Annotated in this window: 44 protein-coding genes and 1 pseudogene (2 of these 45 running past the window's edge); 12 read left to right on the top strand and 33 right to left on the bottom strand. The window is 61.0% G+C overall.

The window, feature by feature from the left end; all coding sequences use genetic code 11:
* From recD2 to H8S62_RS09330, 12 genes are all read right to left on the bottom strand, one after another.
* On the bottom strand, positions 1–965 hold the start of the coding sequence (recD2, locus tag H8S62_RS09275; protein WP_186919099.1) for an SF1B family DNA helicase RecD2. Its footprint begins 1255 nt before the window's first position; the window shows 965 of its 2220 coding nt (coding positions 1–965); it begins with the start codon at positions 963–965; its stop codon lies beyond the left edge, outside the window.
* 127 nt (positions 966–1092) lie between these two features.
* Positions 1093–1431, bottom strand: a complete 339-nt coding sequence (locus H8S62_RS09280; RefSeq protein WP_186919100.1) for a hypothetical protein — start codon at positions 1429–1431, stop codon at positions 1093–1095.
* 91 nt (positions 1432–1522) lie between these two features.
* The gene (locus H8S62_RS09285; protein WP_155147452.1) at positions 1523–2017 is read right to left on the bottom strand and encodes a COG2426 family protein; all 495 of its coding nucleotides are present in this window, start codon (positions 2015–2017) and stop codon (positions 1523–1525) included.
* Positions 2018–2327: 310 nt separating this feature from the next.
* Entirely contained in the window at positions 2328–5153 is a 2826-nt protein-coding gene (uvrA, locus tag H8S62_RS09290; RefSeq protein WP_186919101.1) for an excinuclease ABC subunit UvrA, read from the bottom strand.
* 21 nt (positions 5154–5174) lie between these two features.
* Positions 5175–5666, bottom strand: a complete 492-nt coding sequence (locus H8S62_RS09295) for a transposase (protein WP_186919102.1) — start codon at positions 5664–5666, stop codon at positions 5175–5177.
* Between the two features lie 94 nt (positions 5667–5760).
* On the bottom strand, positions 5761–6102 hold the full coding sequence (locus H8S62_RS09300) for an inorganic pyrophosphatase (protein WP_155147247.1): 342 nt from the start codon (positions 6100–6102) through the stop codon (positions 5761–5763).
* Positions 6103–6346: 244 nt separating this feature from the next.
* Positions 6347–6430, bottom strand: coding sequence for a UvrB/UvrC motif-containing protein (locus H8S62_RS18705; RefSeq protein ID WP_155147454.1), 84 nt, complete (start codon positions 6428–6430; stop codon positions 6347–6349).
* A 160-nt stretch (positions 6431–6590) separates the two neighbouring features.
* Complete coding sequence (gene uvrB, locus H8S62_RS09310) at positions 6591–8561, bottom strand: excinuclease ABC subunit UvrB (protein WP_186919103.1); 1971 nt, start codon at positions 8559–8561, stop codon at positions 6591–6593.
* A 338-nt stretch (positions 8562–8899) separates the two neighbouring features.
* A complete protein-coding gene (locus H8S62_RS09315; protein WP_155147251.1) occupies positions 8900–9580 on the bottom strand; it encodes a JAB domain-containing protein in 681 nt (226 codons plus the stop codon).
* A 134-nt stretch (positions 9581–9714) separates the two neighbouring features.
* A complete protein-coding gene (gene pyrE / locus H8S62_RS09320; RefSeq protein ID WP_155147253.1) occupies positions 9715–10389 on the bottom strand; it encodes an orotate phosphoribosyltransferase in 675 nt (224 codons plus the stop codon).
* A 220-nt stretch (positions 10390–10609) separates the two neighbouring features.
* Complete coding sequence (locus H8S62_RS09325) at positions 10610–14464, bottom strand: PAS domain-containing protein (RefSeq protein ID WP_186919104.1); 3855 nt, start codon at positions 14462–14464, stop codon at positions 10610–10612.
* A gap of 216 nt (positions 14465–14680) precedes the next feature.
* Positions 14681–15937 (bottom strand): diaminopimelate decarboxylase, encoded by a 1257-nt coding sequence (locus H8S62_RS09330; RefSeq protein ID WP_155147257.1) that lies wholly within the window; start codon positions 15935–15937, stop codon positions 14681–14683.
* 333 nt (positions 15938–16270) lie between these two features.
* Between H8S62_RS09330 and H8S62_RS09335 the strand changes: the two genes are divergently transcribed.
* Positions 16271–17647, top strand: coding sequence for a uracil-xanthine permease family protein (locus H8S62_RS09335; RefSeq protein WP_186919105.1), 1377 nt, complete (start codon positions 16271–16273; stop codon positions 17645–17647).
* Positions 17648–17773: 126 nt separating this feature from the next.
* On the opposite strand, the gene H8S62_RS09340 is transcribed toward H8S62_RS09335, so the two are convergent.
* The 4 genes from H8S62_RS09340 to H8S62_RS09355 form a co-directional block, all read right to left on the bottom strand.
* Entirely contained in the window at positions 17774–19816 is a 2043-nt protein-coding gene (locus H8S62_RS09340) for an S-layer homology domain-containing protein (protein WP_186919106.1), read from the bottom strand.
* Between the two features lie 70 nt (positions 19817–19886).
* Complete coding sequence (locus H8S62_RS09345) at positions 19887–21068, bottom strand: ABC transporter permease (RefSeq protein ID WP_155147263.1); 1182 nt, start codon at positions 21066–21068, stop codon at positions 19887–19889.
* 148 nt (positions 21069–21216) lie between these two features.
* Positions 21217–21945, bottom strand: coding sequence for an ABC transporter ATP-binding protein (locus H8S62_RS09350; RefSeq protein WP_155147266.1), 729 nt, complete (start codon positions 21943–21945; stop codon positions 21217–21219).
* Between the two features lie 65 nt (positions 21946–22010).
* Positions 22011–23831, bottom strand: a complete 1821-nt coding sequence (locus H8S62_RS09355; RefSeq protein WP_186919107.1) for an efflux RND transporter periplasmic adaptor subunit — start codon at positions 23829–23831, stop codon at positions 22011–22013.
* A 206-nt stretch (positions 23832–24037) separates the two neighbouring features.
* On the opposite strand from H8S62_RS09355, the gene H8S62_RS09360 reads away from it, so the two are divergent.
* Together H8S62_RS09360 and H8S62_RS09365 are read left to right on the top strand one after the other, a co-directional pair.
* Positions 24038–24715 carry a response regulator transcription factor gene (locus H8S62_RS09360; RefSeq protein WP_186919108.1) on the top strand — a complete coding sequence of 226 codons (678 nt, stop codon included), beginning with the start codon at positions 24038–24040 and terminating at the stop codon, positions 24713–24715.
* A 154-nt stretch (positions 24716–24869) separates the two neighbouring features.
* On the top strand, positions 24870–26162 hold the full coding sequence (locus H8S62_RS09365; RefSeq protein WP_186919109.1) for a sensor histidine kinase: 1293 nt from the start codon (positions 24870–24872) through the stop codon (positions 26160–26162).
* A 70-nt stretch (positions 26163–26232) separates the two neighbouring features.
* Here H8S62_RS09365 and H8S62_RS09370 read toward each other — a convergent pair whose 3' ends face one another.
* Positions 26233–26487, bottom strand: a complete 255-nt coding sequence (locus H8S62_RS09370) for a hypothetical protein (RefSeq protein WP_186919110.1) — start codon at positions 26485–26487, stop codon at positions 26233–26235.
* A gap of 253 nt (positions 26488–26740) precedes the next feature.
* Here H8S62_RS09370 and H8S62_RS09375 point away from each other — a divergent pair, with 253 nt between their 5' ends.
* A complete protein-coding gene (locus H8S62_RS09375; RefSeq protein ID WP_155147276.1) occupies positions 26741–26992 on the top strand; it encodes a helix-turn-helix domain-containing protein in 252 nt (83 codons plus the stop codon).
* 204 nt (positions 26993–27196) lie between these two features.
* Here the strand turns inward: H8S62_RS09375 and H8S62_RS09380 are convergent, their stop codons facing one another.
* A complete protein-coding gene (locus tag H8S62_RS09380; protein ID WP_186919111.1) occupies positions 27197–28591 on the bottom strand; it encodes an MATE family efflux transporter in 1395 nt (464 codons plus the stop codon).
* A 354-nt stretch (positions 28592–28945) separates the two neighbouring features.
* Here H8S62_RS09380 and H8S62_RS09385 point away from each other — a divergent pair, with 354 nt between their 5' ends.
* From H8S62_RS09385 to H8S62_RS09415, 7 genes are all read left to right on the top strand, one after another.
* On the top strand, positions 28946–29374 hold the full coding sequence (locus H8S62_RS09385) for an Hsp20/alpha crystallin family protein (protein ID WP_155147280.1): 429 nt from the start codon (positions 28946–28948) through the stop codon (positions 29372–29374).
* Positions 29375–29529: 155 nt separating this feature from the next.
* Positions 29530–32160 (top strand): ATP-dependent chaperone ClpB, encoded by a 2631-nt coding sequence (clpB, locus tag H8S62_RS09390; RefSeq protein ID WP_155147282.1) that lies wholly within the window; start codon positions 29530–29532, stop codon positions 32158–32160.
* 651 nt (positions 32161–32811) lie between these two features.
* Positions 32812–34200 (top strand): TrpB-like pyridoxal phosphate-dependent enzyme, encoded by a 1389-nt coding sequence (locus H8S62_RS09395; RefSeq protein WP_155147284.1) that lies wholly within the window; start codon positions 32812–32814, stop codon positions 34198–34200.
* A 148-nt stretch (positions 34201–34348) separates the two neighbouring features.
* The gene (locus H8S62_RS09400; protein WP_173023484.1) at positions 34349–34762 is read left to right on the top strand and encodes a 4Fe-4S dicluster domain-containing protein; all 414 of its coding nucleotides are present in this window, start codon (positions 34349–34351) and stop codon (positions 34760–34762) included.
* Position 34763: 1 nt separating this feature from the next.
* The gene (locus tag H8S62_RS09405) at positions 34764–35372 is read left to right on the top strand and encodes a DUF5714 domain-containing protein (RefSeq protein ID WP_155147288.1); all 609 of its coding nucleotides are present in this window, start codon (positions 34764–34766) and stop codon (positions 35370–35372) included.
* Positions 35369–35662: a biotin/lipoyl-containing protein gene (locus H8S62_RS09410; RefSeq protein WP_173023485.1), complete on the top strand. Its 294-nt coding sequence runs from the start codon at positions 35369–35371 to the stop codon at positions 35660–35662. The genes H8S62_RS09405 and H8S62_RS09410 overlap by 4 nt, the downstream gene beginning before the upstream one ends.
* 134 nt (positions 35663–35796) lie before the next feature.
* Complete coding sequence (locus H8S62_RS09415; RefSeq protein WP_155147292.1) at positions 35797–36333, top strand: CarD family transcriptional regulator; 537 nt, start codon at positions 35797–35799, stop codon at positions 36331–36333.
* Positions 36334–37127: 794 nt separating this feature from the next.
* On the opposite strand, the gene H8S62_RS09420 is transcribed toward H8S62_RS09415, so the two are convergent.
* From H8S62_RS09420 to alaS, 14 genes and pseudogenes are all read right to left on the bottom strand, one after another.
* A complete protein-coding gene (locus H8S62_RS09420) occupies positions 37128–39467 on the bottom strand; it encodes a DUF262 domain-containing protein (RefSeq protein WP_155147294.1) in 2340 nt (779 codons plus the stop codon).
* A complete protein-coding gene (locus tag H8S62_RS09425; RefSeq protein WP_155147297.1) occupies positions 39464–40852 on the bottom strand; it encodes a restriction endonuclease subunit S in 1389 nt (462 codons plus the stop codon). Before H8S62_RS09425 ends, H8S62_RS09420 begins: the two co-directional genes overlap by 4 nt.
* A complete protein-coding gene (locus H8S62_RS09430) occupies positions 40852–42270 on the bottom strand; it encodes a class I SAM-dependent DNA methyltransferase (protein ID WP_186919112.1) in 1419 nt (472 codons plus the stop codon). The genes H8S62_RS09425 and H8S62_RS09430 overlap by 1 nt, the downstream gene beginning before the upstream one ends.
* Positions 42267–45398, bottom strand: coding sequence for a type I restriction-modification system endonuclease (hsdR, locus tag H8S62_RS09435; RefSeq protein WP_341481038.1), 3132 nt, complete (start codon positions 45396–45398; stop codon positions 42267–42269). The genes H8S62_RS09430 and hsdR overlap by 4 nt, the downstream gene beginning before the upstream one ends.
* A 559-nt stretch (positions 45399–45957) precedes the next feature.
* Complete coding sequence (locus tag H8S62_RS09440; protein ID WP_155147303.1) at positions 45958–46500, bottom strand: NADH peroxidase; 543 nt, start codon at positions 46498–46500, stop codon at positions 45958–45960.
* Between the two features lie 36 nt (positions 46501–46536).
* Positions 46537–46938, bottom strand: coding sequence for a Fur family transcriptional regulator (locus tag H8S62_RS09445; protein ID WP_155147305.1), 402 nt, complete (start codon positions 46936–46938; stop codon positions 46537–46539).
* Between the two features lie 182 nt (positions 46939–47120).
* On the bottom strand, positions 47121–47729 hold the full coding sequence (locus H8S62_RS09450; protein WP_155147307.1) for a ribonuclease M5: 609 nt from the start codon (positions 47727–47729) through the stop codon (positions 47121–47123).
* 16 nt (positions 47730–47745) lie between these two features.
* The gene (gene holA / locus H8S62_RS09455) at positions 47746–48783 is read right to left on the bottom strand and encodes a DNA polymerase III subunit delta (protein ID WP_155147309.1); all 1038 of its coding nucleotides are present in this window, start codon (positions 48781–48783) and stop codon (positions 47746–47748) included.
* A gap of 205 nt (positions 48784–48988) precedes the next feature.
* Positions 48989–51292 (bottom strand): DNA internalization-related competence protein ComEC/Rec2, encoded by a 2304-nt coding sequence (locus tag H8S62_RS09460; RefSeq protein ID WP_186919113.1) that lies wholly within the window; start codon positions 51290–51292, stop codon positions 48989–48991.
* Entirely contained in the window at positions 51285–51503 is a 219-nt protein-coding gene (locus H8S62_RS09465; protein WP_155147314.1) for a helix-turn-helix domain-containing protein, read from the bottom strand. The genes H8S62_RS09460 and H8S62_RS09465 overlap by 8 nt, the downstream gene beginning before the upstream one ends.
* A gap of 162 nt (positions 51504–51665) precedes the next feature.
* Positions 51666–51743 (bottom strand): annotated as a pseudogene (locus H8S62_RS18515) (HIT domain-containing protein); the annotation flags it as partial.
* A 126-nt stretch (positions 51744–51869) separates the two neighbouring features.
* A complete protein-coding gene (locus H8S62_RS09475; protein WP_155147316.1) occupies positions 51870–52208 on the bottom strand; it encodes a histidine triad nucleotide-binding protein in 339 nt (112 codons plus the stop codon).
* A 43-nt stretch (positions 52209–52251) separates the two neighbouring features.
* Complete coding sequence (locus H8S62_RS09480) at positions 52252–52425, bottom strand: DUF4250 domain-containing protein (RefSeq protein ID WP_155147318.1); 174 nt, start codon at positions 52423–52425, stop codon at positions 52252–52254.
* Positions 52426–52486: 61 nt separating this feature from the next.
* On the bottom strand, positions 52487–55153 hold the full coding sequence (alaS, locus tag H8S62_RS09485) for an alanine--tRNA ligase (protein ID WP_186919114.1): 2667 nt from the start codon (positions 55151–55153) through the stop codon (positions 52487–52489).
* A 457-nt stretch (positions 55154–55610) separates the two neighbouring features.
* Here alaS and H8S62_RS09490 point away from each other — a divergent pair, with 457 nt between their 5' ends.
* On the top strand, positions 55611–57008 hold the full coding sequence (locus H8S62_RS09490; protein WP_186919115.1) for a glutamate synthase-related protein: 1398 nt from the start codon (positions 55611–55613) through the stop codon (positions 57006–57008).
* 53 nt (positions 57009–57061) lie between these two features.
* Here H8S62_RS09490 and H8S62_RS09495 read toward each other — a convergent pair whose 3' ends face one another.
* A protein-coding gene (locus tag H8S62_RS09495) for an acyltransferase (protein WP_243141774.1) crosses the window boundary here: on the bottom strand, positions 57062–57671 show its 3' portion. It continues 503 nt past the right edge of the window; only the last 610 of its 1113 coding nucleotides appear in the window; the start codon falls outside the window, past its right edge; its stop codon occupies positions 57062–57064.

Below are 57671 nucleotides of genomic sequence, written 5' to 3' on the forward strand. Positions count from 1 at the left end.
TGCTCCTTCTGAATGTTCTCCAGGATACGGTCCAGGCCCTCCGGCGCAACCATCTCCCCGGCGCTCATGTCCGCCATGCGCTGGGCCACAAAGCATTCGGCCTCGTAGAGATCGAATAGGTACACCGCCTCCTGTTTCGCGGTATCCTCCTGGATGACCTCGCCCCGCTCCACGAGGGCCTCCAGCCCGTCCTCCAGGGCCTCGGTATCCTCCACCCCCAGGAGCTGGGCGGTGGCCCCGATGAGCTTGTGCCTGGGGAGAAAAGTGTGTCCGTTATTGAGGTTGTGGCTCAGCTCGAAGAGGAGCCCGGCCTCCAGCCGCTGGGGGTCCTCCCCGTCCAGCCCCACCGAGAGGGCCAGCTCGTCGGCCAGGGAGAAGCTCACCCCCAGCTCCTCGTCCACCAGCAGATAGGGGTTGCTCCGCAGGACCTCCAGGGTCCGGTCCCCGTACCGGCGGTAGAGGGGCATGGCGAGCTGAAGGGGCAGTCCGTTGGCCGCCAGGAACTCCAGCAGGCGGCGCATCCCCATCTGGGAGCGGAAGTTCTCTCCCATGGCCAGGGCCCGTTTCCGGGTGACGCCGTGAATTTTGGTCAGCAGCTCCGGGTTCTCCTCCAGGATGTTGAGCGTTTCGGATCCGAACTCCTCCACCATCCGCTTGGCGGTGGCCGCGCCGATGCCCCGCACCGCGCCCGAGGCCAGATAGTCGAAGACCGCCTTCTCCCCTGCGGGCATTCGGCGGTCTACAGTTTCGGCCTTGAATTGCTCCCCGTAGGAGGCGTGGCGCATCCAGCTTCCCCGGACGGAGAGTCCCTCGCCGGGGGCCGCGCCGGGCATACAGCCCACCACGGTTATGCCCCCCTGCTCCCCGCAGTCCAGCTTGAGGACTGTGTAGCCGTTCTCCTGGTTCTGGTAGATGACAGCCTCCACAGTGCCCTCTATGAGGTTGAGTTCCTCGCTGTCGGCCATGGGGCCTTCACCTCTTCTGTCTCAAAATAGCGGCGCCCGGAGCCCCCGACACATGCGGACGGCCCGTCTTTTCAGAGACTCCCGGACCCCGCGCCGATTGGACGTGTTGACCTTTTTCATACAAGGCTCAGCGCTCAACCAGCTCCCCCAGCTTTTCCGCCGGGCAGACCACCACGCCGGAATCCCGCTCCATCAGAATAGACGCAACGGTCCGGCCCTGATCGGTCAGGCCCCGGTCGGCGATAACGATGGTAAACCGCGCCAGATTGCCGCCCCGCAGCCAGAGCAGGCCGGTCACATCGTGCTCCAGGGTCTCCCCGTCCCCGCCGGCGGGTACCACGGCGTACACCGCGCCGCCGTCCTTTCCCCCCACCGGGGCAATAAGCCGTCCGAAAGCAATCCAGCCCAGCGCCAGCAGACCGCAGGCCGCCAGAAGGGCCACCAGCGCCTCCAATACAAAATGCATACGCGCTCACCTCCATGCCTCCATCTTATGCAGGTCATAAAAAGACGGTGAGCGCGGCAAATTTCTTCCTATTTCACGAAAACAGCCACTCTTATCCCATGACGGCGGAAAAGAGGTTCACGCCAAAGGAGGTGAGGGCCGTCATGATGCACCCGGCCAGAATAACCCCCGCGATGATGCTGGGGAGCGCCTTGCGCAGAGGCATGTCCAGAAATGCCGCGGCCAGGGCGCCCGTCCAGGCGCCTGTGCCGGGCAGGGGAATGGCGACGAACACCATGAGACCCAGGTACTTGTACTTGGTCACCTTCTTGCCCTTAAGATGGGCCTTGGCCTCCATCTTGTCCACCAGAGCATCCAGGGCGGGCAGGCGGCGGCGCATCCACTTGAAGATGCGCCGGATGTAGACCACAATGAAGGGCGCCGGCAGGATGTTGCCGATGACCGCTGCGATAAAAGCCGCCGGATAGGGCAGGCCCAGTTGGGCAACGCCGAAGGGGATGCCGCCCCGCAGCTCTATAATCGGAACCATCGAAACCAGCATGGTAAAGACGAACTCCCCAATGGGAGCGGCCGTCAGCCATTGCATCAAATCCAAAGAGAATCACCCGACCTAACTTTTTGATATGCGCCCTTCCGCCGTAAATCCGCTTGAAGTCTGCGGCAGACGGCACTGTCCGCCCTCCCGCCGTCAGGTGGGCAGGCCGCGCCGCATCTCCGGCAGGATAGCCTATTGGCTATTCTACCATTGTCAGGCCGGGTCTAGCAATAAAGTTTTTATGAAGTTTTCAAAGAGCGCTCTCCGCCCCTGCGCTTGCTGCGGCGAACGTCCCGTCCCGGCCGCCGGGGGGCGGCCTGCGACAGGGCGTCTGCCTCCACACGCAGCGGGGGAACCCATCTTACTCCAGCATCCGCTTCAGATACTTCCCCGTGTAGGAATCGGCGCACTGCGCCACCTCCTCAGGGGTACCGGTGCAGACCACATACCCGCCGCCGTCGCCGCCCTCGGGACCCAGGTCAATAATATGGTCGGCGGTCTTGATGACGTCCAGATTGTGCTCGATGACCACCACGGTGTTGCCTGTGTCCACCAGCTTCTGGAGGACCTCGATGAGCTTGTGGACGTCGGCGGAGTGCAGGCCGGTGGTGGGCTCGTCCAGTATATAGATGGTCTGTCCGGTGGAGCGCTTGGAGAGCTCGGTGGCCAGCTTGACCCGCTGGGCCTCGCCGCCGGAGAGGGTGGTGGAGGGCTGCCCCAGCTTCACGTAGGAGAGGCCCACCTCATAGAGGGTCTGGAGCTTATTGTAGATGCGGGGCAGGTTTTCAAAGAAGGGCAGGGCCTCCTCCACCGTCATCTCCAGCACCTCGTAGATGTTCTTGCCCTTGTACCTGACCTCCAGGGTCTCCCGGTTGTAGCGCCTGCCCTTGCAGACCTCGCACGGCACGTAGATATCGGGCAGGAAGTGCATCTCAATTTTCAGCAGGCCGTCGCCCTGGCACGCCTCGCACCGCCCGCCCCGGACGTTGAAGGAGAACCGCCCGGAGTTGTAGCCCCGGGTCTTTGCGTCCTGGGTGGAGGCGAACAGGTCGCGGATATCGTTGAAGAGGCCGGTATAGGTGGCGGGGTTGGAGCGGGGGGTCCGGCCGATGGGAGACTGGTCGATGTCGATGATCTTGTCCAGATGCTCCTCGCCCAGAATGGCGTCATGCCTGCCGGCCCGTGTCTTTGCCCGGTTCAAATCGGCGGCCAGCTTCTTATAGAGGATCTCATTGACGAGACTGGACTTGCCGGAGCCGGATACGCCGGTGACGCAGGTGAAGGTGCCCAGGGGGAACTCCACGTCGATGTGCCGCAGATTGTTCTCCGCCGCGCCCTTGATGGTGAGAAGCTTCCCGCTCCCCTTCCGCCGCTGGGTGGGGACGGGGATTTTCTTCCGGCCGGAGAGATAGTCTCCGGTGATGGAGCCGGGGGTGTTCATAATCTCCTCGGCGGTGCCCGCGGCAATCACGTACCCGCCGTGGACCCCCGCGCCGGGGCCGATGTCCACGATATAGTCGGCGCACCGCATGGTGTCCTCGTCATGCTCCACCACCAGGAGGGTGTTGCCCAGATCCCGCAGATGCTTCATAGTCTCCAGCAGCATGTCGTTGTCCCGCTGGTGCAGGCCGATGGACGGCTCGTCCAGGATGTAGAGCACCCCCATGAGGGAGGAGCCAATCTGGGTGGCCAGGCGGATGCGCTGGCTCTCGCCGCCGGAGAGGGTGGCGGCGGCCCGGCTCAGGGTCAGATACTGGAGACCCACGCTCTGGAGGAAGCCCAGCCGGGCCTTGATCTCCTTCAGAATTCGCTCGGCGATGAGCATCTTCTGGGGCGAGAGCTCCAGCTTCTCCACGAAGGCCAGGGCGTCGGTCACCGACATGTGGCAGAAGTCGTCGATATTGATGTCCCCCACGGTGACCGCCAGGGACTCCCTGCGCAGCCGCTTGCCGCCGCAGTCGGGGCAGGGGCGCTCGCTCATGCAGTCCTCCAGCTCCCGGCGCATGGCGTCGGACTGGGTCTCCCGGTAGCGGCGCTCGATGTTGTTGCAGATGCCCTCAAACGCCTGGTACAGCGTCCCCTGCCCCCGCTCCCTGTCATAGGTGAGCTTGAGCTTCTCGCCCTTGGTGCCGTAGAGGAGGATGTCCACCACCTCGGCGCTTAAATCCTTGACGGGGGTATTCAGCTTGAACTTATATTTCTGCGCCAGCGCCTCGAAGTACATCCGGGAGATGGAGTCCCCCTTGATGTTGTTCCAGCCGGAGGCCACGATGGCCCCCTCCAGGATGGAGAGCTCCTTGTTGGGGATGATGAGCTCGGGGTCCACCTTGAGCTGAGCCCCCAGGCCGGTACAGGTGGGACAGGCGCCGAAGGGGTTGTTAAAGGAGAACATCCGGGGGGTGAGCTCCTCTATGGAGATGCCGCAGTCCTCGCAGGCGTAGTTCTGGGAGAAGAGAATGTCCCGGTCCTCCCCCACGATGTTAATGACCACGATACCCCCCGCCAGGCCGGAGGCCACCTCCACCGAGTCGGTGAGCCGCTGGGCGATGTCCTCTTTAATGACCAAGCGGTCCACCACCACCTCGATGTTGTGCTTTTTGTTCTTGTCGAGCTTGATTTCCTCCGTCAGATCGTAGAGCGACCCGTCGGCCCGGACGCGGACATAGCCGGACTTGCGGGCGTCCTCAAAGATTTTCTGATGCTCGCCCTTCTTGCCCCGGATGACCGGGGCGAGAATTTGGATGCGGGTGGCCTCGGGCAGGGCCAGGACCTGATCGATGATCTGGTCGATGGTCTGCTGCTGAATCTCCTTGCCGCACTTGGGGCAGTGGGGCGTGCCCACCCGGGCCCAGAGGAGGCGGAGATAGTCGTAGATCTCGGTGACGGTGCCCACGGTGGACCGGGGGTTTTTGGAGGTGGTCTTCTGGTCGATGGAGATGGCGGGGGAGAGGCCGTCGATATAGTCCACGTCGGGCTTCTCCATCTGGCCCAGGAACATCCGGGCGTAGGAGCTGAGGGATTCCACATAGCGGCGCTGTCCCTCGGCGTAGATCGTCTCAAACGCCAGGGAGGACTTGCCGGAGCCGGACACGCCGGTGAGGACCACCAGCTTGTCCCGGGGCAGCTCCACGTCGATGTTTTTCAGATTGTTCTCCCGCGCGCCCTTGACGAAAATATGGTCGAGCATAGATTTGGTTCTCCTTTTGTTTTATGCGAAATAAACATCTTCCGCCCATTTGACGGGATTGGTGTCAATATAATTCCAGATGCGGAGATACTCTGCTTCACTGCGTATCACGCGGTCGTAATAGGTTTCCTGCCAGATACTGTGTCCGCCTGATTGGCGTGTGATCCCCGCTTTCCACTTCCCAATCACGTTTGGAATGTCGATGTGTTTTTCCTTCGCTGCCGCCCCTGTAGGGAGCGGATTTAACCGCTCCGCGATGCGTAGGATCATGTGGATGTGGTTCGGCATGATCACATATTTGTCCCGCAGCAGCCGGTCATAACGGCCAGGCAACAATTCGGTCTGTTCCCTCACCATTTTGCCAAGAGCCGATAGGCATACCACGCCCTCTACAATGCTTCCCAGCAGCGGTGCTCTGTCTCGTGTACATAGGGTGATGAAGTAGTAGCCCGGCTGACTGTAATCATAGGTTTTGAGACGAGTGTTCTTCCGTTGAGGATAGTCAGAAATCATATTTCCCACCTCTCACAGGAGACGGCGGAGCGCATAAATGCGCTCCCTACAGGCAGGGTGCGCCGAAGTTGCAGTTGGCTGAACGGAGGCCAGCTTATCTGGCTATCAGCAGCCCCTTCATATATTCTGAATCATTGTGAAATTGCACAACCAGTTCCTGTTCCTCAAGGGTGCAGCCAAGTAAAATCTTGATCTCCGAATCCCGCTTTAACAGATCGACCGTACAGATCACGCCGTCTATCGTGGGCAATGGACGGCTCCCACGCCAGACGTCGACTCCCTCTCCATCCATAGAGGCGGTATGTTCCAGGTAGCCGTAATCCAGCGGATAGACAATTTGGGCGTACCGCGGATGAACGCTTCCCCTGGGGCGGTCTATCACCAGCTTGGACTGGGCCACAAGCGTATCCAGCGCCACCCAGAAGCCGTTCTCCATCTATCCTCCGCCTTTCAGCTTGATGATCCTATCCCGCAGGACGGCGACGTACTCGAATTCCAGCAATTTACTCGCCTCGCGCATCGCCCCACCCGGCCAGGGCCGGGCGGGGACCCCGCTTCACTTTATCTGCCCGGACGGAATGAATCCGTCCGGCATCAAGGTTTCGGCCCTGTCGGGCCGAAGCCTAGGACGGCGCAAGCGCCGCCCCGCCTTGCGGGGCCCCGAAGGAGCTGCGGGAGGCTTACCCCCCGCCTTTCAGCTTGATGATCCTATCCCGCAGGACGGCGGCGTACTCGAATTCCAGCAATTTACTCGCCTCGCGCATCGCCCCACCCGGCCAGGGCCGGGCGGGGACCCCGCTTCACTTTATCTGCCCGGACGGAATGAATCCGTCCGGCATTAAGGTTTCGGCCCTGTCGGGCCGAAGCCTAGGACGGCGCAAGCGCCGCCCCGCCTTGCGGGGCCCCGAAGGAGCTGCGCGAGGCTTACCCCCCGCCTTTCAGCTTGATGATCCTATCCCGCAGGACGGCGGCGTACTCGAATTCCAGCAATTTACTCGCCTCGCGCATCTCCTTCTCCAGCTTGGCGATGGCCTCCATGCGCTGGAGCTTGGTGAGCTGCCTGGCGTCGAAGTCGAACTCCTTGTCCCCGTCGGCGTCCTGGGAGAGCTCGATGAGGTTGCGCACGCTCTTGATAATGGTTTTGGGCACGATGCCGTGGGCCTGGTTGAACTCGTCCTGGAGCTTCCGTCGGCGCTCGGTCTCGCCGATGGCGGCCATCATGGACGGGGTCATCTTGTCGGCGTACATCACCACCAGGCCCTCGGCGTTCCGGGCGGCCCGGCCGATGGTCTGGATGAGGGAGGTCTCGCTGCGCAGGAAGCCCTCCTTGTCCGCGTCCAGAATGGCCACGAGGCTGACCTCAGGCAAATCCAGGCCCTCGCGCAGCAGGTTGATGCCCACCAGCACGTCGAAGACCCCCAGGCGCAGATCCCGGATAATCTCCTGGCGCTCAATGGTGTCGATATCGTGGTGCATATAGCGGACCTTGATGCCCGCATTCTTGAGGTAGCCGGTGAGATCCTCGGCCATCCGCTTGGTGAGGGTGGTGACCAGAACCCGCTCCTTCCGGGCGGTGCGCTCGTTGATCTCGCCGATGAGGTCGTCAATCTGCCCCTCTACGGGCCGGACCTCAATGCGGGGGTCCAGCAGGCCCGTGGGCCGGATGACCTGCTCCACAATCTGTCCGGAGCGGGTGCGCTCGTACTCCGCCGGGGTGGCCGAGACGTAGATCACCTGATTGACCCGCTTCTCGAACTCGTCGAACTTGAGGGGGCGGTTGTCAAAAGCGCAGGGCAGGCGGAAGCCGTACTCCACCAGAGTCTCCTTCCGGGCCCGATCTCCGTTGTACATGGCCCGGACCTGTGGGAGGGTGACGTGGCTCTCGTCGATAAAGAGAACGAAATCCTTGGGGAAGTAGTCGATGAGGGTGTGGGGCGGAGAGCCGACGCTCCGCCCCTCAATGACCCGGGAGTAGTTCTCGATGCCGGAGCAGTAGCCCAGCTCCTGCATCATCTCGATGTCGTACAGAACCCGCTGTTTCAGGCGCTGGGCCTCCACCAGCTTGTTTTCCGCCTCAAAGTATTTCAGCCGCTCCTCCAGCTCCTTGTAGATTTCACCGATGGCGGCGTCCATTTTCTCCTTGGGGGTGACATAGTGGGTGGCGGGCCAGATGGGCACATGAATCAGGTTGCGGATGGGGGTGCCTGTGACTACGTTGACCTCGCTGATGCGGTCGATCTCGTCGCCAAAGAACTCCACTCGCACAGCGGCGTCCTTCCAGTAGGCGGGGTAAACCTCCACCGTGTCGCCCCGGACCCGGAACATATTGCGCTCAAAGGCGATGTCGTTGCGCTCGTAACGGATCTCCACCAGACGCTTGAGGAGATCGTCCCGCTTCAAGGTCATACCCACCCGGAGTGAGATCATCATCTTGGCGAAATCCTCCGGCTCGCCCAGTCCGTAGATGCAGGACACGGAGGAGACCACAATCACGTCCCTCCGCTCCAGCAGTGCGCAGGTGGCGGAGAGCCGCAGGCGGTCGATCTCGTCGTTGGTGGAGGCGTCCTTTTCGATGAAGGTGTCCGTATGGGGGATGTACGCCTCGGGCTGGTAGTAATCGTAGTAGGACACGAAGTACTCCACCGCATTGTTTGGAAAAAATTCCTTAAACTCGGCGCAGAGCTGCGCGGCCAGAGTCTTGTTGTGGGCCAGCACCAGGGTGGGCCGCTGGAGGCGCTCAATGGTCTTGGCCATGGTAAAGGTCTTGCCGGAGCCTGTGACGCCCATAAGGGTCTGCTCCTGAAGTCCCATCTCCACGCCCTTTGCCAGGGCGTCAATGGCCTCCGGCTGGTCGCCTGCGGGTTGGTATTCAGATACGACTTCAAATTTAGGCATAGGCCCACCTCCTTGATGCAATGCCATAGTAGACGTGTAAGCGCGGCGGACGCCTCGGGCTTACCCGCCGCTCCGCTCCAAGCTCCCCTATGCGGCTATCCTCCGCGCTTCTTGTCACGCTGCGGATTGGCCGCATGGCCGGGGACCTTTCCCTCCGCCTCCGGGCAAGCCCGGCCTGCCGCGCGGGGGACGGACGCCTCGGGCTTACCCGCCGCTCCGCTCCAAGCTCCCCTATGCGGCTATCCTCCGCGCTTCTTGTAATAATCGTACATTCATTCTATCAAAACGTATGTTCTATTGCAACCTTTATTTTCACAAATGGCACAACATTCCATGCTCTATTTTACCTCCGGCAGGAGGCCGCTATCCTTCAAAGAGACCATATCGTCATCCACAAAAATCAGATGGTCGTCCAATAGTACCCCTACCTGGGACAGGAGCGTCTGCAGGTAGAGGGTGGTGGCCTTGTCCTCGTCGGAGGGCAGCGCCAGCCCGGAGACGTGGTTGTGGGCCAGAATCACCCGGGCGGCGTTATGGTTCAGTGCGGTCTCCACCACGCCCCTGGGCGTGACCTCGGCGGCGTTCACGTTGCCCTCCCCCAGCTTTGCGCAGCCCAGGAGCTTCTTTTTGCCGTCCAGGCAGAGGAGGTAGACCCTCTCGTTCCGCGCTCCGAAAAAGAGCGGGTGCAGAATTTCATAGGCGGCGTAATTGGTGGTGATGAGGTTCCCGATGCGGCTGCGCCCGGCGGCATACCGCCGGGCCAGCTCCTTCACGGCCTTGAAAAGGACGGCGGAGCGGTCCCCCACACCCTTTACCTGGGCCAGGGCCTCCGGCGGTGCGTCAAGAACTCCCTCCAGGGAGCCGAACCGCTCCAGCAGGTCGTGGGCGATAGGGTTGGTGTCCTGCCGGGGGAGGGCGTAGAAAAGCAGCAGCTCCAGCACCTTGTGATCCGGGAAGGACTCGCTCCGGGCCAGAAACTCCCCCCGCAGCCGGTCCCGGTGGCCGGAATGGTCGGCCATAGCGCTCACCTCCAATGGGTAAAAATCTAACAGGAAAAACAGATTGGGCTGCCGCTCGAAATGAAGCGATGCGTGAGCGCATGGGGCCTTTCCACCGCAGGCCCTGCCGTCCCTCCAGCCTCACGGTTCACTGTTCACGCTCTCGCCCCGTACTCCGCAAGATAGGCCTCCATCCGGCCCTTCATCTCGTCGTCGATATACACCTTGCCGTCGATGGAATGATTGTGGAGGAAGGCGATGACCTCCCGGACGGTGACGATGGGGAACACCCGGATGCCGTGCTGCTCACGCAGCTCGTCCAGGGTGGTCTTGTCGCCGGTGCCCCGCTCCATGCGGTCCACGGAGACGATGAGGGCGGTCAAATCCACCGCCGCCACGCTCTTGAAGAGCTCAATGGTCTCCCGCACGGCAGTACCGGCTGTGACCACGTCCTCCACAATGACCACCCGGTCCCCGGCCTGGGGCTTGTAGCCCACCATGGAGCCGCCCTCGCCGTGGTCCTTAGCCTCCTTGCGGTTGAAGCAGTAGGGCAGGTCCCGGCCGTAATTGCGGTACAGGCTGGACGCCGCCGCCACGGCCAGGGGGATGCCCTTGTAGGCGGGACCGAAGAGGCAGTCCACGCCCTCGGGCAGGTTCTCCTGGATGCAGGCGGCGTAGTAGTCGCCCAGCTTGCCGGCCTGCGCACCGGTCTTGTAGTTGCCGGTGTTGATGAAATAGGGTGTTTTCCGCCCGGATTTGGTGGTGAAATCCCCGAAGGTGAGTACGCCGGAACGCACCATGAAGGTAATAAATTCTTCCTGATAAGTCATCGATTTCCGCCCCTTTTTGTGTGAATCAGTCGAAGTATTATATCACTGAAAAACCCTGTTATCAAGTATGAATTGCAGCAAAAATGATGGAACAAAACCCCTGTCTGTCGTAATTATGCCCTCGTATCCTCCTGAAGGCAGCAGTTTCTCCGCCTAACGCCGAGCGCCCCCGGACAACCGTCCGGGGGCGCTCCTATCCATTTTCCAACTTGGTGCGTGTTCAGTCTCCGCTCCCGATGGAGCGCTCCATGCACTCGCCCAGCAGGGCCAGCATCTGGTCCACCTGGATGGGCTTGGAGAGGTGTCCGTCCATACCGCTGGCAATGGACTTTTTGCTGTCCTCGTCGAAGGCGTTGGCGGACAGGGCGATAATGGGGATGGTCCGGGCGTCCGGCCTTCCCGAGGTGCGGATGCGCCGGGTGGCCTCCAGCCCGTCCATCACCGGCATGCGGATATCCATCAAGATGGCGTCGAACTCCCCCGGCTCCCCGCTGCAGAAGCGCTCCAGGGCCTCTCTGCCGTCGCCCGCACAGGAGACGGCAAACCCGTTCATCTCCAGAATGGTCTGGGCGATCTCCCGGTTGGTCTCATTGTCCTCGGCCAGGAGGATCCGGCGGCCCCGGAAATCCACGTGCAGCGCCGGGCGCGACTTCGCGGCGGCCGGGCGCGCCGCCTCCGGCGCGTAGTCAAAGGAGAGGGTAAAGAAGAATTCCGATCCCTCCCCCACCTCGCTTCTCACCTCCAGGCTGCCGCCCATCATCTGGACCAGCCGGCTGGAGATGGAGAGCCCCAGCCCCGTACCGCCCCGGCGGGCGGCGGTGCTTTTTTCCGCCTGCTCGAAGGAGTTGAAAATCCGCGTCAGCGCGGCGGCCTCAATGCCGATGCCGGTATCCGCCACGGAGAAGCGCAGCACCGCCCGCGGCCGGGTCTCCAGCGCCTCCACCCGGACTATGACGCCGCCCTCGTCGGTGAATTTGACGGCGTTGCCGATGATGTTGATCAGCACCTGGTTCAGCCTCAGCCCGTCCGCCCGGATGGGCCGCAGATCCCCACAGCCGTTTTCAAAGCGCAGCGTCAGGCCCTTTTCCGTGGCCTGGGGCCGCAGCAGGGACTCCAGGCTGCCCAGCAGCCGGGAGAGCTCCATGGTCTCGCAGTTGAGTTCCATCTTTCCGCTCTCAATTCTGGACATATCCAGGATATCGTTGATAAGGTTGAGCAGGTAGGTGTTGGCCTCCTCAATTTTATCCAGGCACTCCATTGCCTTGTGCCTGTCGTCCAGCACGCTCTTGGCGATGGTGGTCATGCCGCTGATGGCGTTCATGGGGGTGCGGATTTCGTGGGACATCCGGGAGAGGAAGTCGGTCTTGGCCTGGCTCACCGCGTCAGCCTTGGATTTCATGATGAAGGACGGGACAATCTTCACCAGCTCCTTCAGCAGCTTGCGCTCCTCCTGGGACCACTGGTAATTCTCCCTGTTTACCTCAAAGCTCATGGAGCCCACGTATTCGCCGTAGTTCCAAATCCCCGCGTGGAGGCAGGAGGCGATGTGGGAGATCCCCTCCCGCACGTTGCGGTCGGCCAGTCCGTCCTCGTCGTACATGGCGGCGCAGACGTCGAAATCCTCGTCGGAGACGTAGAAGTCCTGTCCCAGCTGGAGGTCGTTTCGGTTGCGGGCCCACTGGTAGGAGAAGTGCCAGCTCAGGTAGGCCCGGCTGGCCTCAATGATGGACACCCGGTCGAAGCGGAAGGTTCTCCCGATCCGGGAGAGGAGAAGGAAGACCGCGTCGTTGAGGTTCTTCGATTTGCCCAGCAGATCCAGGGCGAAGGATACCAGGTCCTTGTCCCGGTGCTCGGCCTCCGGCTTGATGACGTTGACCGGGTGCTCCTCGGTATAGACCTGGGTCAGGAAGACCCCCAGCTCGTTGGAGGTGTCCAGGTAGCAGGCCGCCTGGCCCTTGCCGTGCTCCTTTACGTATTTCAGCGTGCTCTCTGCGCAGCGGTAGAGGGCGTTGTACTCCTCCACCACCTCGGTGCTGCACATGCCGATGCTCACGCTGACGTGGATGTCCTTCTCGGCATTGATCAGGATGTTCCGGGCCAGGGCGGCGATCCGTGGGCCAATCATGGTGGCCCGGGTCTTGTCGCAGTGCTTGAGCAGGAGCATGAACTCGTCCCCGCCCAGGCGGATTTGAAGGTTGTCTGGCCCCGTCTCCGCCCGGAGCAGATCGGCCATCTCCTGGAGGATCACGTCGGCGAAGACGCTGCCCTCCTCCTGGTTGATGTTATCAAAATCGTCCATGTCCAGGAGCATCATCACGCAGTGCTCCCCCGGCGCTTTTCGCTCCAGGCACTCCTTGGCCAGGCGGACGCCGCACTCCTTGTTGTAAAGCCCCGTCAGGCTGTCCCGGGAGCGCGCGTCCAGCAGGGCCTCCTCCATCTCCTTCTGGCGGGTGATGTCCTCCACGATGCCCACCACGAGCTGGGGCGCGCCGCCCTCCCCGCTGAGAACCACCGACAGGGTCTCCCGGCACCAGAAGCCGCCGTCCGGGCCGCAGAATTCGCAGGAGGCGGTCCGCTCCCCCCGGTGTATCCGCTCGTACATCTCATAAAAGCCTTGATGGTACGGCTCGGCCACCATCTCCTTCGCAAAGGATTTCGGCATATTCTCATAGTGCTCCCCGCAGTGGTAGTAGTCCCGGGTGCGCGCGGGCACGATACACTCCCCGGTCTGTGGGTAGTAGTAGAATTCGCAGGTGGTGGTGTGCTCCAGCGCCAGCCGCAGCAGCTCGTTGCTGGCCTCAACCTGTTCCGCCAGGCGACGGCTGCGCAGCTCCGCCTTTTTCCGGCTGTCCACGTCCAGATACACGCTCTGGATGAGCTGGCCCCACTCGGCGTCCTGAATGACCTCGGCGCTGCCGATGATCCAGCACGGCGTCCCGTCCTTTCGGAGCAGGCGGTACTCGTAGCTTCCCTTGTCCCCGGGCTTGCGCAGGGCGCCCGCCTCCGCCAGGATGCGGCCCCGGTCCTCCTCCGCAATGAGGGCGCCCAGATCCCAGTCGTCCTTTGCCCAGAACTCCTCGCTGGTATAGCCGAAAATGCGGATGGCCTCCTGGTTTGCTTTCCGAAAGACCACCCCGCCGTCGGACAGACGGTACTGCACGATGCCGCACAGCACCGTCTGAAAGAGACTGTTGTACTGGGCGGCCTGCATCCTCTGCTCCTCGGCCTGGCGCTCCAGCTGGCGCTTGGCCTCCATCTCGGCGGTAATGTCCCGCACGACGCTGATGCAGACCGCCCGGCCGTCCACCGAAACGCCCTTCTTCCCGATGTCGTTGACCCAGATGTAGCTGCCGTCCTTCTTGCGGATGCGGTACTGGACCTCGTAGTCAAGGTCCTGGGCGAAGGCGGCCTCCACCAGGGCGTCCACCCGGGCGCGGTCGTCGGGGTGCATACAGTTGATGACCTTCCCGTCGATGGCCGCCACAAATTCCTCGTAGGTATAGCCCAGGTAGCTGAGCATGAAGTCGTTAACATAGTAGAGGGGGAAATCGGGCTCCAGATAGCCGCCCATCATGCCGCCGGGAATGCTTCTGCCCAGGATGTCCAGGGCCTTGGCGCCCAGCTGCCGCTCCAGCTCGGTGCGGCCCACGGTGTTGGACGGAAAAAACTCCCCCTCCTCCTGCTCGCTGTCGGGCGTGGAGGCGTGGATGGAGGCGATGCGGCACACGCCGTCCTCCCCCACGGTACAGACGGCGCTCACCCGGAACCAGATAAGGGCCTCCGCCCCCTCGCCGGGGTAGACCCAGGCAGTCAGCAGAACCGCCGCGCACCGGTCTGTGAAGGCGGACTCCTCAATGCTCTCATACTCAATCCTGCACGGCTCCGGCGCCTGGGCGAACTCCTCGCGCAGGGCGCGCTCCGCCTGGGCGCGCCCGGAGACCATCTCGGATTTCCCCGTCCCGACCCACTGCACGTCCTCTGTCAAATGGCCCAGCGTGTCCTTTAGGTCCCGCCGGACCAGGTAAGCGTCAAAAAAAGCCCGGACCGCGCCGGTCGCTTCGCCCGATCGTATCATTGATCTCGCCTCTTTCAGCTGTCACCGCCCAGTTTTGATATCTATGTATCATTATAGGGAGTCCGGGACGGAAAGGCAAGAATAACTGTGAAAACCGCCGCCCAGGACGTGCTCTCCCGCCGCCGCTCCGCACTCCGTCCGTAAAATGACGCGGCCCCACGGCTTTGCCGTGGGGCCGCGTCAGCTTGTCATTTCCGGGGCGCATGTCCCCGCCGCTTACCAAACCAAAGTGGAAAAATAGTCGTCCGGCGTCTCGGCCCTTCTGATGAGCGCGGTGCTCCCGTCCTCTTTCAGCAGTATCTCGGCGGAGCGGAGGCGTCCGTTGTAGTTATAGCCCATGGAGAAGCCGTGGGCGCCGGTGTCGTGAATGACCAGCAGATCCCCTATATCAATCCTGGGCAGCATCCGGTCGACGGCAAACTTGTCGTTGTTCTCACACAGGGATCCGGTCACATCGTAGCGGTGGTCGCACCTGGCGTCCTCCTTGCCCATGACGGTGATGTGGTGGTAGGCCCCGTACATGGCCGGGCGCATCAGGTTGGCCGCGCAGGCGTCCACGCCGATATACTCCTTATAAGTGTGCTTCTCGTGGGTGGCCCTGGTGACGAGGCAGCCGTAGGGCCCCAGCATGAAGCGGCCCAGCTCGGTAAAGATGGACACGTCGCCCATACCTGCGGGCACCAAAATCTCCTCAAAGGCCTTCCGCACACCCTCGCCGATGACGGCAATATCATTGGCGGGCTGGTCGGGGTGGTAGGGGATGCCCACGCCGCCGGAGAGGTTGATGAATTTGATGTCGCACCCGGTCTCGTCGCGCAGCTCCACGGCGGTCTTGAAGAGAATGGCCGCCAGTGTGGGATAGTACTCGTTGGACAGGGTGTTGGAGGCCAGGAAGGCGTGGATGCCGAAGCGCTTGGCCCCCATGGCCTTGAGCTTGATAAAGCCCTCCTTGAGCTGGGCGGGGGTGAAGCCGTACTTGGCGTCCCCGGGGTTGTCCATCACCTGGAAGCCCTCCTTGGAGGCCCCGATGGAGAAGGTGCCGCCGGGATTGAAGCGGCAGGAGATGGTCTCGGGGATGTACCCGATGGTGTCCTTCAGGAAATCGATGTGGGTGAAATCGTCCAGGTTGATGGTGGCCCCCAGCCCGGCGGCCAGGACGAACTCCTCGGGAGGCGTGTCGTTGGAGGAAAACATGATTTCGCTGCCGGTGAAGCCGCAGCGGTCGGACATCATCAGCTCTGTGAGAGAGGAGCAGTCGGTGCCGCAGCCCTCCTCCCGGAGGATTTTGAGAATGGCGGGGTTGGGGGTGGCCTTGACGGCGAAGTACTCCTTAAAGCCTGGATTCCAGGCGAAGGCCGCCTTCATCCGCCGTGCGTTCTCCCGGATGCCCCTCTCGTCGTAGAGGTGGAAGGGGGTGGGGTATTCGGCAGTCATTTTTTCAAGCTGTTCGAGGGTGACAAAGGGCTTCTTCATGGAGAAATCCCTCCTATTTCTAAAAACTCAGATTATATTTTACCGAATCATAGTGCGAAAGTCAATGAACGAAACCGCCAAGCCTTTTCCGCCCCTCCGGGCCCGCTTTGCCCATTTCAGAAAAAAGGACAAAAGTCGTGATTTTCCCTTGCAACCCACCGGCAATTTTGCTATTATAAATCGAAAGTCGAAAGGGAGGGTGCGTCATGCTGTTTCGGAGCGTTGTTTCGGTCATCACTGCCCCTTCCTTTCTATTTTTGCATGACAATCACGGGAGTGGTTGTTTTTTTTTGCGCAAAAGCGTGTGTGTAACGAGATGAAGGGAGAAATCACATGAATCAGCAGCAGCCCATCCGCGATGCCCGGACCCTTGGCGTCCCCAAGATGCTCCTCCTGGGGCTCCAGCATATGTTCGCCATGTTCGGGGCTACCATTCTGGTGCCCATCCTGACCAACCTTTACTTTGTGGACCCGGCCACCGGGACCTCCTACGGCCTCTCCATCCAGGTGACCCTGATCTGCGCGGGCCTGGGTACATTGTTCTTCCACGCCTGCGCCAAGCTGAAGGTACCCGCCTTTCTGGGCTCCTCCTTCGCCTTTCTGGGCGGCTTCCAGACCATCGCCAATCTCCAGATGGGTATTTTTAAGGGGATGCCCATGTCTGAGCGCCTGCCCTACGCCTGCGGCGGCATTGTGGTGGCCGGCTGCCTCTACCTGATTCTCGCCCTGGTCATTAAGCTGGTGGGCGTGAAGAAGGTCATGCGCTTCCTGCCCCCGGTGGTTACCGGCCCGGTCATCGTCTGCATCGGACTGACCCTGGCGCCCAGCGCCATTTCCAACGCCTCCACCAACTGGCTGCTGGCCCTGGTGGCCCTGGTCATCATTGTGGTCTGCAACATCTGGGGCAAGGGCATGGTCAAGATTATCCCCATCCTGCTGGGTGTGGTGGGGGCCTACGTGGTGGCTCTCATCATGCACTTTGCGGGACTCACCAATCCCGACGGCACCGCCATCCTCACCTTTGCCGGAGCCGCCAAGGCCGCCTGGGTGGGCCTGCCCCCCTTCCACTTCGCCAAGTTCGACCTGACCGCCATCCTGGTCATGGCCCCTATCGCCATCGCCACCATGATGGAGCACATCGGCGACATGTCGGCCATCTCCGCCACTGTGGGACAGAATTTCATTGAGAATCCCGGCCTCCACCGCACCCTTATCGGCGACGGCGTGGCCACCGCCCTGGCCGGCCTTGTGGGCGGACCCGCCAACACCACCTACGGCGAGAACACCGGCGTGCTGGAGCTGTCCAAGGTCCACGACCCCCGGGTCATCCGCATCGCCGCCTGCTTCGCCATCGCCCTCAGCTTCATCCCCAAGATGGCGGAGGTCATCGGCTCCCTCCCCGCGTCCATCATCGGCGGCGTCAGCTTCATCCTCTACGGCATGATCTCCGCTATCGGCGTGCGCAATATCGTGGAGAACAAGGTGGACTTCACCAAATCCCGCAACCTGATTATCGCCGCCGTCATTTTGGTGTGCGGCCTGGGCTTCGGCAGCGGCCTCACCTTCCAGATCGGCTCCGCCTCCCTGACCCTCACCGGCCTCGCCATCGCGGCCATCGCGGGCATCGTCCTCAACGCGGTGCTCCCCGGCAAGGACTACGAGTTCGGCGTCAACCCCGAGGGCGACCAGAACCGGGGTATTCACCAGTAGGCATTCATTAGGAGGGCCTGGGGGGCGCGAAACGCGCCCCCCAGGCCCTCCTTACTGCGCGCATATACTCTCTCGGCGGCGATAAACCTCACTGCGCACGGCGCAGGCTCGCCCCGCCGCCGTACCTCACAGCGCGAAAATCACCCGCACCTGTCCGCCCGTCTCCGGGGTGCGGTCGTAATAGACGGCAAAATCGTCCGTAAACGCCTTGGCGGCCGAGAGGGTCGTCCACTTCCCGGTGGCGGCATTATAGACCTGCACGTCCCCGCTGATGGGGATGCCCGCCACGCTGTCGCCGCCGTCGAAATCGGCGCGTGTAATCCCCACCAGCTCCGTGAGGGTCATTACCTTGGCGGCCTTCCCCGCCGCCGTGCCCGCCACGCCGCCCACCGCTCCGTCCCTGAAGGAGATGCCGGTAATATAGGTTGTATTGCCCTGGCTTCCGTTCTCCACCTGAACCGTGATATTGGTATATTTCATCTCCCCGCTGCCGCCGGACTGCTCCCCTTTCTCCAGGATGCCGTAGTCATAGCAGGTCCCGGTCACGTCGGAGAGCACCAGCAAATCCACCGCCCCGTCCGCGCCGGTCCCCACGTACTCAATGCTGGCGGCGGCCACGGTGTCCACCAGAATGTCGTCCAGGGTGATCTCCGTCACAGGTGAAGTTCCCACACGCTCGTAAATCTTCACCTGCTCCGCCAGCGCCCTGTCCCCCAGGGTCCCGTTTTTCACATCCAGCGCCGCCGAAGCGCCGCTGTAGGAGAGCCCGGAGACGCTGATTTTTCCCGCGGCGGAGCTGCCCACCTTCACCAGGCTGCCCACCAGCTCGGCGGATACCGCACCCGTGCTCTTGCCGGAGACGGTGACGCCGCCGGTCAGTTCCACCTGGGGGCTGGCCCCGCCGCTCTTGAGCACACCCACCATCCGCGCCGCGGACGACGCCGGGCTGACGGCGGCCACCTCCCCACTGCCGTCCAGGGTGACGGTGATTTTATCCCCCAGGGCCGCATCGCTCAGTCCCTCCGCCCCGTCCTCCGGCACGGTAAGGACCGCCCCCAGCACCGTAATGGTGCCGGGGGCCGTGGTATTCGGGCTTACGTCCTCATAGTAGCCGGTGATGGTGCTGCCGGCCACCGCCGCGCGCGCCCGGACCCAGAGCAGGTCCACGGTCCCCGCGGCGCTGTAGAACACCGTGACGGTATCCCCCTTTCTGATGTCGTACCAGCAGTCCGCCCAGGTCTGCTTCTCGTCGTCCAGAAGGACGGCCAGGCCGTTGGTGAGGGAAAAGGTATTCCCGTTCGCATCCTGAATCCCGGCTGCGTCCACCGCGGCCACGGTCAGTGTCCTTACCGCGCCGTCCTCCGGCAGGAAGCCGGCGGCCGCCCCCGATCTGTTCAGCAGCAGGGTCCCCCGCGTTCCGGCCAGGGCGGCGGAGGGCTCGTTCGCCTTTACATAGTAGGAGACCGCCCCGTCGGCGTAAATTTTCACGGTGTCGGCCGTCCCGTCGCCGGCGGTGGCGGAGGTATCCAGCAGGACTGCATTTTCCACGGTGGCGGCTGCCAGTCCCTCATAGAGGGCCCTGCCCTGGGTGGTGTCCGCCTTCAGCGCACGGTAGAGGAGGAGGGCCGCCTCCCCCCGGGTGAGGCCCTCCCCGGCGGACTTGCCGATGCCGCTGAGCAGGCCCAGCTCGGTCCCCTTGGCCATATAGTCCTCAGGCCAGAAGGGCCCCACATCGGCGGTGGTGTACCCCAGTAGGCGCAGGACGATGGTCACCGCCTGGCCGCAGCTCACCGCGTCGTCCGGGCCGAAGAGGCCGTTGCCGTAGCCGGCCACCATGCTCTCCTCATAGGCCAGGTTCACATAGGGGGCCGCCCAGCCTGTGGCGGGCACGTCGGAGAATAGAGTCTTGTAGGCGCTGTTTTTCACCTGGTCTCCGTGGCCCTCGGCCAGCACCGCCAGCTTGCAGAACTGGGCTCTGGTGAGGGAGTCGCCGGGGTGGTAGCCCCCGTCGGAATAGCCCGAGACGATGCCCAGCCCGGACAGGACCTCCACCGCCTCGGCCACGTCGCCGGACACGTCGGAAAAGGCCTGTCCCGCGGGGACTGTGACGGCCGCCGCGCCCAGACAGAGCGCGGCCGCCATCAGCATGGCCAGAATACGGTTTTTCATGGGTTCTTGCCTCCTTCGTTTGAAAAGCCTTCCCCCGCGGGGGAGGGCGGCAGGGCTGCGCCCCGCCGCTCTAATCCGCCCTCAGCGCGTCTACGGGCTGGAGGTTGGATGCCTTGGCCGCGGGGTAGATGCCGAAGACGATGCCGATGACCACCGAGAAGCACACCGCGCCCACGGTGATGAGGGTGCTCGGGAACAGTATCAGCCCGTACATGGCCTTCCCCAGCACCGCCGAGAGGAGGAACCCCAGGCCGATGCCGATGAGGCCCCCCAGGCCGCTGAGGATGGCGGCCTCCACCAGGAATTGTGTGACAATCTCCCGGCGCGGCGCGCCGATGGACTTCTTGATGCCGATCTCCCGGGTCCGCTCGGTAACGGTGACCAGCATGATATTCATGATGCCGATGCCGCCCACCAGCAGCGCGATGCCCGCAATGCCGCCCAGGACCACGCTCATGGAGGTCATCTCGTCGTTGGAGGCCGTCATGGCGGCGTTGCCGTCGGTAAGGGTGTAGGTCCCCACACTGGAGTCAATCTGTCCGGTGAGGTAGCTGTCCAGCTTGCCGATGACCGTGTCCACATCATCCGACTTGCCCACCTTCACCGTGTAGCTGGTGAGATAGCCGGTGCCCAGGAGGGAGCGGGAGAGCGAGTAGGGCACCACGACGGCGTTGTCCATGGAGTCCTCCCCGCTGCCGTCCTTCTGGTAGTACGTGCCCACCACCACAAAGGGGTCGCCGTTTAAGTAGATGGTCTCGCCGATGGGGTCGGCGTACTGGAAGAGGGCGTCCGCCACGTAGGCTCCGATGACGCAGACCCGGCTGCGGCCCTCAATGTCGTAGTCCAGGATGTCCCTGCCGCTGTCCAGGGTGTAGTTGTTGCAGTCCGCCCACTGGTCGCTGCCGAAGTAAATTGTGGAGCTGTCCACGCTGCCGCTGCGGTACTTCACGGTTTTGGAGGTCTTCTGGTCCGGGGACACCCCTGTGACCATGCCGGACAGCTCGCCGTTGCCGTACGCATAGAGCAGCCCCATCACATCCTCCGCCCGGCTCTGGTCGTACCAGGTCAGCTCCACCGTAACCTTATTGACGCCCAGCTTCTCATAGTAGGCGGTGATGTCGGCGTTGTAGCCGCTCACCAGCGCCACCAGCACCAGCACGGCGGTAACGCCGATGATGATGCCCAGCATGGTGAGAAAGGACCGGCCCTTCTTCTCCCGTATGGAGTCCAGCGCCATCATTAATGCATTCATCGTATCTCCCTCCCATGGCTCCGTTTTTTCAGTGCCCGCCGCGTCGGCGGCGGGTTCGGAGCCCAGCGGAGAATTTCCGCAGGGCCAGCTCACGCGGCCCGGGGATTTCATAAACGTGGGTCCCAGCTCTCTCAGAGACGGGGTGCGATCATCTGGCGGCCGCCACCTTCAAATCCGGGATCAGAATGCCGTCCCAGAGGCTGTCGTGGACGATTCTGCCGTCCATGACCCGGACAGTCCGGTCCGCCTGGGCGGCGATGCCGACGTCGTGGGTGATGAGAATGACGGTGGTCCCCTTCTCCCGGTTCAGCTCCCGCATGAGGGCAAGGACCTGGGCCCCGGTCTTGGAGTCCAGCGCGCCGGTGGGCTCGTCGGCCATGAGGACGGGCGAGCCGGTGCACATGGCCCGGGCGATGGCGACCCGCTGCTGCTGGCCGCCGGAGAGCTGGTTCGGGCGGCTCTCCGCCTTGTCGGCGATCTCCACCTGATCCAGCGCCTCCAGCGCCCGGCGGCGGCGCTCGTCCGCCCGGACGTGCTGGTAGGTCAGAGGCAGGGCCACGTTCTGCCAAACGTTGAGGGAGGGGATCAGGTTGTACCCCTGAAAGATGAAGCCGATGCGCCGGCTGCGCAGCTCGGACAGCTCCTGCGGCCTCCGCTCCCCCACGCTCACGCCGTCCAGGTAGTACTCCCCGCGGGTGGGCACGTCCAGACAGCCCAAAATGTTCATCATGGTGGACTTGCCGGAGCCGGAGGTGCCGATAATGGCGATGAATTCCCCCGCGTCGATGTCCAGGGTCACTCCGTCCAGGGCGTTGACCTGGTTGTCCATACCCTCGTTGTAGATTTTATAGACGTTGTCCAGGCGAATCAGGCTCATAGCGTCTCCTTTCATAGTGCGGGTCATGTGGTAGATGGGCGTTTATCTAAGCGCCGCCGTCTCCCTTATCCCGGGAATCCGCCGCCCATACTGCCCCCCCGGTTTCCGCCGCCGGAGAAATCGGGCATATTGCCGCCGCCGAAGTCCGGCATCTGGCCGGAGAAGTCCCCGCCGGGGAAGCCCTGCTGCATCTCGTCGGAGCCGTCCCCCTGGCTGGTGGTGTCCCCATTGGAGGGGGCAGCGTTCTGGTAGCGGGTAAAGACCTCCGTATCCCGCTCCACGCCGGAGAGAATACGGGCGTACCGGCTGTTGGTGGAGCCCACCTCCACGCTTACGGCGTAGAACCCGTCCGGCACCACGCCCTCGTCCAAATCCACCGCGTTCTCGGGCCGGGCGTCGCTCTTGATGAAGAGGCAGGTCCCCTCGCTGGTGCTCTTGAGGGCGGCCAGGGGCGCCAGAACCCCCTCCTCCGCGTCGCCTGTGGTGATGTAGTAGGAGACGTTCACCCCTGCGGAGAGCTCGCCGTTCGAGGCAATTTCAACGGTGATGGGAAAATACGCCACGCCGCTGGAATTGGTGGCCTCGTAGCTCACTTCGGTGACGGTGCCCTTGTATGTACTGTTTTTCTCCGCGCCGGAGCGGACGATGGTGACGTCCATGCCCATCTCGATGCTGTCGATGTCCAGCTCGTCGATGTTGGCGGTGATGGTCATGGTGTCCAGGTTGTAGATGGACACTGCGTTTTGCCCCGCCGCGCGGGGTTTTTCGCCCTCCCGGACGCCCACGGAGATGATTTTTCCGGGAATCTCGGCCGTCACGGCATAATCAGCGCGTTTTTCCTCGGTTTCCGCAATCTTATCCTCATAGGCGGCGATTTTGTCCTCTGTCTGGGTGATTTTCTTGTTGATGGAGGTCATCTGAGTCTCGTAGTCGCTGCCGTCGATGACGAAAAGGGTCTCCCCCGCGCCCACCTTCTGATAGGCCATGGCTGCGGCGGCGGAGATCTCGCCGGATGCCCCGGCGGTCAGGGTTTTCGTGGCGCTGTACTTCAGCTCCCCCTCCACGGCGGGGTAGATCTTCTCCCCGCTGTCCGAGAGGAGCCAGCCAGCCCCGGTCATGCCCTCGGTAAGGGCGCCGGGGTTCTCCACCGTCACGGTGACGGCGAAGCAGCGGGTCCCCTCGGTGGTGATGCGCTCCACCTTCTGGATGTCGGTCACGACGCCCTCGAAATTCTGCATCAGGTCGGCCACCGACACCCCGGCGGTCATTCCTGCATATACCTGGTCCTCATAGGCGTAGCTGAAGTACTGGGTGAGGGTCATCTTCGTGTCGTCCACCAGCAGGGCCAGCTTCGCGCCGTTCTGAACGGCGTCCCCCTCCTCCGCGTCCACCTCGGTGAGCCGCCCGGCGAAGGGCGCGGCCACGGTCAGCTCCGCCATGGTCTCCTGCAGGTCGGCGAGCTGCTCATAGCTCTGCTCCAGCTCCTCCTCCAGGTCGGTAATCTCGTCCCGGTACTCCTCAATCTGGTCGTCCAGCTCGGAGTCGTCCTGGGTGTAGAGGAGGTCGCCCTCCTCCACCGTATCCCCCGCGGCCACATAGACGCCGGTAATCTCGGCGGTGGAGGCGGTGGTGACGGTGACGGAGTTGTTGGGCAAGGTGGTGCCCGTGCCCTCGATGGCGTTGGACAGGGAGCCGTAGGTGGTGAACTCTGTAAGGGCGATTTTCTCCTCCGCCGAGAAGAACAGCGCCTTGGCCCCGAACCCCGCACCAACCAGCAGGGCCAGCACCAGGACGGTCACGACCGCCGCCTTTTTTCCGGGCCTGCGCTTCTTCTTTGGCTTTTCCGCCGGTATGTCTCCGCTCGTCCTCGTTTTCATCAGCTGCATTTGCAATCCTCCCCGCAGCGTTTTATTGACAGGGCCCAGTATACGGGTCCAAGCTGAAATCAGTCTGAAAGTTCCGCATACGAAATGTGAACACTTCGTAAATGATCTGAGAAATCCTGGTTTTTTTTAACCCGTCTGATATAATTTCAGAGAAGTTTCAGGTTTCTGTATTAGAATGGCGGCAAAGTGAGAAAGGGCGTGAGGCAATGCGCGTTTTAATTGTGGAGGACGAGGTGCGTCTGGGGGAGGCCCTGACGCAGATTATGCTGGAGCAGCGCTACCAGGCGGAGGCGGTGACCACCGGCGTCGACGGTCTGGACTACGCCCTCACGGGCCAGTACGACGTTATCGTTCTGGACGTGATGCTCCCCGGACTGGACGGGTTTGAGGTGGTCCGTCGGCTCCGGGCCGCCCATATCTCCACCCCCGTGCTCATGCTCACCGCCAAGGACGAGCTCACCGACAAGGTGTCCGGCCTGGACCACGGGGCCGACGACTATATGACCAAGCCCTTCGACTCCGAGGAGCTGCTGGCCCGGGTGCGGGCCCTCACCCGGCGGCAGGGGGAGGTGCAGGGGGAGACCATGGCGGTGTCCGACCTGGCGCTGGACCTCTCCACCCGCTGTCTGCGCCGGGGGGACAAGTCCATCCGGCTGGGCTTCAAGGAGTTTGAGGTCATGCGGCTCTTGATGCGGGGCGCCAATGCCGTGGTGCCAAAGGAGGACATCATCGCCCGGGTGTGGGGCCTGGACTCCGACACCGAGGACAACAACGTGGAGGTCTACGTCTCCTTTCTGCGCAAAAAGCTCTCCTACCTGGATTCCGCCGTCCAAATCCGCACCGTGCGCAAGGTGGGGTATTTTCTGGAGTTTCCGCAGGCATAAAAGCGGCGGATGGAGGCTCGTCTTTGCCCCGGTCTCACGCTGTGGGCCACCCCGGCCGTGGTGGCCCGGCCACTGTGGGAGCCCGCCATTTTGGCGGATAACGGCCCCGCTTTTCTCGTTTCTTCCCTTTTGATTTCCGCCCTGGAGGCCCGCCATGATCAAAAAGCTCCGTTTCAAATTTATTCTCACGAATATGGCTCTGGTGAGTCTGGTGCTGGTCATCGTCTTCGGGGTGCTGGTCGGGTCCACCTCCCAGCGGCTGAGCGCCCAGAGCGTGTCCGCCATGCGCCTGGCCCTTGAGTGGAGCGAGCTGGACGATCCGCCCCGGTTCGAGTTCGGCCCGCCCCCCGCGGACCTTGAGGAGGACGCCTACCGGCAGGAGGCCCGCAGGAACCGGGGCGAGGACCGGCAGTTCATGATGATCCCCGTCTTCTGCGCCGCGCTGAACGAGGACGGCTCGGTGGCCGCCCTCCACTTCCGGGACAGCGTGGAGGTCTCCGACGAGGTGCTGGAGCAGGCCGTGGCGCAGGCGCTGGCCAAAAGTTCGCCCTCCGGCGTCCTGCCCAGGCTGGACCTGCGGTACATGGTGGAGGTCTCGGCCGACGGGGTTACCCACATCGCCTTCGCGGACCGGAGCTGGGAGCGGTCGAATCTGAACAGCCTGATCGGCACCTCCCTCCTCATCGGCGCGGGGGCGCTGCTGGGGTTCTTCCTCATCAGCCTGCTCCTCTCCAAAATCGCCACCCGCCCCGTGGAAAAGGCATGGGAGCAGCAGCGCCAGTTTGTGGCGGACGCCTCCCACGAGCTTAAGACCCCCCTCACCGTCATCCTTGCAAACTCGGGCATTCTCCTGGCCCACCGGGACGACACAGTGGCCCGCCAGGCCAAATGGGTGGAATACATCCGGGAGGAGGCCCAGCGGATGAAGGGGCTGGTGGAGGACATGCTCTTCCTCGCCAAGAGCGACGCCGCCCGCACCGCCGTCTCCCGGATCGGCGTGGACATGAGCGAGACCGCGGAGAGCTGCCTGCTCCCCTTTGAAAGCGTGGCCTTCGAGGCCGGGGTGTCTCTGGCATGCGATATCCAGCCCGGCCTTCTGGTCCCCGGAGACGAGGGCCAGCTCCGCCGCCTGGTGCTGATCCTGCTGGACAACGCCTGCAAGTACGCCGGTGAGGGCGGCGCGGTGGAGCTGCTGCTGTGCCGGGCCCAGGAGAAGGTCCGGCTGACCGTCCACAACTCGGGCGCGCCCATCCCCGCCGAACACCTGCCCCACCTCTTCGAGCGGTTTTACCGCTCGGACAGCGCGCGCACCCGTGAGGCGGGGGGATACGGCCTGGGACTCGCCATCGCCAAGAGCATCGTGGACGGCCACAGGGGTAAAATCACCGTGACCAGCGCCCCCGGAGCGGGGACCGCCTTCACCGTGCTGCTGCCCTCCGGGAAATGACTTCTTCGTCCTCCAGACCCAATAAAAGACGCGCCGCAAAGCATTGCTTTGCGGCGCGTCTTTTATTGGGTCATCTCTTTTGCAGCCAGCGGGACAGCGCGGCCCGGGCCACGTCCTCCTCGGGGATTATATCGCTCTCTCCGGTGATATACCTGGCGACCTCACGCCAGGCCTCGCCGGACCAAATTCCATGTGGAATCCGCTTGACGGTCTGAGCGAGGGCGGGCGCCGTCTCAGGTACTCTGAGATCGGAAAGATACCCGCAGCCGCACTCCGCTGCAAGCCACTCCAGCAGTTCTGAACCTCCGCTTTCCTTTTGGGGCACGGCCTCTCCCTCCCATTTTCGTCACTTATCCAAACCTGCCCATGTTCTTTTTTAGTTTACACCTTTTCCGTAGGGGCTGTAAAGACTTTCATGCATTTTTATCCCCCGGTCCACTCATTTTTATCTCTCCACAGGAAAGGCGCCATTTCGCACCTTTGCCCTTGCTCGCTTTATATCAAATAGCATATATTTCCTGTTGCATTGTGTATGTTTCCTCTCACATTCTGTAATATTATGTAGAGGAGGAGATCAAATGTCCAGTTCACGGGAAGTTTCCTTTGAAAACCGCGAGAAATATCTTGAGTTGGGGCTGAATATTGCATTTTATCGCAAGCGCTGCGGTCTGACCCAGGAGGCGCTGGCGGAGCGGGTCGGCATCAGCCGTTCTCACCTGTCCGCCATTGAAGCGCCGAATTTGCTCCGCCCTTTTTCACTGGAGCTCCTCTTTGAGTTAGCCGATGCGCTTCATATCTCACCCAGCAAGCTCCTGGAATTTCGGGAGTGACGGTAAGACAAATTCCCTCCGACTATGTCGGAGGGAATTTTTTATTTCCGAGCGTAGCTCGGAAATAAAAAACGTCCATGTTGGCCGCTGTGCGGCCAACGGACTTAAAGTTTCAGCGCGTGGCCTTTCCAAGGCCACGCGCGCATAAAAAATAGCGTTTCACGCTGTTTTTTATGCTCTGTCCCGCTGATACAGGCTGAGAAGTTACCGCTTTCCCGCGGCGCTCTCCGCGCACTCCCGTACCTCAATGCTCCGCCCGCGGAGAATGCGGGGGAAAAAACGCAGGCACAATATCAGGGTGGTGGCGGAGCAAATCACGTCGCAGATTGGCTCCGCCCAGAAGGCCGCCTCGGCGGCGACCAGCATAGGCAGGGCGATGGTGCAGACCAGAAAGGTGGTCTTGCGGAACATGGAGCAGAAGAGGGCCAGGCGCAGGTGGCCCATGGCGGTGGTCTCGTCCACCAGGGCGTACTGGACGGCCAGGGGGATAATCGCCAGGGTAAATATCTTGATGTACTTCACGCTCCGGGCGGCCAGCACGGCGTCGGAGGTAAAAAGCCGCACAAAGAGGGGCGAGGCGGTATAGGTAAAGACGGTCATGAGGACGGTAAAGACCAGACAGATGCCGCACACGCACTGGACGGCCCTTTTTACCCGGTCGGTCCTGCCCGCGCCGTAGTTAAAGCTGACGGCGGGCTGGCTGCCGCCGGTGATGCCGCCCATGGGCATGGTGATGATGCACATATAGCTCTGGACAATGGTGGCACAGGTGACCAGCACGTCCCCCTCCCCCGGCCCGCCGTACTTCTGGAGCATGGCATTGAGAACGATGAGCAGCACGCTGTCCGATGCGATGATGAGAAACGGCGAGAGACCGAAGGCCATCACCCGCCGCATAACCCGCCAGGAGAAGCCCCCCCAGCCCAGGCGGATGGGCATGGATCTCTGCCGGAGGGAGAGGAGTACAAACGCGCAGGAGGCCATCTGGGAGAGGACGGTGGCGATGGCCGCCCCGGCGACGTCCAGGTGGAAAATATAGATGAAGACGGGGTCCAGGATGATGTTCAGCACCGCCCCCACCAGCACCGTCGCCATGCCCAGGCCGGAGCGGCCCTGGCAGATGAGGAAGCTGTTCATCCCCGTGGCCATCAGGGCGAAGAAGGTGCCCGCGGTGTAGATGGTGAGGTAGCTGTTGGCATAGGGGAAGGTGGTCTCACTGGCGCCAAACCACATCAGCAGCGGCTCCCGGAGGAGGAGAAAGAGGGTGGTCAGCGCACCGGAGAGGATGAGCAGCAGCAGAAAGCCGTTGTTCAGCACCCGCTGGGCCTCTTTTTCATTCCCCTCCCCCATGCGCATTGCCATGTTGGGCGAGCCGCCCAGCCCCACCAGGGAGGCAAAGGAGGACAGGAGGGTCACGATGGGCCCGCACACGCCCACCCCCGCCAGCGCCACGGTGCCGATGTCCGGGATGTTGCCGATGTACATACGGTCCACAATGCTGTAGAGCACGCTCACAAGCTGGGCCAGCATGGTGGGTATGGCGAGGCGCAGGATAAGGCGCAGAACCGGGTCGCTGCCCAGGTCGTTTTGATGTTTCAATGCCGTTTCGCTCCTGTTGACGTAGTTAAGTGGCAAATCTCAGGGCACAGGGCCTTGAGGTATTCCGGCCTATTATAATCGATGTGACGGCCTTCGTAAAGGGGCATCCCGCTTTTTAGCACTCTCTTGTCACGAGTGCTAATGTTTACAATTTAGACATAATTTATTGTATATTTGTTCACAGCCCAGCCGTATACTGTACCCAGAAAAACAGATGAGGGTCCGGAAGAAACAGGCGAAACGGCCCCGGAAAGAGAGTGACAGCTATGTGTGAACGCCATGTTTAGCACAATCGAGGTCCGACTGCCAGATCACGCCACCCACAAAAACAACTATCGAAAAGGAGAGTTTTCTATGTTTGGTATGCTTCCTTTTGATCGCAGCAACGACAATCTGTTCGACACCTTCGACAACTTTGCCCGGGATTTCTTCCGCAGCAGCAACGCCTCCCTTCCCGCCTTCCGCACCGATATCCGCGAGCTGGACGGCAAGTACGTACTGGAGGCCGAGCTCCCCGGCTTCAGCAAAGAGGACATCAGCCTGGACGTGAAGGACGGCATCCTCACCATCTCCGCCGAGCACAGGGAGAACCGCGAGGAGAAGGACGAGAGGGGTAATTACCTCCGCCGGGAGCGCCGGTACGGCTCCTTCACCCGGTCCTTCGATATCACCGGCATTGATGAGAGCGGTATCACCGCAGCCTATCAGAACGGCGTTCTGGAGCTGACCCTCCCCAAGAGCCAGCCCGTTATCCCTGAGGCACGCCGGATTGCAATCGAGTAAGCTGGAGCAGTAAACGGGAGCCGGTCAGCTGAGGCTGTCCGGCTCCCGCCATGTTTTCCTACCGAATTTTAGTAATTTAAGTATGTACTATTTAACAATAATGAGATATAATACTGATAGAGACAGGTTCTCTTCCTGAAAGGATGTGACGTCAAATGAACGCCAACAAATATACCCAAAAATCCCTGGAGGCCGTCCAGGAGGCCCAGGCCATCGCCGTGGACTACGGCAACCAGCAGATTGAGCAGCCCCACCTCCTCCTGGCCCTGGTGGCCGCCGAGGACGGCCTCGTGCCCCAGCTCCTCACCAGGATGGGCCTGACCGTCCCCTCCTTTGAGGCGGCGGTCAAGGACCAGGTGGCCCGACTGCCCCGTGTGTCCGGCTCCGGGCGGGAGCAGGGGAAGGTCTACGTGGCAGCCGACGTGGACAAGGCCCTGAACCAGGCCGAGAGGGTTGCCGAGAGCATGAAGGACGAGTATATCTCGGTGGAACATCTCCTGCTGGGCCTGGTGGAGAGCGCCAACGCCACCCTCAAGGAGCTGTTTCGCACCTACAATGTGAGCCGAGAGGGCATTCTCCAGGCCCTGACCGGGGTGCGGGGCAACCAGCGGGTCACGTCGGACAGCCCTGAGAGCACCTATGACGCCCTCAAGAAATACGGCAGCGACCTGGTGGAGCGGGCCCGGCAGAACAAGCTGGACCCGGTAATCGGCCGGGACGACGAAATCCGCAACGTCATTCGGATTCTGAGCCGGAAGACCAAAAACAACCCCGTTCTCATCGGCGAGCCCGGCGTGGGCAAAACCGCCATCGCGGAGGGGCTGGCCCAGCGGATTGTCAAGGGCGACGTTCCGGTCAGCCTGAAGGACAAGACCATCTTCGCCCTGGACATGGGCGCGCTGATTGCCGGAGCCAAGTACCGGGGCGAGTTTGAGGAGCGGCTGAAGGCCGTCCTCAACGAGGTGAAGAAGTCCGAGGGCCGCATTCTCCTCTTCATCGACGAGCTGCACACCATTGTGGGCGCCGGCAAGACCGAGGGCGCCATGGACGCGGGCAACCTTCTAAAGCCTCTGCTGGCCCGGGGGGAGCTGCACTGTATCGGCGCCACCACGCTCAACGAGTACCGCCAGTATATTGAGAAGGACGCCGCCCTGGAGCGGCGGTTCCAGCCCGTGCTGGTGGCCGAGCCCACGGTGGAGGACTCCGTCACCATCCTGCGGGGCCTCAAGGAGCGCTACGAGATCTATCACGGCGTGAAGATTACCGACGGCGCCATCATCGCCGCCGCCACCCTGAGTAACCGCTATATCACCGACCGCTTTCTCCCCGACAAGGCCATCGACCTCATCGACGAGGCCTGCGCCATGATCCGCACGGAGATCGATTCCATGCCTACCGAGCTGGACGTGATTCAGCGGAAGATCATCCAGCATGAGATCGAGGAGGCCGCCCTCAGAAAGGAGACCGACAAGCTCTCCCAGGAGCATCTATCCGAGATCCAGAGAGAGCTCTCCGACATGCGGGACGAGTTTAACGCCAAAAAGGCCCAGTGGGAAAATGAGAAAAACGCCATCGGCAAGGTTCAGAAGCTGCGTGAGGACCTGGAACACGCCAACGCCGAGCTGGAGAAGGCCCAGCGGGAGTACGACCTGGAGAAGGCCGCCCAGCTCCAGTACGGCAAAATTCCCGAGCTGCGCGCCGCTCTGGAGGCGGAGGAGCAGCTCGCCCAGGAGGGCAGGCGCAGCTCCCTCCTGAGGGACAAGGTGACCGAGGAGGAGATCGCGCGCATTATTGAGCGCTGGACCGGTATCCCCGTGGCCAGGCTGATGGAGGGCGAACGCGACAAGCTCCTCCACCTGGAGGATATTCTCCACCAGCGGGTCATCGGCCAGGACGAGGCCGTCCGCCTGGTCAGCGAGGCCATTTTGAGAAGCCGTGCGGGCATCGCCGACCCCAACAAGCCCATCGGTTCCTTCCTCTTCCTGGGTCCCACCGGCGTGGGCAAGACCGAGCTTGCCAAGACTCTGGCCGAGGCCCTCTTCGACAGCGAGAAGAACCTGGTGCGCATCGATATGAGCGAATACATGGAGAAGTTCTCCGTCTCCCGGCTCATCGGCGCGCCTCCGGGCTATGTGGGCTATGAGGAGGGCGGCCAGCTCACCGAGGCCGTCCGCCGCCACCCCTACTCCGTCATCCTCTTCGACGAGGTGGAGAAGGCCCACCCCGACGTGTTCAACGTCCTCCTCCAGGTGCTGGACGACGGCCGCATTACCGACTCCCAGGGCCGGACGGTGGACTTCAAGAACACCATCATCATCCTCACCTCCAACCTGGGCAGCCAGTACCTGTTGGACGGTATCGGCGAGAACGGCGAGATCACCGAGTCCGCCCGAAGCCAGGTGGAGGAACTTCTCAAGCGCTCCTTCCGGCCGGAGTTTTTGAACCGGCTGGATGAGATTGTCTTCTACAAGCCGCTCACCAAGGCCAACATCACCCACATCATCGACCTGCTGGTGGCGGATTTGAACCGCCGCCTCAGCGACAAGCAGCTCTCCGTGGAGCTGACTCAGTCCGCCAAGGAGTACGTCATCGACAGCTCCTACGACCCGGTGTACGGCGCGCGGCCCCTGCGCCGCTTCGTCCAGCACACCGTCGAGACCCTCATCGGCAGGAGAATCATCGCCGGCGACGTGGACGCGGGGGACACCCTCACCGTGGACTTGCGGGACGGGGACCTCACGGTGGATGCCCGCCGGGTGCTCAAGGGCGAGGTCGTGGACGGCTGACGCAGCAGAAAAATCAGAGACGCCGCTGGAAGCGAGTGCTTCCAGCGGCGTCTCGCACCCTGCGGGGCGGCCGCCCGCCATCCTCCGCCCTGTTGTCGCTCCCCATCAGGCCTTGTTCAACAAATGGGAGTATGCCCGGCGGCGCGAGATTTTTTCATTTTTCAAGCAGTTTTTTGCAGGAATATTGACTGATTTAAGGACAAACTGCGTCGTCCATGCGGAAAAAGAACCGTCAATTGGCCGTGTTGACCGATTCATACAATGCCTGGCCTCTGAAAAATTTTTCTTGACAAATCCTCCGCCCCGTGCGTATACTGTAGCAAAGCAAATCAAGAAACCGATGACGAAGAGAAGTAGCGACGACCCGGACCTTCTCAGAGAGCCGCAGGTGGTGGGATTGCGGCAGGGGACGACGGCGTGAATGGACTTCCGAGGGCGCGGGCGAAAGATTTTCTTCGAGTAGCCAGACGGGGACTCCGCCCGTTATCAGGGGAGCGTGGGTTGGTTGACCTGCGAAAGTGAGTGGGCGCTCCACGGGGCGTCAATCCGGGTGGTACCGCAGAGGCCAGTCCTTTGTCCCAGAGATTTAATCTTGGGGACGAGGGGCTTTTTTTGTTGCCTGTCTCGTCCCGTAAAAAGGAGAAATGCGATATGTCTGCCAAAAAAATTCCCCACCGCCTCTATCTGACCGAGGACCAGATGCCCCGCCAGTGGTACAACCTGCGCGCCGACATGCCCGAGCAGCCCGACCCCCTACTGAATCCCGGCACCCTCCGGCCCCTGGCCGTAGAGGAGCTCTACCCCATCTTCTGCGAGGCCCTGGCCCGGCAGGAGATGGACGGCTCAAAGCGCTACTACGACATCCCCGAGGAGGTCCAGGAGGTCTATAAGATGTACCGCCCCTCCCCCCTCATCCGGGCGTTCAACCTGGAGAAGGCCCTGGGCACCCCGGCAAAAATCTACTACAAGTTTGAGGGCAACAACACCTCCGGCTCCCACAAACTAAACTCCGCCGTGGCCCAGGCCTACTACGCCAAGGCCCAGGGAATTACCCGCCTTACCACCGAGACCGGCGCAGGCCAGTGGGGCACCGCACTCAGCGAGGCCTGCTCCTACTTCGGCATTGACCTGGACGTGTTTATGGTCAAGTGCTCCTATGAGCAGAAGCCCTTCCGCAAGGCGGTCATGGGCGTGTTCGACGCCAACGTGACCCCCTCCCCCTCCCCCACCACCGAGGTGGGCCGCAAAATTCTGGCCGAGAACCCCGGCACCACCGGCAGCCTGGGCTGCGCCATCTCCGAGGCGGTGGAGTCGGCGGTGACCGCCGGGAACTCCCGCTACGTGCTGGGCAGCGTCCTCAACCAGGTGCTGCTGCACCAGTCCATCATCGGTCTGGAGAGCAAGGCCGCCATGGAGGAGCTGGGTGAGTACCCCGACGTGGTGGTGGGCTGCGCCGGCGGCGGGTCCAACCTGGGCGGCCTCATCGCCCCCTTCATGCAGGATAAGCTGACAGGGAAGCACGACCCCCGCATCGTGGCGGTGGAGCCCGCCTCCTGCCCCTCCCTCACCCGGGGCAAGTACGCCTACGACTTCTGCGACACCGGCAAGGTCACCCCCATGGCCCGGATGTACACCCTGGGCAGCGGCTTCATTCCCTCCGCCAATCACGCCGGCGGCCTGCGCTACCACGGCATGAGCCCAATCCTCTCCAAGCTCTACCACGACAAGTTCATGGAGGCCGTCAGCTACAGGCAGACCGAGGTCTTCGAGGCCGCCGTCCTCTTTGCCAAGCTGGAGACCATCCTTCCCGCCCCCGAGTCCGCCCACGCCATCAAGGGCGCCATCGACGAGGCTATGAAATGCAGAGAGTCCGGCGAGGAGAAGACCATCCTCTTCGGTCTCACCGGAACCGGCTACTTCGACATGACCGCCTACGAGGCCTACCTCAGCGGAACCATGAGCGACCATGTGCCCACGGACGAAGAGCTGCAGAAGGGCTTCGACACCCTGCCTGACATCCCCCAAAACAAGGGTATTTAAGGTCAACGGCCCCGCCTCCCCCGAGGCGGGGCCGTTGATTTCCGCCGCCCTTGAGACCATTATTTTACCAAAATTCGCATTTCTCTTCCTAGACAGCCGGTCTCGCCGGTGGTACCATGGGGCTATCAAAGCACGGGAGGCCGGAAACATGGCGGACAAACAGCCCTATCTCGACGCCCTTCGCGAGCTGCTCGCCTATGAGCTGCCTCCGGATGTCCGGGAGCGCGTCACGTTTCTCCTGGGCAACCCCGGGGCCAGCGCCTATGAGCTGCGCAGCGCCTGCCGCCGGGCGGCGGAGCGGACCGTCCTCTCCTACCCCCGCTCGGAAATCGTGTGGCACCCCACCGTGGACGCCGCCCTCTGCACAGGCTGCGGCAGGTGCTTCGACTTCTGTCCCCAGCAGGTCTATGAGATGGCGGACGGCCTCTCCAGCGTGAAGCGGCCGGAGCGCTGCGTCATTCTCTGCTCGGAATGCGCCCCCCTCTGTCCCGCCGGGGCCGTCACCTTCCCGCCCCAGACGTCCTACCATGAATTTTTGAAGCCGCGTGAGGAGGAGTGCTGAAATGCCCGGAATCTGTCCGTGGGACGACGCTGTCGTCTCCGCCCTGAAGGCGTCCTGCATGTCCGTGCATACAGCCAAAGCGCCCACCACCCTCACCGCCCTGCTGGTCCGGCTGATGGACACTCCAGGCGTGCCCATGCACTACCCGTATCATCACTTCATTACCCCCGCCGCCCTGCTGACTCTGGCGGCCATGGAGCGGGGGACCGGCGCGGATACCCTGTCCGCCCAATTGTCCCTGGCTGAGGAACGGGCCCGGACCGTCCCCGGCGGCTTCTGCGGCAACTGCGGGGCCTGCGGCGCGGCCATCGGCGCGGGCATCTTCGTCAGCGTCTTCACCGGAGGCAGCCCTATGTCAGTGGAGAACTGGCAGTGGGCCAACGAGGTCACCAGCCTCTGCCTCCACAAAATTGCCTCCTGTCCCGGCCCCCGCTGCTGCAAGCGGGTCACCTTCCTGGCCGCCCAGGCCGCCGTCCCCTACCTCAACGAGGTCTGCGGACTCTCCCTCTCGCTGGATGAGGAGATCTCCTGCCATTTCCACAATAAGAACCCCGATTGCCTGGAGCGGGACTGCCCCTTCTACCCCGCCCAGGGAGGTGGCGTGCGGTGAAGTGCCCTATTGTGGCGCCCCAGTCCCACCTTCCCCGGAAGGACCCGGTGAATCCCTGCCCCTGTCAGGGGCGCCCCGTGGACCTGACGGTCAAAAAGGGCGTACTCTTCTGGCTCAAGGAGGTGGGTGAATCCGTGTCGGAGGGCGAGCCGCTCTGCGAGGGGGAGGCCGCCAAGCAGGTTCTGGAGTTCGCCGCACCGGTGGGCGGCGTACTGGCGGAGCGGTGCATCGAGGACGAGGAGGTTTTCTCCGCCGGGGATATTTTGGGCTATATTGAGATTGATGAATAGCAAGAGCGGTCTGCGGTGCAGGCCGCTCTTGCCGTCTTTCGGAAAAGTTTTTCTTACATTGCCCTCCAAAATATGCTAAAATGGAATTGTAAAGTATGAAAGCAAACGGTTCTGCGGTATAATGGGGGTAAACAATGTATCAGCCAGGCGATTTGATAGTCTATGGCAACACAGGGGTCTGCCGGGTGGCGTCCATCGGCCCTCTGGACGGCGCCCGGGGCGCGGACCGGGACAGGCGGTACTACTCCCTGTCCATGGTCAACGGCTCGGGTTCTATTTTTGTCCCGGTGGACACCTCGGTCTTTATGCGGCCCATCCTCACCCGGGACGAGGTGGACGCCCTCATTGATACACTGCCCGAGCTTCAGGGAGAGATCTGTACCGAACGGAACCTCCGTCTCCTCTCCGAGCAGTACCACGCCGCCTTCCAGTCCCACCAGTGTGAGGATTTGCTCAAACTGATGAAGGCGGTCCACGCCAAGGGCAAATCCTCCGGTCTCCAGGGCAAGACCCTGGGGATGACCGACCAGCGGTATCAGAAAAAGGCTGAGGAACTGATCTACGGCGAGTTCTCCGTAGTCCTGGGCATTCCCTACGATCAGGTGGAGCGCTATATCGCCGACCGCCTGGACGCGGGCGTTCTTAAGGCTGCCGGGCAGGATGAGTCATGATAAAAATAGGGGAGGCCGTGTCGGCCTCCCCTCAGTCTGTCGGAAACCCCTTCGCCGGGGGCGCCTCGCAGAGTTCCGCCGTCCGCGGACGGCGGAATAAATTTAAAATCCGTCATTTGGGGGGACATGCGCCTGAGAAATGGCGCTTCTCATGACGGATGGGGCGACTTTCTCTCAGGAAATCGAGCCCCATCCGTCATGCAGCTTTCTGTCAAAGAAGCCCCGAAAGGCTTCTTTGACAAGCTGAAAGAGGGCAGGACTTCCGTCCTGCCCTCTTGATGTAACTGTCAGCTTAGCCGAAATAACGCTTCAGCAGACCCTCAAAGGCCTTTCCATGCCGGGCCTTCCCACGGGGCAAGCCCCGTGGGAGCCCTTTTTATTTTTATCTGCACGGGCGAAATGAATCCGCCCGGCATCGAGGTTTTGGCCTCGCGGGGGGCCAAAACGCTCGGTGACGAGGCCCGCCACATCGAAAGAGGACGGGGCATACGCCCCGTCCTCCCTATCTATGTCAGCTTAACCGAAGTAACGGGCCAGCAGACCCTCGAACGCCTTGCCATGTCGGGCCTCGTCTTGAATCACTGGTATCAATCCACAACATATTGTTTCTATTTGTATTCATCAGTACTGATACAGTATATCAGCTCTATTTTTTCCCACACTTTTCCCACCACAATTTGGCGGTGGGAAAAACGGCCTTCCATAACATCCAGAACTTGCTGATTACATGAATCCGCCTCTGTACGATCACGCTCAAGGCATCAAAAGGCTGTTGGCTCACGCCGAGCAATGCTTTATTTTTCCCTGATATTAAAGTATCTCAGAATTCGAGCATGGGTATCGCCGTCCACTTTGTAAGCTACCAGCGGCACAGTCTTGAGCCCCTTTTCCCAGTATCCCTCGTCCAGCGCCACAGTACGCAGCCAGGTAACGCCGATAAACCACTCGTCATCCGGATCGCACTGCGCCTTGCATTCAGCCTCCATCCAGGGCGCATCTTGTATCAAAACCAGTTCGCCCTCTGCCATAACTTGAAAGTTCTTCATAGGTGTTGCCGTCTGTGTACAGATACCCACTCCCACAAAGCCTTTGCCTGTGATGTGGCAAAATACCCGGTCGCCTTCTGCAATATTACACAGCATCTTTCCACTTCCCCCCTGCGCGGCAGAGAGAAAACCATACTGCACCGCATCCGGCCAGCTGCGGCCGGCATATTCAACGGTATAATTACTTCCCGCTGTACTGATTTGCAGCAGTTCTTCCTCCTCATCCGACCAGCCGCCGGCAATCTCCTTCAGTAGGCCCACATTCCAAATGTCCTTCGCCAAGGCGTGATACAGCTCCTGGCGGGCGTGAATGCCTTCCTTTTGAAAGACCTCGAAGGGCTGAAACGGATATCGTTCAGCCAGTGTCAGGAAGTGCGGATGATTCTGGTAAGCCGCCTCATTCATGGCCTGCGCCAAAATATTATCTGTCAGGTAGCATTTGACCCGCTCGTCATAGGGCATATCTTTATAACTGCGGTTTTTATCCTGGGTCAGCAGCAGCAGGTTTCCAAATTTCCTCCGGTTGTTTTGAAAGTCCTCCTCATCGTGGAAGTATGCTCGGTAAGTTTCGAAGTCATCCGGCAGGATGTGTTCCACATCATAGGGGGTTTTGCTCTTTCGGTCTATGTAATGCTCAAACTGGGAGGGGTATCCCATCTTCACGTTGACAAAATCGGTAATCCGGGCCAGCAAATGGAGCATGTAGCGTCCCGTATACTGGTTGAGTTCAAAACTCATCACACCGTCCAGCTTCTCATTCATACGTCTGAGCATCTTGGTCAGATAGATTCCGATGCTCACCGAATCCTGATTGCGAATTTGGTTAAGGATACGAAACAGCACCGTCTTATTTGTGTTCCAATTGATCTTTTTATAGTTAAAGATACGGACGGATGCAAATATATCTACAAAGGTAGAGATCAGACGGATTTTACGATCCACTTCTTCCGGGCTGTCCTGAAGCCCTACCGCGCCGATGATCAGAAGGTTTTGATAATTGAGATCACGGTTTGCATTGTAGTAAACCGCTTCAAAACCTGTAGTCAGCCGTTTTGAGTACTGCGTCAAGCGCAGATACAGCCCGGTGACCTGCGCCATCTCTTTGAGAACGAGATTTTTATAGTCGTCGGACTGTTCCAACCCCATTCCAGTTCTGGCGTAAGCGCGAACCCAGGTGTGGAAACGATCGCCCAGCAATTCATAATCCCGGTCTACCGCGCCTTTTTTGGTTTCGCGCAGGGTCTTGGCATATTTGGCCCGGAGCCAAAGTGAGATAAACTCCACATCCTCCGCGTTGGTCACACCGCTTTTGTCTTGGGAGGAGGCGGCCTTGATCTGGTTAATATTCTTTTGCCAGGCCTCGTTGACCTGCTTTCGGTCCGCCTCATAGACCTGCTGAATGACAAAGGCCTTCATCATCTCGGCGCTGTTCAGGCTTAGGCCCCGGTCGTTCATGGTCACAAAGATGGTATAGGCCTCGTCTTCGGAGGGCGTGTCGATCTCCAGTAAAAGCACCTTTTCCGTCACCCAATAGATGAAGTAGGGTAGGGCCTCGCCCTTTAGCTCCTCTGGGAACAGCTCCTCGATATCTCCATATCGATTTATGATATTTTGATTACTTTCCCCTTCCGGGATGTATTGGGCGTCATTGTTTAAAAGGGCCTGCAGGCAGTCCCGGCGCTCCTCCATGTCCAGGTTGAAGCACGGGACCCCGTAATCCACCGTACAGATCATGTTGTCAAAATGAATGGGCAAACCCGGGATGCCTGTCGCCTGTGACTGGAGCCGGTTTAAGTAGATGAGCAGGAGGGTCAGCGTGGTCAGGCGCTGTTGACCGTCGATAATCTGCTGAGACTGGCCGCTGGTACAGATAATGCTGCCCATATAGTAATAGCCGTAGTCCTTGACCTCCTGTACCGTGCTGTGGACCCCCGTATCGTAGAATCCCCGGAACGTGTTGGTCAGGTCCTCCAACATCTGCTCCACCTGATGCTTGCCCCAGCGGTACTCCCGCTGATAGTAATCCACCGTAAAGCGGCGGTCGGCCAAAATTTTTTTGAGCGTGTCCGTTTTGTCTATCTTATTCATGGTACGACCTCTCCCTCTGCCAGACATTGTTTCAGGAGTTCCACGGCGCTTTCCTCGCTGGGGTCGTTGGTACCCAGCTCCCCACGGAAAGCACGGGCCAGGATAGATTTTTTAATGAGGTCAATACGCTCCAACACCGCAGCGGCGGCCTCCTTGGCTTTCTGCTCCTTGGCGAGGAGGTCGTCGAGAATGCGGACAATTTCTTGCTGCTCAGAAATACAGGGAAGCAGCACCGGAAAACTGTTAAGCTGTTTTGAATTAATGGATGCAAGATTTGTCGTTTGCTTTGAGCAACTTAGGAAGTATTGTTTACCATAGCGGCTACCCGCTTGGTAGGAGAGAAAATAAGGGTCTAATCTGTCCTTTTGAGGGCGGACAGCAAAAATGTGGTTTTGATGGAGACAATTTTTAATCTCTCCCTTCCACACCGTCCCCCTGCCCAACTTATCAAAATCCCCACCTTCAGTGAAGAGAACATCATTAGTCTGTAGCATATATCTATTAACTTTTGTCTCTTCTACTTCAATCATTTTAATTTCACCTAAATCAAGGAAACCGTCCTGTACATTTGCGACGCGTAAATAGGGACGTTGTACAGTGGCTGTATCGTAGTGCTTTCCCTTCATAAGGCCCGTTTGCAATGCCGCGATTGTCTCTAGTCTTACTTTGACCCAAGTAGTAGCAGTATGCTTTTCTCTCCAACTCTTTGTAAGCATACTTGTAAATGCTTTTTGCAGAATTGCACTTTTTCTAGTCTCAAAACCATCCACCGCAGCCTGCGCTTTTTCCTTTGCCTCGTCCAGCTTGGCAAATAGGCTTTCAATGCGGTCAACTATACGTTCTTGCTCTTGCCCTGGTGGAATCGGAAGCATATAGCGGTTAACCCACTTTGGCTGGGCGCGCATCAGTGAGCCCCCTACACCCGATACATTTGAAAGCATTTGCTCTCGAAAATATGGTCCCTGAAACAGCCATAGCAAATAGCGTGGATTACATCGAGTTGTTCTTACAACAATCCATTCGGATGAGGCCAAGTAAGAGTGATCGGTATGGCCAGTAACAATCCAGACACGATTGATTCTGGGGTTAATTTTACATAAGAGTATATCGTTTTTGAGCACGTACTGTTTTGATGATCCTATTTCGCTTCCTAAAACAATTTCTGGAAAGTTATTTTCACAGCTAGGAACGCTATAAAGTTCAAATATCTGCTCCGGCCTAGTCGCCGGGTTGAGCGTTTGGCTAAAAAAATGATTAATCTCATCAAGCCTTGTCCACACCCAATTTTCAGGGACGTGATACGGCTGTTCCTCCTCCGGTACCAGTGCCCGCTTCAGTCGCTCCTCCAGCGTAAGCCCGCTCTCTTTTTTTCTCTTTCCCGCCATCAGTCCAGCGCCTCCAGGGTTCTCAGCTCTTTCACCACGCTCATGAGCAGGTCCACAGCCTCCTCTAACTGTGCAATGCACTCCTCAGCGCTGTCGGCGGGGTCGGGCAGGTCGTCGTAGTCCATCACCGAGTCATCCCGAATCAGCCCCAGGTCCAGGCTGTCGCCCTTATCCTTGATCTCCTGCCGGGTGAACACGCTCCACCGCTCGTCCTGCACGGCGCGGCGGTCCTGGGCGGTATAGGCCGCCTCGAAGGCCGAGAAGTGCTCACTTTTGAGGGGATTGGTCTTGCCCAGGCTGGGCATATTGGTGCGCAGGTCGTAGAACCACACCTCTTTGGTGTTGCCCTTGTCGTTCCGTCCCCGGGTAAAAAAGAGCACGTTGGTCTTGACCCCCTGGGCATAAAAAATTCCGGTGGGTAGGCGCAAAACGGTATGTAAATTACATTTTTCCATCAGGTCCCGGCGGATGTCGGCCCCATCGTTGTCGGCAAAGAGCACGTTGTCCGGCAGCACCACCGCCGCACGGGCTTTACCCGTGGTGTTTAGGCTGCGGTAGATGTGCTGCAAAAAGTTGAGCTGCTTGTTGCTGGTGGAGTAGGTGAAGTCGGTGCGGGTGGCCCGCTCGCCGCCCTTCTTTGTGCCGAAGGGCGGGTTGGTGAGCACCACGTCGTATCCCGTCATATGCTCCCCCGCGCCGGAGAGGGTGTCCGCCCGGGCGATATGTCCGTGGATGTCGTGGAGCATGGCGTTCATCAGGGCCAGGCGGTGGGTCTCAGGCACCAGCTCACAGCCGGTAAAGGCCTGGGTGCGCTGGAACTCCTGCTGGTCGGCCTCCAGGTCATGGAGGTCGTCCGTCTGTTCCTTTACAAAGCGGTCGGCGGCTATCATAAAACCAAAGGTGCCGCAGGCGGGATCGTTGCACCGCTCTCCGGCCTGTGGTGCGGTGAGGCGGGTCATAACGTCGATGAGCACACGTGGGGTAAAATACTGGCCTGCGCCAGACTTTTTCTCGTTGGCGTTCTTCTCCAAAAGTCCCTCATAGAGGTTGCCCAGTCCCTCCTCCTTAGCGGAGTACCAGTCCAAGGCGTCAATACTCTGAATAATTTTTTCCAGATTTTTTGGCTCGTCAATGTTGGAGGCCGCGCCCTGATAGATTTCCTTAACCCGACCCGTGCACTCCTCGCCCAATTTATCCAGCAGTGTTTTATAATACTTCTTGAGCTCAATGCCGCTCTTACTCCGCAGCACGTCCCAGCGGTATTCAGCGGGAATCTGCCCCTCCGTCTCGGTCTCCTTGGCCATCTTCAGGAACAGGATATAGGTCAGCTCCGTCACATACTGGTGATAGGTAATGCCGTCGTCCCGCAGCACATTACACAGGTTCCACAGCTTGGACACGATCTCTTGAGTGGTCATGCAAGTCTTCCTCCGTCGTCATAGAGATACTCATTGAGTTCCAGGATAATGCTCTCCAGCTTACCGCCGAAGCGCTTGTCGATCTGAGTAAAGCCGCCGTCGTTGCGAAATGCCCCCTCATTAAAGGATTGGACGTTGATGACCGACTCGTTGAGCAAATACGTTTCCATGCGTTTGAGCCAGTTTTCCTCTGCTTTGGTAAAGTTGTGGGCCTTCTTGAGACGCGCCACTGCCCTGCCAATGCGCTCCTCATGGCTGAGGAGCGCAGAGCCCAGGGCATAGCGGCGAATAATGCTGATGATATCCGCCGTCAGCTCCTCGTTGGTGGTCTCCTGAATAGCGGTGTTGAGCTGCTGTTCGGTAAAGCCCTCCCGGTCCAGAGTTAGTTTCAGGCTCTTGAGCGCAGCTCGATCCAGCTCCTTGGGGCGGGTACACACGATGTTCAGCGCCGCTACCTGGTTCATATTGTTGTGGATAAACTGAGAGAATGCGTCCAAGTAGTCCTCCGGCCGCTGCCCAGTACCATAGCCGCGGGTGTGGTCCAGCAGCTTGTCCTCCTTATCGGAGATCACCACCGGGCGGCCGCCCTTGCTCTCCCCCTCATCCAGCAGTGCAAACAGCTTGTCCAGCCCCAGCAGGCGCACACGTGCCTCCTCCGGCTCCATCTCACGGATGGTTTGAACCAGATCTGCGGGTTCCATTCTGCCAGTCATGTCCAGAAAATGCTGACGAGTACGCTCTCCCATGCAACGGTTTCTCCGCTGGAGCTTAGCCAAGAGCTGGTCGATCTGCCGCCGCACCTGTTCCCCGGATTCCAGCACTTTCAATCCATCCAAAAGCTGTTGGAAAGAGGTAGAGGGGGCGGCCGCCACCGGCTTCATGTTCGTAACTGGCAGCAGAGAGTCATAAACTCCTACTGCGTCATAGATTTCAAAGTGGGTCTTGTGGATTTTCGGGCAGAGACGAGTCGCGCGGCCCAGCATCTGCTCGAAGAGGATGCGGGAGCGTACCCGGCGCAGGAACACCAAGTTGCTGATCTCCGGCACGTCCACGCCGGTGGTCAGCAGGTCCACCGTTACCGCAATGCTGGGATAGCGTTCATTCTTAAACCGGCGAATTGTCTCCAGCACTCTCTTTTTATCGCCGGTCTTTCCCGTGATTTTCATAATAGCATCGTTGTCCACACCGGTCTTAGCGCAGAGCTCTTTCAGTATTTTAACGATTAAATCGGCGTGCTCGTCGTTGACCGCGTAGATCAGTGTCTTTCCCTCACCCTCCGGGTCGATGGAACGGAGAATTTCCGTCAGCACGGTTCGGTTAAAGGGTTCCGTAATCACCTGGCGGTTGAAGCTGTCCACGTCAAAGCGGACGTCGTCCTCCAACTCATCGCTGTTGGTGATCTCCCCGGTGACCGGGTCATAGAGCACCATGGTCTCCCCCGCCTGGTAGACGATGCCCTCGGTGTTAAGCTGGGTTTTAATGTTGTGGGGCGCGTCGTGGTCTACCAGGTAACCCTCGATGACCGCCTCGCGGTAGGAATAGTTAAAGACGGGTTTTCCAAATATCTCGGTGGTATGCAGGGCCGGGGTGGCGGTGAGTGCCACTTTGACCGCGTCAAAATAGTCGATGACGGCCCGGTATTTGCTCACATAGTCACGCTGGTCCCGGTAGAGCAGCTCGTCGTCCCCCAGCTCCCGGTCCAGGATATAACCCCGGTGGGCCTCGTCCACGATGATGAGGTCGTAATCGCTGACTGCGGGCATAGTCTCGCCCTCTTGGCAGAGAATACGCTTCACCATGCTCTGAACCGTGGCCACCTGAATGCGGGTCTCCCGGTCAAAGCCCGCTTCATCCAGGTTCCGAATGTTATATATGGCGTTCAGGGGCCTCAAATCCTCCAGACGGACCTCCTGGAACACATCCTGGGCCTGCTCCCCCAGCGCGGTGCGGTCCACCAGGAACAGTACCCGGCGAAATCTCTCCGTCTTCAAAAAGCGGTAAATCATCCCCAGAATGGTGCGGGTCTTTCCCGTGCCGGTCGCCATGGACAACAGCGCGGTTTTTGCGCCACCCATTATGGCGCTTTCCGCCGCCTCAATGGCGCGGATCTGATATTCACGCAGATTCAGGCCGTCCGGGTCCCGCAGCAGGTCAAAGGAGAGTTGTCCCAGGTTCCGATTCGCCTCGGAGACATCTTTTTCAAGGCGCTCCATAATCCCCTCCGGGCTCATCCAGCCCTGTTGTGCTTGTGGGATGTTGGATGCTTCACGCAAGTCCAAAAACCAGATGCCGGACTTGGTCTCCAATTGCTTTAAGTAGGGGCGGCCGTTGGTTGCAAAGGTAAAGGGGACCTTGTAGGCACCCCATTGCCCCATGAGGTATTGGCTGTCCTCAGCGCGTATGTGCTTGGGGTACTCCTTGCACTGGCCGTCAATGACGGAGTAGACGTCCAGATGCTCCGCCTTGGCCTCAATAATGGCTACCATCTGCAATCCCACGAAAAGGACGTAATCCGCGCGTCCATGGTTACCAGTGCTGGAATCGGTGGGCCATTCGGCAATGGCCATATAGCGGCCCTTCTGAGGCCGGACACCTTTCGAGTAGCAGAGCACCACGGTATCCGCCTCCCAGCCCACCCGGCGCAACTGCTGGTCGATGAGAAAACGGGTCTCCGCCTCGCTGCGCTTCATCTGGCCGACGGCTGCGGCGGATCGTCTGGCCCGCTCACCTGCCGGAACTGTCGGGGCTGCCGCAGTATCCTGGGCTTTGTTGTGCAGCAGGCGCTGAATCTCCTCTTCGCGCTCCTGCGCCAAGCGCTTATAGTCAGGGGCCTTAGACGGGTCCTCCGGCAGTACAAACTGTTCCGGGGAATAGCTCCAGTCCCCGTAGGTCTGCATAAACCAGCCGCAGAGGTGGTAGGCCATCTCCAGAAGAGTGCGGCAGTCGGCAAAGCCCTCCGCCGTGGTATGTACCGCTCTATTCCGGGCAGTGCGCAGAGCGAAGAGGATGTCGTCGATGTCCCTGGGCAGCATCCCCAGCCGCTTCATTACTTTAATGCGGGCGGCGTGTGTACTCGCCTCCGCAGTCAACTGCACCCCGTCCAGGCGCACCATATCCTGAACAATCACTTCGCCAATTTTCCCGAGCTTATAGAGGCAGGCGTCCGTGTCAGTGTATAAGTAGCTCTCCGCAGCTTGGCCTAACCTGCACAACACAGAGAAGGATTGGTCCAAAAACATAAAGTTACTATTCACCGAACACTCCTCCATTCTTGAAATTATATATTAATTATAATTCACTTTCCCAAATAATACAACAACGGGAGACGCGCCTGTTTGGAGAGCGCTTCTATCCACTTCTAACTTGCCGGTTCACACAGCCACCCATACCGAAATATCCATTCAATATTCTTCCCACACATTGCCCACGTTTAATTTTTTAATCGCCTATGCTCCAACAAATACAAGTAATTTTGTGGGAAAATTCACTAATAAACTATTTTCTCTATATTTCAGTTCGAATTTCCCACCAAATTTTTAGATACTCATTTGGATACAAAAACACGGATAGCGAATCGTCGCTATCCGTGTTTCATGATTTGTACTAAAACCGCATCTTTTTATCTTGATCACAAAGTGGTTTCAGCGTATTTAGTTGTATATATTCGTATCTATGCTTATCCAGGTTTTAGCCGAAATAACGAGCCAGCAGACCCTCGAAGGCCTTGCCGTGGCGGGCCTCGTCGCGGGCCATCTCGTGCACGGTGTCGTGAATGGCATCCAGGCCCAGCTCCTTGGCCTTCTTGGCCAGCTCAAATTTGCCGGCGGTGGCGCCGTTCTCGGCGTCCACGCGCATCTCCAGGTTCTTCTTGGTGGAGTCGGTAAGCACCTCGCCCAGCAGCTCGGCGAACTTGGCGGCGTGCTCGGCCTCCTCATAGGCGGCCTTCTCCCAATACAGACCGATCTCGGGATAGCCCTCGCGGTGAGCAACGCGGGCCATGGCCAGATACATACCGACCTCGGAGCACTCGCCCTCAAAGTTCATGCGCAGGCCCTTGATGATCTCCTCGTCCACGCCCTTGGCGACGCCAACCACGTGCTCGGCGGCCCAGCTCTTCTCACCGGACTGCTCCTTGAACTTATCGGCGGGAGCCTTGCAGATGGGGCACAGCTCAGGGGCGGAATCGCCCTCATGGACATAACCGCAGACGGTGCATACAAACTTCTTCATAATTAATTCCTCCTAAAAATAATATGTGATAAATTCTCAATGAAGGGTCTCTGGTTTACACTTTTTACAGACGCCGTGGAAAATCAGCTCGTGGCCGTCCACCTTGAGGCCGTACCGATCCTGCACCTGCCGGTCCAGCTCGGTGTCGGCGGGAATCTCATGCAGATCGATGACCGCGCCGCACCCGTCGCAGACGAAGTGGGTGTGGGGATGGGTGTTCGCGTCAAACCGCTCCTGCCCCTTAACCACGCCCACACAGCGGATGGTCCCCTGCTCCCGGAAAAAGTTCAGGTTGCGGTAGACCGTGCCCAAGCTCAAATCCGGATGGGTGGGCTTCAGCGTCTGGTAAACCCAGTCGGCCGTGGGGTGGGTGTCGGTGGAGCGGATGGCCTCTAAAATGGCCTCGCGTTTTTTGCTGTATCGTATCGTGCGCTCCATCTTCGCCTCCTAATCAGTAGTAGTTCTTGTTTGCGTAGTTATAATACCACAGTACCTTCCACATGTAAAGGGTTTTTTTGAAAATTTCCAAAATTCTTTATGCCCGCCGGGACCGCATCTCCGCCCCGCCGCAGACAGAGAGCCCCCGGCCCCCGGTTTATTCCGGGGGCCGGGGGCTCCGCTTAATCTGATTCTTCCGCTGTCGCGGCCTCAAACTCTTCAAAGGTGCAGAAGACGTTGAGCGCCTCCAGCATGGCGTTGGTCGTCATGTGTTCGGGCAGGCCCAGTTTTTTTAGCAGCGCCTGCCGCCGGGCGGCGGAGTCGGGCCCGCCGGAGAGCCCGGCCAGAAAAAGGTCCGTCTTGGTGACGGCGCGTCCGGACCGGACGCGCGATGTTTCACACGGTTTCGTATCCTCAAACGTCGCACCCGCCCTGCGCAGAGCCTCCTCCAGCACCTCAGGGCGCATTCCCTCCACGCCCAGCTTACCCTCTTTCCCCGGGGCGCGCTTGCGGCGCTCCTTGCCGTAAATGTCGGGGATATAGGCGTGCTTCACCTGCCCGGCCGGAATCGCGCCCCTGAGGTAGTTGCGGATGACGAAGCCCGCCCCGTCCGCGTCGGTGAGGACGATAATCCCACGCTTTTCCGCCAGGGCGCGCAGCAGGCTGAGTCGTTCCCCGTCCTTGAAGACGGCGAAGCCGGAGGTCTCCACAATTACGGCATCCACCATCTGGGAGAGCTTGTTTTTATCATACCGCCCCTCCACCACGATGGCCTCTCTGATTTTCAGCATATTCTCCCTGCCCCGCCTACGCTGCGCCCGGTCCGGCCAGTTCCAGCAGGAGCTGGGTGAGCAGCTCCTCTCCGTCCGCCCCGGTAGACTTCATGGCCAAGTCAATCTCCCCGCAGCGGATGACCGCCCGGCGGCACCAGGCCAGTGAGAAGCGGCGGGCCGATTGCATGAGCTTCTCCGCAGGGTAGGCCGAACGCATCCCCCACAGCTCCATGAGGTAGCCCGTCCCCTTCCGCGCCTCCAAAGCCAGCCGTGCGGCATAGAGCTGCCGGAGCTGGCGGCCCAGAACGGATAGGAGCTTGATGGGCGCCTCCTGCATGTGGAAGAGATCCCCCAGCACTAAGGCGGCTCTGTTGAAGTCCTTGAGCGCGATGGCGTCTGTCATCTGGAAGACCACCGCATCCAGCTGAGGGGTTGCCACCGCGTCGATGTCCTCCCGGGTGACCCGGTGGTGTTTGGCATAGGCGCTGATTTTGCCGATCTCGGAGATGAGGCCGTTCATCAGATCCCCGCAGAGGAAGATGAGATAGCGCGCCTCCTCGGAGTCGATGTCATGGCCGTCGGCCTTAAACCGCCGCTTGACCCAGTCCACCAAATCCCCCTGCTCCTGCCGGTTGAAGGCCACCACACTGCCGTGGGCCTTCAGCGCCCCCGCCAGCTTGGTGCGGGCGTCGGCCTTGTACTCGATGAGATCGTAGACGAAGACCAGGCATACATACTCGGGCAGATCGGCAAAGAGGGCGGCCAGCCCCTCCTTGTCCCCCTTATAGATATCGTAGTCGCTGACCACAATGAGGGTTCGCTCGCTCATCATGGGCAGGCAGTCCACCATCTGCTCCAGCTTCTTGAGCTCGAACTCCTTGCCGCTGAGGGTGTGGAGGTTAAACTCCTCCATGCCCGGCGGCAGAAGCTTCTTCTTGATCCGCCCCAGATAGAAGTCCCGGAGGTAGGCCTCCTCACCGCAGAAGACGTAGAGTCTGCCGATACTCCCCTGGTCGATGTCCTTCTTGAGCTGCTTGTAGGCGGCGTTGTCCGCCTTTGGTTTGGGTGGCATGGGAGGACCTCCAATTCAAGTTGATTCAAAAACCCGTACCCTGTCGGTGTGAAAAAGCGAGGGAGCAGCCTCTGCGCTGAATTGGCCGAAGCTCACACGCCCTTCCCGCCCCCTCCGCGAAGGGCGTGTTCGGGCCGTGACGGCGGAGCTTGCCGCCCCAAGCGTGAAGGGCATTTCCCGCAAACCGTCCCGTGCTTTCCCTTTTTCATGTTTCGCTTTTAATTGTCACCGTCCCCATCCAGTCGGTGCGGTAAATCCGGCAGCCCGCCGCGGCCATGCGCTCCATGGCCGCGATGGACGGGTGTCCGTAGGAATTATAGCCCACGGAGATAATCGCATACTCCGGCTTTGCCGCCAGAAGAAGCTCCTCTGAGGTAGAGGCGGCGGAGCCGTGGTGGCCCGCCACCAGCACCTCAATATCGGGCAGGCAGCCGTATTTCACCAGCCGCTTCTCCACCGCGGCGTTCATGTCCCCGGTGACGAGCACGTCGAAATCCCCGTGGGTGGCGAGGACGGAGAGTCCCTCCTCGTTTGCGCCGCCGTCCCCCAGGGGCGCGTATACCGTCAGGGCCGATTCGCCGAACGTCATCCGGGCGTCGTCCCGAATCAGGAGAATCTCCGTACCGGCCGCCCGAGCCAAGGCCAGAATCTCCTCCCGCAGAGGGTCGCTCTCCTCCACGTCGGGGACGGCCAGGGTCCCCACCTCCAGCCGGGAGAAGAGCCGGGCCACGCCGCAGGCGTGGTCGGCATGGCAGTGGGTGAGCACCAGCAGATCGAGGCGGCTCTTCCCCATGGCCTGGACGGCGTCGGCGGCCACGTCCCCGGGGTCGCTCGGTCCCGTGCCGCCGCAGTCCACCAGCACCGTGGCTCCGGCGGAGGTGAACAGCACGCTCTGTCCCTGGCCCACGTCCAGCACGGAGACGGCAAGTCCCCCGCCCGAGAGGCTCAGTGCGTTGAGGAGGAGGGCCGCCGCCAGCGTCACGGCGCAGGAGCAGACGGGCAGAACGGCACGTTTTTTCTCCCCCCTCCATATGAGCCAAAGCATCAGGACGGCATATGCAAACCCCAGCCAAAGCATCAGGTACGGATTCCCCGAAGCCGACGCCGACGCGAAGGGCAGCCGCGCCAGCTTTGTGACTACCCACACGATGTACCGCCCCAGCGGCGCGGCAATCCCGGCCAGCAGCAGCCCCAGGGGCGGGAGAAACGTCCCCAGCACCGCCGCCGGAAGGGCCAGAAGAAACAGCATGGTCACGGCCCAGAGGGTGAGTAGATTGGCAATGGGCGCAATCAGGGAAATTCCGCCGAAGTAATAGACGGTGAGCGGCGTGGTAAACGCCACCGCGCCCATGGTCATTACGATGCAGCCCGTCAAAAAACGAACCGCCCGGTTGAAGACCCTCCGGGGCAAGGTCCTGCCCGGCTTCAGCCTCAGCCTCTTCTCAAACCAGGCGGTCATCCGTCTGCCCAGGGTCAGGATGCCCGCCACCGACAGGAAAGATAGCTGGAGGCCCATGTCCATGGCGGCGTTGGGGTTCTGGAGGAGCAGGAGGAGCAGCGCGAAGGAGAGCGCGGTGGGCGTATCCCCCTCCCTGCCCAGCGCCGGGCCCAGCAGGAGCAGTATCTGCATCACCCCCGCCCGGACCACCGACGGCGGGAAGCCGGTCAGCGCCATAAAGGCCAGCACAACGGGGATGCATACCCGGGCCCGGCGGCGGCGGTTCTTACCCGTCAGGGCGGTAAACAGCAGCACCAGCATCCCCACATGCATCCCGGAAACCGCCACCACATGGGCCATCCCGCAACGTTTGAGTGCGGAGTAGAAGCCCCCGGACAGAGCGTCCTTGTCCCCGGTGGTCAGGGCGGCGACCAGGCCTGCGGTCTCTCCTGAAAAAAGGGTTCCCACCGTCTCTTGCAATGTCCTTGCCCATAATCGGGGCCAAAAGCGGGGCGGGACGGCGCCTATCGGGGTCATTTCCATATTTTTATCGCAGTACCCCAGCAAAAAGACGCCCTTAGCGCGGTAATAGCCGGTCTTTTCCCCTGCGATGGTATCCGCGAGGCGAAATTCGGCGGTAAAGGACAGCCTGTCTCCCGGTTTCAGCTGCAAAAGCGCCTCATCGGAGTCAAAATACAGGATTGTCCTCACATCGGGCGCGCCGGGCGGGTGGAGCAGCACCTTGGCCGATACGCCGTACCGGGTGGCCTCCGGCCAGTCCGCCACCGTGGCGGTCAGACTGGCTGTTTGTCCCGCAAGGGCCCGGGCCGGAGCAAAAAATACCGCGTCGTATCCCCAGCTCCACGCAAAGCCAACCGCCAGCCCCAGGGCCAGCAGCGCGGAGCGCAGCCGCCCGTCCCGCCGCTCCTTCCCCCACAGCGCAAGGCAGAACACCATGCCTGCCAGGGCACAGAGCAGCGCCGCCGGGAGCCGGGCGGACTGCGGCAGGAGACAGGCCGACGCCAATACGGCGGCAGCGAAGGGGACGGCGAAGGCGCAGAGCTTACGCATGGGGCGGCGCAGGGTCGTCGGTGCAGCCCAGAATATAGTCTGTGGAGGTTTCGTACAGCTCCGCCAGCTTGATGACGGCCCAGGCCGGAATCTCGCGGATTCCCTTCTCATAGCGCCAGTAGACGTTTCGGTTCAGGTTCAGATACGCTGCGATTTCAATCTGGCTCTTATCATGGTCGATCCGCAGATCTTCAATTCTCTGAAAATGCATGAAACCACCTCAGAAAAATGCTACCAAATGGCAACATTCCCTGGGCGTACTTTCACCCATTCGGCTTCATTATATACAAATGCAAAGGGCGGCCAGCGGCCGCCCTGCGGTGTGTGGTAAGCGTGGGAGGGCCAAAACGCTTGGCGCAGCCCACAGGCGCCTTCAGCCGGGCGGCCAGGTCATGTCGCGGCCCGCGAGTACATGAAAATGCAGATGAGGCACGGACTGCCCCGCCTGCTCATCCCCCACGGCAGGCCGTGGGGGACCCCGCCTTTTTATCTGCCTGGGCGGAGTGAATCCGCCCGGCATCAAGGTTCTGGCCCTGCGTGGGAGGGCCAAAACGCTTGGCGCGGCCCACAGGCGCCTTCAGCCGGGCGGCCAGGTCATGTCGCGGCCCGCGAGTACATGAAAATGCAGATGAGGCACGGACTGCCCCGCCTGCGGGCCGCAGTTGGAAACCACCCTGAAGTCGGTAACGCCCAAATCCCTCGCCACCTTGGCGATGACCTCAAAGGCATGGGCCACAACGGCGGAGTTCTCAGAGGAAATCTCACCGCAGGAGCCAATATGCGTCTTCGGGATCACCAAAAAATGGGTGGGCGCCTGGGGATCAATGTCACAGAACGCGAGGACCTGATCATCCTCGTACACCTTCTTGGACGGGATCTCACCCGCCGCGATCTTGCAGAATAAACAGTCGGACATGGTTGGCCTCCTTTCGTTTTTCACAGCCGCAGCGGTCGGCGCATCATTCAAAGCGGTTATGCGCCGGGTCGTAGGCGCAGCCGATCGCCGCCAGCTTCGCCTCAATCTCCGCGCCGTCCAGCTCGTTGTCGGCGCAGAAGTCCGGGAAGCTGGAGTAAAAGTCCCTCAGCTTAGTATTGACATAGCTGAGGAGGATAAAGGGATCTTGTGGTAGCATTGGTTTTCTCCCGTAATCGGTTTAGCGGGGATGAGGCGGCTGTCCCAGGAGTGGGTTTAAGTCAAATCCCCAGCTTGTCGGCAACGAAGTTGTCCACGGCCGCAAGGGCGTCGTCCAGCTTGAGCACATCGGAGCCGCCGCCCATGGCGGAGTCGCTCTTGCCGCCGCCCTTGCCGCCGCAGATGGGGGCGATGGCCTTGATGATGTCGCCCGCCTTAACGCCCTTTGCCACCGCGTCCTTGCCGCAGACGGCCAGGAAGGTAATCTTGCCGTCCTTCACGGTGGAGAGCACACCCACCACGGAGGAGTCCTTATCCCGGAGGAAGTCGCCCATCTTGCGCAGGCGGTCGGCGTCGGCGTCCGGCACGGTAGAGGTGAGGACCTTCAGCCCGCCCACGTCCTTGGCGCCCATGAGGAAGCGGCCCGCCTCGCCCACGGCCTCCCTGGCCTTGAAGGTCTCCACGGCGTGGCGCATATCCCGCAGCTCGCCAAGGGTCTGCTCGGCTTTCTCCCGCAGCTCGCCGGGATTGGTCTTGAAGACAGCCGCAGCCTGGAAGAGCATCTCCTGGTTCTGGCTCATCACATTGAGTGAGACCTCGCCGGTGGTAGCCTCGATGCGGCGCACGCCGGAGGCCACGCTGCCCTCGCTGACGATGTGGAAAAGCCCCACCTTGGCGGTGTTATCCAGGTGGGTGCCGCCGCACAGCTCCACGGAGTAGTCCCCCATGTTGACCACGCGGACGGTGTCGCCGTACTTCTCGCCGAAGAGGGCCATTGCCCCGGTCTTCTTGGCTGCCTCTATGCTCATCACGTCGGTGCGGACGCTGTAGCCCTCCAGCACGGACTCGTTCACCAGGCGGTTCACCTCGGAGAGCTCCTGGGCGGTGAGGGCTGAAAAATGAGTGAAGTCGAAGCGCAGGCGGTCGGGCTCCACCAGGCTGCCTGCCTGGTTGACGTGGTCGCCCAGGACGGTCTTGAGAGCCTTGTGCAGCAGGTGGGTGGCGGAGTGGGCGCGCGCGATGGCGCGGCGGCGGGTCATATCGTAAGAAGTGGTAACGGTGTCGCCCACCTTGATCTCCCCGGCGAGGACCACGCCGTAGTGCATATACTTGCCGCCCTTGTTCTTCTGTACGTCAGTAACCTCAAAGCGCATATTGCCGCAGCGCAGGGTGCCGTGGTCGGCCACCTGGCCGCCCATCTCCGCGTAGAGGGTGGTGCGGTCCAGGACCACGATGGCCTCGGCCCCGGCTCCGGCGCTCTCCCTGAGCTCCTCGTCCGCCACCACAGCCAGCACCCGGGCCTCGGCCTCACGGCGGGCATAGCCCACAAACTCGGTGGCGGGCATATCCTTGCCGAACTCGATGCCGGCCCAGCCCAGGTCGCCCAGCGCGGCGCGGGCCTCCCGGGCGCGGACCTTCTGCTCCTCCATGAGGGTCTTGAAGGCGGACTCGTCCACAGTCATGCCCTGCTCCTCCACGATTTCGCGGGTGAGGTCGATGGGGAAGCCGTAGGTGTCGTACAGCTTGAAGGCGTCGGCGCCGGAAAAAACCTGCTCCTTCTTGGCCTTGTGCTCATCCATCAGGCCGCTGAGGATACTCATGCCGCCGTCGATGGTCTTGGCGAAGTTCTCCTCCTCCACCTTGATGACGCGGGTGATATACTCCTGCTTCTCCCGCAGTTCGGGGTAGTGGCCCTCGTTCTCGCGGATGACGGTGTCGCAGACCTCATAGAGGAAGGGCTCGTTGACGCCCAGGAGCTTGCCGTGGCGGGCGGCCCGGCGGAGAAGGCGGCGAAGCACATAGCCCCGGCCCTCGTTGGAGGGGAGCACGCCGTCGGAGATCATAAAGGTGGCGGAGCGGATATGGTCGGTGATGACCCGCAGGGACACGTCCGTCCCGGCGCTCTCACCGTAGTGGGCCTTGGTGATTTCGCTGACCTTGTTGGTGATGTTCATCACGGTGTCCACATCAAAGAGAGAGGCCACGCCCTGGCACACGCAGGCCAGACGCTCCAGGCCCATGCCGGTGTCGATGTTCTTCTGGGCGAGGTCCGCGTAGTGCCCCTCGCCGTCGGAGTTGAACTGGGAGAAGACGACGTTCCATACCTCGATATAGCGGTCGCACTCGCAGCCCACGGTGCAGCCCGGCTTGCCGCAGCCCCACTGCTCGCCGCGGTCGTAGTAGATCTCGGAGCAGGGGCCGCAGGGACCGGAGCCGTGCTCCCAGAAGTTGTCCTCCTTGCCGAACTTGAAGATACGCTCGGCGGGGATGCCGATCTCCTTGTTCCAAATCTCAAAGGCGTCGTCGTCGGCCGGGGTGGTCTCATTTCCGGCGAAGACGGAGGGGTAGAGCCGCTCCGGGTCCAGGCCCACCCAGTCGGGGCTGGTGAGGAACTCCCACGCCCAGTGGATGGCGTCCCGCTTGAAGTAGTCGCCGAAAGAGAAATTGCCCAGCATCTCGAAATAGGTGCCGTGGCGGGCGGTGTGGCCGATGTTCTCAATGTCGCCGGTGCGGATGCACTTCTGGCAGGTACAGACGCGGTGGCTGGGGGGTTCCTGCTCGCCGGTGAACCAGGGCTTCATGGGGGCCATGCCGGAGTTGATGAGCAGCAGGCTGGCGTCGTTCTGGGGGATGAGGGGGAAGCTGCCAAGTCGCAGATGGCCCTTGCTCTCAAAGAACTTGAGGAACAGTTCCCTCAGCTCGTTGAGACCGTAGTTTTTGGGTTCCATGGGTATTACCTCCATTAAATAAATCGTATCGGAATTTTGGTCCTGACCCGCCCCGGCAGGGATGGGAGATCCGGCGGCCCCCGCGCAGGTGGGCGTGGGCCGGTTTGGGGCAAAACAAAACGCTCCGCCCCTGCGTACAGGGGCGAAGCGCCATACTTCGCGGTACCACCCTGATTATACCAAAACGTGCTTTGGTATATCTCATTACGCCCGTAACGCGGGCGAGACGTTCTACTCGTCATAGACAGCTCGGGAGTGGCGCGTCTGTCCGTATCGCCGAGGGCTCTCACCATCCCCTCTCGCTCATCGCGGCGTGACAAACTTGGCTCCTTCATGGCCTTTAGCTTAGTCATTGTACCACAATTCCTCCGTTTGTCAAATCTTTTTCCGCCATCCCGGGACCTTTTCCAAAATCCTGTGCTATAATGCAATTATCAACAAAATACGGAGGTGTCCTATGGCCAAATACAAGTGTCAGATCTGCGGATTTGTCTACGACGACGTCAAGGAGGGCGTCCCCTTCAGCGCGCTCCCGGAGGACTGGACCTGCCCGCTGTGCCATGCGCCCAAGGCTCTGTACGAGAAGGTGGAGGAGGCCGGAGAAAGCGCTCCCGCCCCGGCGGCCAGGGATGTGAACCCTCTCGCCTGGCCGGAGGAGCTGGTGAAGCACGACGGCGGCGTGATTGACGAGATACACGCCCTGGCCGAGACCGGGCGGAGCGTTACCGAACCCATGGAGACCCTGATGCATGTGCCCGGGTTTGACGAGATTCTGATTTTGGGCGCACAGCTTGCCCGGCAGCCCCTGGACGACGGCGCGCCCGTGAACGTCCGGACCGTCATCGGGAAGCGGGCCAGGAGGCCCATGGTGCTGGAAACGCCCGTCTACATCTCCCATATGAGCTTCGGCGCCCTCTCCAAAGAGACCAAGGTGGCCCTCAGCCGGGGCAGCGCCCTGGCGAAGACCGCCATGTGCAGCGGCGAGGGCGGCATCCTGCCCGAAGAGCGGGCGGAGGCCTTCAGGTATATCTTTGAGTACGTCCCCAACCTCTATAGCGTCACCGACGAGAACCTTCAAAACGCCGACGCCATTGAGATTAAAATCGGCCAGGGCACCAAGCCCGGCATGGGCGGCCATCTGCCCGGCGGCAAGGTCACGGCGGAAATTGCCGCCATCCGGGGCAAGCCCCAGGGACAGGATGTGATCAGCCCCTCCCACTTCTCCCGCCTCAAGACCCCCGCCGATTTGAAGGAACTGGTGGACGAGCTGCGTGAGCGCAGCGGCGGGCGTCCCATCGGCGTGAAGCTGGCGGCGGGGCACATTGAAAAAGACCTGGAATTTCTGATGAGCGCGGCCCCGGATTTTGTCACCTTCGACGGCCGGGGCGGGGCCACCGGCTCCTCACCCAAATTCCTCAAGGACGCCTCCAGCGTGCCCACGATATACGCCCTTGCCCGGGCGCGCCGGTTCCTGGACGAGCACGGCATGGACTGTCAGCTGGTCATCACCGGCGGACTGCGCACCAGCCGGGACTTCGTCAAGGCCCTGGCCATGGGGGCCGACGCCGTGGCGGTGGCCTCCGCCGCCCTCATCGCCCTTGCCTGCCAGCGCTACCGGGTCTGCCACAATGACCGCTGCCCCATGGGCGTCGCCACCCAGGACCCGGAGCTGCGCGGGCGGCTGGTGGTGGGGACCGGGGCCAGGCGGGTCGCCAACTTCCTGAACGCCTCCACCGAGGAGCTGCGGTCCTTTGCCCGGTGCACCGGACACGGGGACATCCACGAGCTGTCCACGGAGGATTTGTGTACGGTGAGCGGGGAGATCGCGAAGTACGCCGGAATTGCGCACGCTTAATAGAATAAAAGGATGGGCGCCCCGCCGTTCGGCGGGGCGCCCATCCTTTTATTCTACCGACGGCGGAAGAGGGAAAACAGGTTGCTCTCTGCACAGGCCGTGGAAAACGTTTGGCCGGTGACGAGGTAGCACAGCGGCTTGACGCTGGATACCAGTACAACCCCCAGCACACAGGCGGCCAGGGCAGCGAGCCAGATGCAAACCTGGGATGGAATGCCCGTGGAGGGCCCGCCTGTCAGACGGACCCAGGCCCACTCCACCACCTTGATGGCAAGGGGGTGCGCCAGATAGACCCCGAAGGAGCAGCTTGAGAGGAGCACCAGCCGCCGCCCGCTCCCCCGTCCTCCCCCGCAGCAGCTCTTGACCAGCAGGAAGATGGAGGCGGCCAGCACCATGGCGAAGAGCCCCTGGTAGCTTGAAAACCACTCGCCGTACCAGCCCTTGGCACTGGTCATGCCCCAGGTTCCCAGGGCAATCACCGCCCAGTCGGCCAGGAAAACGGCCCACAGCAGTCCACGGGAGGGGAGCTTCCTGATTCCGTCCAGCCAGGGGCCCAGGAGGAAGTAGCCCAGATATCCCTCCAACAGACTCACACCCAGGGTCATATTCTCCGTCACCAGGCCGTTCCAGGGCTCGGGGATAAAAAAGCGCAGAGTGTGCAGG

The organism is Lawsonibacter faecis, from assembly GCF_014287675.1.
Taxonomy (GTDB): Bacteria; Bacillota; Clostridia; order Oscillospirales; family Oscillospiraceae; genus Pseudoflavonifractor; species Pseudoflavonifractor faecis.

Excerpts from the sequence above, each read along its gene's own strand:
- H8S62_RS09280 (WP_186919100.1), bottom strand. The coding sequence starts at position 1,431 with ATGCATTTTGTATTGGAGGCGCTGGTGGCCCTTCTGGCGGCCTGCGGT.
- H8S62_RS09285 (WP_155147452.1), bottom strand. The coding sequence starts at position 2,017 with ATGCAATGGCTGACGGCCGCTCCCATTGGGGAGTTCGTCTTTACCATG.
- uvrA (WP_186919101.1), bottom strand. The coding sequence starts at position 5,153 with ATGCTCGACCATATTTTCGTCAAGGGCGCGCGGGAGAACAATCTGAAA.
- H8S62_RS09295 (WP_186919102.1), bottom strand. The coding sequence starts at position 5,666 with ATGATTTCTGACTATCCTCAACGGAAGAACACTCGTCTCAAAACCTAT.
- H8S62_RS09300 (WP_155147247.1), bottom strand. The coding sequence starts at position 6,102 with ATGGAGAACGGCTTCTGGGTGGCGCTGGATACGCTTGTGGCCCAGTCC.
- H8S62_RS18705 (WP_155147454.1), bottom strand. The coding sequence starts at position 6,430 with ATGCGCGAGGCGAGTAAATTGCTGGAATTCGAGTACGCCGCCGTCCTG.
- uvrB (WP_186919103.1), bottom strand. The coding sequence starts at position 8,561 with ATGCCTAAATTTGAAGTCGTATCTGAATACCAACCCGCAGGCGACCAG.
- H8S62_RS09315 (WP_155147251.1), bottom strand. The coding sequence starts at position 9,580 with ATGGCCGACCATTCCGGCCACCGGGACCGGCTGCGGGGGGAGTTTCTG.
- pyrE (WP_155147253.1), bottom strand. The coding sequence starts at position 10,389 with ATGACTTATCAGGAAGAATTTATTACCTTCATGGTGCGTTCCGGCGTA.
- H8S62_RS09325 (WP_186919104.1), bottom strand. The coding sequence starts at position 14,464 with ATGATACGATCGGGCGAAGCGACCGGCGCGGTCCGGGCTTTTTTTGAC.
- H8S62_RS09330 (WP_155147257.1), bottom strand. The coding sequence starts at position 15,937 with ATGAAGAAGCCCTTTGTCACCCTCGAACAGCTTGAAAAAATGACTGCC.
- H8S62_RS09335 (WP_186919105.1), top strand. The coding sequence starts at position 16,271 with ATGAATCAGCAGCAGCCCATCCGCGATGCCCGGACCCTTGGCGTCCCC.
- H8S62_RS09340 (WP_186919106.1), bottom strand. The coding sequence starts at position 19,816 with ATGAAAAACCGTATTCTGGCCATGCTGATGGCGGCCGCGCTCTGTCTG.
- H8S62_RS09345 (WP_155147263.1), bottom strand. The coding sequence starts at position 21,068 with ATGAATGCATTAATGATGGCGCTGGACTCCATACGGGAGAAGAAGGGC.
- H8S62_RS09350 (WP_155147266.1), bottom strand. The coding sequence starts at position 21,945 with ATGAGCCTGATTCGCCTGGACAACGTCTATAAAATCTACAACGAGGGT.
- H8S62_RS09355 (WP_186919107.1), bottom strand. The coding sequence starts at position 23,831 with ATGCAGCTGATGAAAACGAGGACGAGCGGAGACATACCGGCGGAAAAG.
- H8S62_RS09360 (WP_186919108.1), top strand. The coding sequence starts at position 24,038 with ATGCGCGTTTTAATTGTGGAGGACGAGGTGCGTCTGGGGGAGGCCCTG.
- H8S62_RS09365 (WP_186919109.1), top strand. The coding sequence starts at position 24,870 with ATGATCAAAAAGCTCCGTTTCAAATTTATTCTCACGAATATGGCTCTG.
- H8S62_RS09375 (WP_155147276.1), top strand. The coding sequence starts at position 26,741 with ATGTCCAGTTCACGGGAAGTTTCCTTTGAAAACCGCGAGAAATATCTT.
- H8S62_RS09385 (WP_155147280.1), top strand. The coding sequence starts at position 28,946 with ATGTTTGGTATGCTTCCTTTTGATCGCAGCAACGACAATCTGTTCGAC.
- clpB (WP_155147282.1), top strand. The coding sequence starts at position 29,530 with ATGAACGCCAACAAATATACCCAAAAATCCCTGGAGGCCGTCCAGGAG.
- H8S62_RS09395 (WP_155147284.1), top strand. The coding sequence starts at position 32,812 with ATGTCTGCCAAAAAAATTCCCCACCGCCTCTATCTGACCGAGGACCAG.
- H8S62_RS09400 (WP_173023484.1), top strand. The coding sequence starts at position 34,349 with ATGGCGGACAAACAGCCCTATCTCGACGCCCTTCGCGAGCTGCTCGCC.
- H8S62_RS09405 (WP_155147288.1), top strand. The coding sequence starts at position 34,764 with ATGCCCGGAATCTGTCCGTGGGACGACGCTGTCGTCTCCGCCCTGAAG.
- H8S62_RS09415 (WP_155147292.1), top strand. The coding sequence starts at position 35,797 with ATGTATCAGCCAGGCGATTTGATAGTCTATGGCAACACAGGGGTCTGC.
- H8S62_RS09420 (WP_155147294.1), bottom strand. The coding sequence starts at position 39,467 with ATGAATAAGATAGACAAAACGGACACGCTCAAAAAAATTTTGGCCGAC.
- H8S62_RS09425 (WP_155147297.1), bottom strand. The coding sequence starts at position 40,852 with ATGGCGGGAAAGAGAAAAAAAGAGAGCGGGCTTACGCTGGAGGAGCGA.
- H8S62_RS09430 (WP_186919112.1), bottom strand. The coding sequence starts at position 42,270 with ATGACCACTCAAGAGATCGTGTCCAAGCTGTGGAACCTGTGTAATGTG.
- H8S62_RS09440 (WP_155147303.1), bottom strand. The coding sequence starts at position 46,500 with ATGAAGAAGTTTGTATGCACCGTCTGCGGTTATGTCCATGAGGGCGAT.
- H8S62_RS09445 (WP_155147305.1), bottom strand. The coding sequence starts at position 46,938 with ATGGAGCGCACGATACGATACAGCAAAAAACGCGAGGCCATTTTAGAG.
- H8S62_RS09450 (WP_155147307.1), bottom strand. The coding sequence starts at position 47,729 with ATGCTGAAAATCAGAGAGGCCATCGTGGTGGAGGGGCGGTATGATAAA.
- holA (WP_155147309.1), bottom strand. The coding sequence starts at position 48,783 with ATGCCACCCAAACCAAAGGCGGACAACGCCGCCTACAAGCAGCTCAAG.
- H8S62_RS09460 (WP_186919113.1), bottom strand. The coding sequence starts at position 51,292 with ATGCGTAAGCTCTGCGCCTTCGCCGTCCCCTTCGCTGCCGCCGTATTG.
- H8S62_RS09465 (WP_155147314.1), bottom strand. The coding sequence starts at position 51,503 with ATGCATTTTCAGAGAATTGAAGATCTGCGGATCGACCATGATAAGAGC.
- H8S62_RS09475 (WP_155147316.1), bottom strand. The coding sequence starts at position 52,208 with ATGTCCGACTGTTTATTCTGCAAGATCGCGGCGGGTGAGATCCCGTCC.
- H8S62_RS09480 (WP_155147318.1), bottom strand. The coding sequence starts at position 52,425 with ATGCTACCACAAGATCCCTTTATCCTCCTCAGCTATGTCAATACTAAG.
- alaS (WP_186919114.1), bottom strand. The coding sequence starts at position 55,153 with ATGGAACCCAAAAACTACGGTCTCAACGAGCTGAGGGAACTGTTCCTC.
- H8S62_RS09490 (WP_186919115.1), top strand. The coding sequence starts at position 55,611 with ATGGCCAAATACAAGTGTCAGATCTGCGGATTTGTCTACGACGACGTC.